The organism is Enterococcus sp. AZ194 (genome assembly GCF_051713825.1).
Classification (GTDB): domain Bacteria; phylum Bacillota; class Bacilli; order Lactobacillales; family Enterococcaceae; genus Enterococcus_K.
This window is the reverse complement of sequence record NZ_JBIOQR010000001.1, coordinates 625,713-683,383: the sequence shown is the minus strand read 5'-3', so window position 1 is coordinate 683,383 and position 57,671 is coordinate 625,713. Positions and strand designations below refer to the sequence as shown.

General features: G+C 37.8%; 42 protein-coding genes and 4 pseudogenes (1 of these 46 only partly in view). 22 read left to right on the top strand and 24 right to left on the bottom strand.

Annotated elements, in window-relative coordinates:
- Positions 1–524, top strand: the 3' portion of a protein-coding gene (locus tag IGI37_RS03295) for a CYTH domain-containing protein (protein WP_438759984.1). 64 nt of this gene lie to the left of the window's left edge; only the last 524 of its 588 coding nucleotides appear in the window; its start codon lies beyond the left edge, outside the window; the stop codon is at positions 522–524.
- A gap of 104 nt (positions 525–628) precedes the next feature.
- Positions 629–1,279 carry a ClpXP adapter SpxH family protein gene (locus tag IGI37_RS03290; protein WP_438759983.1) on the top strand — a complete coding sequence of 217 codons (651 nt, stop codon included), beginning with the start codon at positions 629–631 and terminating at the stop codon, positions 1,277–1,279.
- A gap of 846 nt (positions 1,280–2,125) precedes the next feature.
- On the opposite strand, the gene pepF is transcribed toward IGI37_RS03290, so the two are convergent.
- The 5 genes from pepF to IGI37_RS03265 form a co-directional block, all read right to left on the bottom strand.
- Complete coding sequence (gene pepF, locus IGI37_RS03285; RefSeq protein WP_438759982.1) at positions 2,126–3,943, bottom strand: oligoendopeptidase F; 1,818 nt, start codon at positions 3,941–3,943, stop codon at positions 2,126–2,128.
- 80 nt (positions 3,944–4,023) lie between these two features.
- Positions 4,024–5,061 (bottom strand): competence protein CoiA, encoded by a 1,038-nt coding sequence (locus IGI37_RS03280; protein ID WP_438759981.1) that lies wholly within the window; start codon positions 5,059–5,061, stop codon positions 4,024–4,026.
- Positions 5,062–5,244: 183 nt separating this feature from the next.
- On the bottom strand, positions 5,245–5,916 hold the full coding sequence (locus IGI37_RS03275) for an adaptor protein MecA (protein WP_438759980.1): 672 nt from the start codon (positions 5,914–5,916) through the stop codon (positions 5,245–5,247).
- Between the two features lie 881 nt (positions 5,917–6,797).
- On the bottom strand, positions 6,798–7,196 hold the full coding sequence (gene spxA / locus IGI37_RS03270; protein WP_438759979.1) for a transcriptional regulator SpxA: 399 nt from the start codon (positions 7,194–7,196) through the stop codon (positions 6,798–6,800).
- A gap of 762 nt (positions 7,197–7,958) precedes the next feature.
- Positions 7,959–9,674, bottom strand: coding sequence for an ABC transporter ATP-binding protein (locus tag IGI37_RS03265; protein ID WP_438759977.1), 1,716 nt, complete (start codon positions 9,672–9,674; stop codon positions 7,959–7,961).
- 327 nt (positions 9,675–10,001) lie between these two features.
- On the opposite strand from IGI37_RS03265, the gene IGI37_RS03260 reads away from it, so the two are divergent.
- From IGI37_RS03260 to IGI37_RS03250, 3 genes are all read left to right on the top strand, one after another.
- Positions 10,002–10,712 (top strand): HAD family hydrolase, encoded by a 711-nt coding sequence (locus IGI37_RS03260; RefSeq protein ID WP_438763571.1) that lies wholly within the window; start codon positions 10,002–10,004, stop codon positions 10,710–10,712.
- A gap of 175 nt (positions 10,713–10,887) precedes the next feature.
- Complete coding sequence (locus IGI37_RS03255; RefSeq protein ID WP_438759975.1) at positions 10,888–11,247, top strand: DUF6434 domain-containing protein; 360 nt, start codon at positions 10,888–10,890, stop codon at positions 11,245–11,247.
- 27 nt (positions 11,248–11,274) lie between these two features.
- Positions 11,275–11,457 carry a hypothetical protein gene (locus tag IGI37_RS03250; protein ID WP_438759974.1) on the top strand — a complete coding sequence of 61 codons (183 nt, stop codon included), beginning with the start codon at positions 11,275–11,277 and terminating at the stop codon, positions 11,455–11,457.
- 905 nt (positions 11,458–12,362) lie between these two features.
- On the opposite strand, the gene IGI37_RS03245 is transcribed toward IGI37_RS03250, so the two are convergent.
- The 5 genes and pseudogenes from IGI37_RS03245 to IGI37_RS03225 form a co-directional block, all read right to left on the bottom strand.
- Positions 12,363–15,557 (bottom strand): DEAD/DEAH box helicase, encoded by a 3,195-nt coding sequence (locus IGI37_RS03245; RefSeq protein ID WP_438759973.1) that lies wholly within the window; start codon positions 15,555–15,557, stop codon positions 12,363–12,365.
- 17 nt (positions 15,558–15,574) lie between these two features.
- A pseudogene (locus tag IGI37_RS03240) lies at positions 15,575–16,117 on the bottom strand (SbcC/MukB-like Walker B domain-containing protein); the annotation flags it as partial.
- A 1,821-nt stretch (positions 16,118–17,938) separates the two neighbouring features.
- Positions 17,939–18,727: pseudogene (locus IGI37_RS03235) on the bottom strand (AAA family ATPase); the annotation flags it as partial.
- Positions 18,728–19,861: an exonuclease SbcCD subunit D gene (locus tag IGI37_RS03230; RefSeq protein WP_438759971.1), complete on the bottom strand. Its 1,134-nt coding sequence runs from the start codon at positions 19,859–19,861 to the stop codon at positions 18,728–18,730.
- Positions 19,862–20,827: 966 nt separating this feature from the next.
- Positions 20,828–21,448 carry a lysophospholipid acyltransferase family protein gene (locus IGI37_RS03225; RefSeq protein WP_438759969.1) on the bottom strand — a complete coding sequence of 207 codons (621 nt, stop codon included), beginning with the start codon at positions 21,446–21,448 and terminating at the stop codon, positions 20,828–20,830.
- A gap of 130 nt (positions 21,449–21,578) precedes the next feature.
- Between IGI37_RS03225 and IGI37_RS03220 the strand changes: the two genes are divergently transcribed.
- Together IGI37_RS03220 and IGI37_RS03215 are read left to right on the top strand one after the other, a co-directional pair.
- The gene (locus IGI37_RS03220) at positions 21,579–22,313 is read left to right on the top strand and encodes a tRNA1(Val) (adenine(37)-N6)-methyltransferase (RefSeq protein WP_438759968.1); all 735 of its coding nucleotides are present in this window, start codon (positions 21,579–21,581) and stop codon (positions 22,311–22,313) included.
- Positions 22,303–22,590: a GIY-YIG nuclease family protein gene (locus tag IGI37_RS03215; RefSeq protein ID WP_438759967.1), complete on the top strand. Its 288-nt coding sequence runs from the start codon at positions 22,303–22,305 to the stop codon at positions 22,588–22,590. Before IGI37_RS03220 ends, IGI37_RS03215 begins: the two co-directional genes overlap by 11 nt.
- Positions 22,591–22,945: 355 nt before the next feature.
- On the opposite strand, the gene IGI37_RS03210 is transcribed toward IGI37_RS03215, so the two are convergent.
- From IGI37_RS03210 to IGI37_RS03180, 7 genes are all read right to left on the bottom strand, one after another.
- Positions 22,946–23,383 carry a hypothetical protein gene (locus tag IGI37_RS03210; RefSeq protein WP_438759966.1) on the bottom strand — a complete coding sequence of 146 codons (438 nt, stop codon included), beginning with the start codon at positions 23,381–23,383 and terminating at the stop codon, positions 22,946–22,948.
- Positions 23,384–23,472: 89 nt separating this feature from the next.
- Positions 23,473–25,326 (bottom strand): acyltransferase family protein, encoded by a 1,854-nt coding sequence (locus tag IGI37_RS03205; protein ID WP_438759965.1) that lies wholly within the window; start codon positions 25,324–25,326, stop codon positions 23,473–23,475.
- Positions 25,327–25,644: 318 nt separating this feature from the next.
- Positions 25,645–26,520 (bottom strand): YitT family protein, encoded by an 876-nt coding sequence (locus IGI37_RS03200; RefSeq protein ID WP_438759964.1) that lies wholly within the window; start codon positions 26,518–26,520, stop codon positions 25,645–25,647.
- A gap of 106 nt (positions 26,521–26,626) precedes the next feature.
- Positions 26,627–28,396, bottom strand: a complete 1,770-nt coding sequence (gene aspS / locus IGI37_RS03195) for an aspartate--tRNA ligase (RefSeq protein ID WP_438759963.1) — start codon at positions 28,394–28,396, stop codon at positions 26,627–26,629.
- Between the two features lie 32 nt (positions 28,397–28,428).
- Complete coding sequence (gene hisS / locus IGI37_RS03190; protein ID WP_438759962.1) at positions 28,429–29,721, bottom strand: histidine--tRNA ligase; 1,293 nt, start codon at positions 29,719–29,721, stop codon at positions 28,429–28,431.
- A 557-nt stretch (positions 29,722–30,278) separates the two neighbouring features.
- Positions 30,279–31,547, bottom strand: a complete 1,269-nt coding sequence (locus IGI37_RS03185; protein ID WP_438759961.1) for an ABC transporter permease — start codon at positions 31,545–31,547, stop codon at positions 30,279–30,281.
- Positions 31,544–32,227 (bottom strand): ABC transporter ATP-binding protein, encoded by a 684-nt coding sequence (locus IGI37_RS03180; RefSeq protein WP_438759960.1) that lies wholly within the window; start codon positions 32,225–32,227, stop codon positions 31,544–31,546. The genes IGI37_RS03185 and IGI37_RS03180 overlap by 4 nt, the downstream gene beginning before the upstream one ends.
- A gap of 337 nt (positions 32,228–32,564) precedes the next feature.
- On the opposite strand from IGI37_RS03180, the gene IGI37_RS03175 reads away from it, so the two are divergent.
- The gene (locus tag IGI37_RS03175; RefSeq protein ID WP_438759958.1) at positions 32,565–33,197 is read left to right on the top strand and encodes a pentapeptide repeat-containing protein; all 633 of its coding nucleotides are present in this window, start codon (positions 32,565–32,567) and stop codon (positions 33,195–33,197) included.
- Positions 33,198–33,882: 685 nt separating this feature from the next.
- On the opposite strand, the gene IGI37_RS03170 is transcribed toward IGI37_RS03175, so the two are convergent.
- From IGI37_RS03170 to pepV, 4 genes are all read right to left on the bottom strand, one after another.
- A complete protein-coding gene (locus IGI37_RS03170; RefSeq protein WP_438759957.1) occupies positions 33,883–34,113 on the bottom strand; it encodes a hypothetical protein in 231 nt (76 codons plus the stop codon).
- 473 nt (positions 34,114–34,586) lie between these two features.
- Positions 34,587–34,925: a DUF2314 domain-containing protein gene (locus tag IGI37_RS03165; protein WP_438759956.1), complete on the bottom strand. Its 339-nt coding sequence runs from the start codon at positions 34,923–34,925 to the stop codon at positions 34,587–34,589.
- The gene (locus tag IGI37_RS03160) at positions 34,906–35,343 is read right to left on the bottom strand and encodes a hypothetical protein (protein WP_438759954.1); all 438 of its coding nucleotides are present in this window, start codon (positions 35,341–35,343) and stop codon (positions 34,906–34,908) included. The genes IGI37_RS03165 and IGI37_RS03160 overlap by 20 nt, the downstream gene beginning before the upstream one ends.
- A gap of 177 nt (positions 35,344–35,520) precedes the next feature.
- Positions 35,521–36,933, bottom strand: a complete 1,413-nt coding sequence (gene pepV, locus IGI37_RS03155) for a dipeptidase PepV (protein ID WP_438759953.1) — start codon at positions 36,931–36,933, stop codon at positions 35,521–35,523.
- A gap of 178 nt (positions 36,934–37,111) precedes the next feature.
- Here pepV and IGI37_RS03150 point away from each other — a divergent pair, with 178 nt between their 5' ends.
- The 4 genes from IGI37_RS03150 (at position 37,112) to IGI37_RS03135 (ending at position 41,917) form a co-directional block, all read left to right on the top strand.
- Positions 37,112–37,945, top strand: coding sequence for an NAD(P)H-hydrate dehydratase (locus IGI37_RS03150; RefSeq protein WP_438759952.1), 834 nt, complete (start codon positions 37,112–37,114; stop codon positions 37,943–37,945).
- A gap of 213 nt (positions 37,946–38,158) precedes the next feature.
- Positions 38,159–38,563 (top strand): YbaN family protein, encoded by a 405-nt coding sequence (locus tag IGI37_RS03145; RefSeq protein ID WP_438759951.1) that lies wholly within the window; start codon positions 38,159–38,161, stop codon positions 38,561–38,563.
- Positions 38,556–40,277 carry an ABC transporter ATP-binding protein/permease gene (locus IGI37_RS03140; RefSeq protein WP_438759950.1) on the top strand — a complete coding sequence of 574 codons (1,722 nt, stop codon included), beginning with the start codon at positions 38,556–38,558 and terminating at the stop codon, positions 40,275–40,277. Before IGI37_RS03145 ends, IGI37_RS03140 begins: the two co-directional genes overlap by 8 nt.
- A complete protein-coding gene (locus tag IGI37_RS03135) occupies positions 40,274–41,917 on the top strand; it encodes an amino acid ABC transporter ATP-binding/permease protein (RefSeq protein WP_438759948.1) in 1,644 nt (547 codons plus the stop codon). Before IGI37_RS03140 ends, IGI37_RS03135 begins: the two co-directional genes overlap by 4 nt.
- A gap of 84 nt (positions 41,918–42,001) precedes the next feature.
- Here IGI37_RS03135 and IGI37_RS03130 read toward each other — a convergent pair whose 3' ends face one another.
- The 3 genes and pseudogenes from IGI37_RS03130 to IGI37_RS03120 form a co-directional block, all read right to left on the bottom strand.
- Positions 42,002–42,376 carry an iron chaperone gene (locus tag IGI37_RS03130; RefSeq protein WP_438759947.1) on the bottom strand — a complete coding sequence of 125 codons (375 nt, stop codon included), beginning with the start codon at positions 42,374–42,376 and terminating at the stop codon, positions 42,002–42,004.
- Positions 42,377–42,749: 373 nt separating this feature from the next.
- Positions 42,750–44,282 (bottom strand): annotated as a pseudogene (locus tag IGI37_RS03125) (IS1182 family transposase); the annotation flags it as partial.
- Positions 44,283–44,858: 576 nt separating this feature from the next.
- A complete protein-coding gene (locus IGI37_RS03120) occupies positions 44,859–45,422 on the bottom strand; it encodes a recombinase family protein (RefSeq protein WP_438759946.1) in 564 nt (187 codons plus the stop codon).
- 219 nt (positions 45,423–45,641) lie between these two features.
- Here IGI37_RS03120 and IGI37_RS03115 point away from each other — a divergent pair.
- The 10 genes and pseudogenes from IGI37_RS03115 (at position 45,642) to IGI37_RS03070 (ending at position 57,387) form a co-directional block, all read left to right on the top strand.
- Positions 45,642–47,348, top strand: a pseudogene (locus IGI37_RS03115) (IS1182 family transposase).
- A 126-nt stretch (positions 47,349–47,474) separates the two neighbouring features.
- Positions 47,475–47,870 (top strand): MarR family winged helix-turn-helix transcriptional regulator, encoded by a 396-nt coding sequence (locus IGI37_RS03110; protein ID WP_438759944.1) that lies wholly within the window; start codon positions 47,475–47,477, stop codon positions 47,868–47,870.
- A complete protein-coding gene (locus IGI37_RS03105) occupies positions 47,870–48,634 on the top strand; it encodes an NmrA family NAD(P)-binding protein (protein ID WP_438759942.1) in 765 nt (254 codons plus the stop codon). Before IGI37_RS03110 ends, IGI37_RS03105 begins: the two co-directional genes overlap by 1 nt.
- Positions 48,635–48,926: 292 nt before the next feature.
- On the top strand, positions 48,927–49,235 hold the full coding sequence (locus IGI37_RS03100) for a PTS sugar transporter subunit IIB (RefSeq protein WP_438759941.1): 309 nt from the start codon (positions 48,927–48,929) through the stop codon (positions 49,233–49,235).
- A 13-nt stretch (positions 49,236–49,248) separates the two neighbouring features.
- Positions 49,249–50,475 (top strand): PTS sugar transporter subunit IIC, encoded by a 1,227-nt coding sequence (locus tag IGI37_RS03095; RefSeq protein ID WP_438759940.1) that lies wholly within the window; start codon positions 49,249–49,251, stop codon positions 50,473–50,475.
- A gap of 40 nt (positions 50,476–50,515) precedes the next feature.
- Positions 50,516–50,860 carry a PTS lactose/cellobiose transporter subunit IIA gene (locus tag IGI37_RS03090; protein ID WP_438759939.1) on the top strand — a complete coding sequence of 115 codons (345 nt, stop codon included), beginning with the start codon at positions 50,516–50,518 and terminating at the stop codon, positions 50,858–50,860.
- Positions 50,847–52,316 carry a glycoside hydrolase family 1 protein gene (locus tag IGI37_RS03085; protein WP_438759938.1) on the top strand — a complete coding sequence of 490 codons (1,470 nt, stop codon included), beginning with the start codon at positions 50,847–50,849 and terminating at the stop codon, positions 52,314–52,316. The genes IGI37_RS03090 and IGI37_RS03085 overlap by 14 nt, the downstream gene beginning before the upstream one ends.
- Before the next feature lie 32 nt (positions 52,317–52,348).
- Positions 52,349–53,146: a histidine phosphatase family protein gene (locus IGI37_RS03080; RefSeq protein WP_438759937.1), complete on the top strand. Its 798-nt coding sequence runs from the start codon at positions 52,349–52,351 to the stop codon at positions 53,144–53,146.
- Positions 53,147–53,549: 403 nt separating this feature from the next.
- Entirely contained in the window at positions 53,550–55,481 is a 1,932-nt protein-coding gene (locus IGI37_RS03075; RefSeq protein WP_438759936.1) for a BglG family transcription antiterminator, read from the top strand.
- Between the two features lie 784 nt (positions 55,482–56,265).
- Positions 56,266–57,387 (top strand): IS4 family transposase, encoded by a 1,122-nt coding sequence (locus IGI37_RS03070; RefSeq protein WP_438759935.1) that lies wholly within the window; start codon positions 56,266–56,268, stop codon positions 57,385–57,387.
- Positions 57,388–57,671 lie beyond the last annotated feature (284 nt).

The window sequence follows — 57,671 nt, the reverse complement described above, 5'->3', positions numbered from 1 at the left end:
GTCAGGCGTTTCACTTACGAGATCAAGACTTTCACACGCAAACAAATGTCTATTTTGATAATGAAGCTCATGCACTAAAGAATAATCGGATGGGCTTACGTATCCGATTGTTACCTACTCATGCACAGCTAACTCTAAAGACACCTACCACCAACGACGCGTTACTCGAAACAACCGATGAATTGACGCTCAGTCAAGCACAAGACTACCTTTCAAACGATAGATTACCTAATTTTGGCGCGGTTCATGCTTGTTTACAGCGTTATTCAATCGATAGTCAAACATTACGTTCTATCGGCAAACTCACAACAAAGCGTGCAGAATTTAAAGTTCCTGAAGGTTTACTAGCACTAGATGAGAATTGGTACGGCCACGCACACGATTTTGAACTAGAACTCGAGGTTACGAACTACACGGAAGGGAAAGTCATGTTCAATCGTTTACTTTCCCAATTGTCTGTCACTTATCAACCTGCAAAGAATAAAATCCAACGCATGATGGAAGAAAAAAATTCTACCTTGTAAGAGATACCAAGTCTTTTGGCTTCTTTTTTTCCATTTATTTTGGTAAGGTATATGAGTGATACTGTCGCATTTGTCACACAGAGTCTGTTTTGGGGGAGATTCATTTGATAGAAATTTATTTATTTATTAATCCGTTGGGGAGCATTTGCTATCATACAGAAAAGCAAATTTTAGATTTAGTAGAAAACGGGTCAAAGAAAATTCAATTTCGTTTTATCCCCTTAGTGAATTTACGAACCATTGGGGATTTAATGAAACGCGAAGGCAAGTCACCAAATGATATACACGAAAGAAACCGATTATTCGAGACTATTTTTTCTGCTTCATTAGACTATAAAGCGGCACAGCTTCAAGGGAAGAAAAAGGGACGCCATTTTCTTTTGCGTTTGCAAGAGGCAGTGGGCTGTCATGGAGAAGAGTATTCACCTAAGTTGGTGGAACAGTTAGTCGTTGAAACTGGTGGCGATCTAGAAATGTTCTTAGAAGACCGACAATCAGAATTTGTTAAAGAAGCTTTTTATTCTGATCAACAAATTGCTAGAGAAATGGATATTACGCAACATCCTTCTGCTGTCGTGTACAACTTTTCATACAATCGTGATTTTGGCGTACTTGTGGAAGGGAAAGCTGCCATGAGTGATATCTTTGAGATTTGCCATTCTCCTGAAAATATTTACGACATGCTAGAAAAAGATTACTTTGATAAAGATAAACGACGCATCGGCTCAAACGGACACATGCTCCGTTTAGTATAATTCTGCGTTAAACAAGACGAGGCTGGGACATAACTCTATACGTTATGTCCTAGCCTCTCTTTATCCGAATAAACGGTGGGTACAGAAGCAACGCCATCTTCACTCCGCAAAAAGCCTCCGATCTCATCAATCTCTAAAGGTGAAACACCTTAAGAATTGAAGGACGTTGTTCCGCTCTCAACAACTTCTACGCATGAGACATGCTAGAGTTGAAGGTTCGAAAAATAAGCTGAAATTGCTGTGAAACACTATTTACAAAGTAAATAGATGTAGAACAGTACCTAACCGGTGCTGTGAAACACTATTTACAAAGTAAATAGATGTAGAACAGTACCTACCAGGTCACAAAAGTTTGAAGAACACCATGTAGGAATCAATCAACATCGAAAGAAAAGCTTTCGTGTTTCTTGTCATTTCCGTGAATTCCATCTACACTCCGCCCATCAATTTCTAAAGGTGAAACACCTTAAGAATTGAAGGACATTGTTCCGCTCTCAACAACTTCTACGCATGAGACATGCTAGAGTTGAAGGTTCTTATTGCTGTAAAACACAACGAAGTATGAGTTGATGTTGCACAGTACCTACTCGGTGCTGTAAAACACAACGAAGCATGAGTTGATGTTGCACAGTACCTACCCGGTTCTCGGAGTTAAACACTCCTGTCCCAACCTCGTCTTGTTATTTCCCTTACTTTCCATATCTCTTTAAGTATCCTAACAAAAAAAATTATATACAGAATGACCAAACTGTTTTCACAACTCAAAAAAACTCTTAGAAACAGTCCTTCGTTAAGTGCTAGATTACTAACACTTAACAAAGAACATAGATCTAAGAGGTTTTTAAATTATTTTTCTAATTCGCCAATCAGAGACTCAAGCTCGTTCAAACGTGCTTCAAAGACCTTCATCGCATCTTCAATATAATCGGCTTGTGTCATATCAACACCTGCTTTTTTCATCACTTCGATTGGATAATCACTATTTCCTGATTTTAGATACGTAAGATAATTTTCCAACGCATTCGGTTCGTTTGCAACAATTTTATCTGCCAAAGCAGACGCTGCAGAAAAGCCTGTCGCATACTGGAATACATAATAGTTATAGTAAAAATGAGGAATACGTGACCACTCTAGCGCAATCTCATCGTCTTTTTCAACAGAAGGACCATAATATTTAGCGTTTAATTTACCATAGCTATCATTCAAGTACTCACTTGTCAAAGGTGTACCCTTCGCGTCCTCTGTGTGAATAAAGTGCTCGAATTCAGCAAATTGCGTTTGACGGAAAATTGTCCCTTTTACGCCATCCAAGTAGTGGTTTAACACATATGCTCGAACACGAGGGTCTTTTTCTGTTTCTAGTAAGTGTTCTGTTAAAATGTTTTCGTTTGTCGTTGAAGCAATTTCTGCTAAGAAAATAGAATAATCGCCATAGACATATGGTTGATTGCTACGAGTGAAATAACTATGAACACTATGTCCCATCTCATGAACTAATGTATATAGCTGATCTAACGTATCATGCCAGTTCATCAAAATATAAGGTAATGTTTCATAGGCCCCTGATGAATAAGCCCCGCTACGTTTCCCTTTATTTTCGACCACATCGATCCAACGATTTGAAAAGGCTTCTTCAACAATCGCCATATATTCAGGACCCAACGGCTGCAATGCTTCAATCGCTTTGTCGCGCGCTTGATCATAGGTGAATTTGATAGGTGCTTCTCCTAAAACAGGTGTATATAAATCGTACATATGCAATTCATCTACCGCTAAAAGGCGTTTTCTCAATGCCACGTATCTGTGAAGCAATGGCAAGTGACGATTCACAACCTCTACTAAGGTATCATAAACACTTTCAGGGATATGATTATTGCTGAGTGATGCTTCTCTTGCAGAGCTATACTTGCGCGTTTTTGCTTTAAAGTTATGACCTTTTACATGGGCACTCAATGTTGAAGAGAAGGTATTCTTAAACTGCTCATAAACACTATAAAGCCCTTTAAACGCCGCTTCACGCACTGAACGATCTGTACTTTCTAATAATTGACCATATAATCCATGAGAAAGTTGAACAGATTCTCCTTCTTCATTTTGGACAACAGGGAAGGTCAAATCGGCATTGTTTAAGACAGAAAATGTATCACTTGATGCTTCAAAAATCTCGCTTGCTCCAGCTAACAACGCTTCTTCTTCAGCAGAAAGAACATGCGCACGATTATCCACCATCTGTTTCACAAAATGACGGTAAACCTCAAGCTTAGGCTCTGCATCAAAATAAGCCCAAATTTGCTCATCTGATAAAGTCAGTACTTCTGGTTCAAACCAGGAAACAGCAGCACTTGTTTTGGCAATTAAACTACTTGCTCGTGCATAAATCGCTTGATAAGTTGAATTAGCTGTATCTTGGTCATTTTTCAAGTGTGAATAAACGTAAATCGTTTCTACTTTTCGATAAACATCTAATAAATACTCAATAGCAGCTAAAAAATTGTCTGCTCCATTATTCAGAGTTCCCTTGAATGTATCTGCTTTTTCTAATTCTTCTGAAAGCTCCTTGAATTTTTCTTCAAACACATCATCTGTGGCAAAAATTTTGGTTAGATCCCACGTAACCTCTGTTGCCAACGAGGAACGTTCAGGTAATTGTTTTGTTTCGCTCATTTCATACACTCCTTCATTTAATCTACATCTATTTTAGCATAAGTGAGAAAATATTGACTATTTTAGTGTCAATTCACCGATTATTTTTCCTGATTTTTGATGATTTTAATTTGCTTTAACTGAACACATTCCAAAAAAACAAATTTAAGTATTTTCTTTTGTGGTATCAACGGAAAATGCCAGTAACTTTTATTTATTTTATACCAGCTAGAAAACAGCTCATTGGCTTCCTCTTTTGTTAAGCAGCTTCGACCATTCAAAATCTCTTCAAAAGATAGACGTTTCATTAATAAATGCGTTCTAAAAAACAAATAATATCCACTTGGACGATACATCCATTGAGGTAAGGTCTGCAGATTCCGTTTTTTTCGATAGAGTACTTTTTGCACATCAACCACACCCTTTTGACTTCTCATTAATTCCTGTTGGATACGTCGCAGATAGTTGCCCCAAAAATACGTTGTCTCAGCGCGTGTGGTTTGTTTTATTGGAAATCGACAAGTCAGTCCATAAATTTCTGTAAGAGACTGTTGACCAAACAACCAGCTCTTTTTTTGAAAGGAGAGTCGCCCGTTAGGAAACTCGATTACCTGATAATATAAAGTAATTGCCTGCTTCTTTACATCCAGCCCCCATAAACAACAGCCCAGTCCTTCATGATACGTACAAAAACTTCGCTGGAGATTGGTCAGTTTTGTCTTTGGACACAGCTTTTCGCCTAACAACCACCAAACTTGATAATGGTGTCTTAAATAGTTATTGGTTCGTTCAATCATGCGCGCTTGTTTCAAATCAGAACATTGAATTTCTATCGCTAAACGTCGCCATAAAAGATCCGGTCGTTGCTTCAATTCAGGTAAATAACACTCGACTTCAAATTTTTTATTGGACCACTCGAACAAAAGCTTTTTCAATTGATTATGTTCTAATGTTTCTCCATCATGAACAGTTGTACACTTTACCTGTTGTTGATGCGCAAAATGAGCAGACTTTAACTGACCGGACTTAATCATCACGGGTTGGCGACAAGTTGGACAAATCAGCTCTTCCCGATTCACTCGACTCTTTCCTGAGACCACATCCCCAGCGTAAACCATTTGATTTTTCCAAAGAGCCATCAACATTCTCATCACCTCAAAGTAAACTACGCAAATAAGGTCATTTTTTTGTAACCTGCACTCATTTAAATAAAAGAACCAGGGACTCCGTTTTCATGGCAAACTAACGCAAAAAAGCGGAGCCTGGGTCATAACGTAACAGTTATGTACCAAACTCTGCTTATCAAATTATTCGTCAGGAACTTATTTAAAGTAAAACCGTGTTAACTCTAATGCATTTCGTTCCATCACTAATTCGCCATGTTCTGCTAAAACTTCTGCGGTCACTGGCGATAGTTTGGCGAACTCCAACAATTGGGCAACTTGGTCCTCGACATCATTTTTGGATAGATCATCCATTAGGAAATTCACTTGTAAATAATACGATTCATTTAACCGATAAAGATTGGACCATCCAGATTCTAAGAATGTCTCATTTGCTAACGAAATCATTTGCTCAAAATCATCTAGCGCAAATATGACACTTTGAAATGAACTATCAAATTCGGATCTCAATCCCGACTCATCATAAACCTCAGCATCCGCTTCAATCTCAGAAATCTGTGAACGGATAAAATCGCTAATTTCGTTTACATCAGAATCTTGCATGTCATCTAGTTGAGATAATTCCTCAGCTGATAAGCTCTTACTAATAAACAGCTCTAGCCCATCACCTTTTGGAAGCACTTGAAACGTTACCGCTTCGCTGCCCTGAAATTCATCTTCTACATCAACTTCTTCTAAAATACTATAAAAGAAATTCTCGATTTCTTTATGGTTACCTAATAAATCTAAAAAAGTGATTCCCCTAGCAGCTAAATCTTCATTGCCAATCAATACTCGAATAGTATTTTCATTAATATGTTCCATTTCCATATTAGCTACACCTCACTTCTCCCTAGTAATAGGATATACGTACATTGTAGCTGAAAGACTTTAAAAGTAAAGAAAAAACTTCTATCCTAGACAAATATTTAGGAAAAAGAAAGAGGATTGCACAAAATCCACAAATCAAAGCCAAACTGTCATGTACTTTGCCCCACTAAACTCACACTTTTTGAAAATCATCGGTCTACCACCCAACAATTAATCAACACATTCAAACCAGTCAATTAAAAAGCCGGAAAGAATTTCCTAGGACTAATTATTCTGGTTTTCAGATTGACTTTCAGTTTATAATTAAGGCTTTTTCAGAGGTTGAGGTTGGGACAGAAGTGTTTAACTCCGAGAACCGGGTAGGTACTGTGCAACATCAACTCATGCTTCGTTGTGTTTTACAGCACCGAGTAGGTACTGTGCAACATCAACTCATGCTTCGTTGTGTTTTACAGCAATAAGAACCTTCAACTCTAGCATGTCTCATGCGTAGAAGTTGTTGAGAGCGGAACAATGTCCTTCAATTCTTAAGGTGTTTCACCTTTAGAGATTGAAGTATGTTTTTTACGTAGTGAAGATTGCGTTGCTTCTGTGCCCACCGTTTATTCGGGAAATAGGAGCATGGGCATAACTTTTTGAGTTATGTCCCATGCTCTTTATCGCCTCACGCCTATCATCCCACTAAATGGTCTTGCAAAAGTGGGACTGACAGCTAAGGCTAGTTATAAGGTGACAAAATGTACCATTTTGTACTATCGCCTCACGCCTATCATCCCACTAAATGGTCTTGCAAAAGTGGGACTGACAAAAATAGACTGTGGCAAAATCACCACAGTCCTTGCTATACAAATCGATACTACGTATATGTTTGACGCTATATTTTATAATCCTGCCATCAGTTGCGCTTGACGTAATTCCAATTGGCGAACATCACGTGGTAAGAAACGACGAATTTCATCCTCATTAAAACCAACTTGTAGACGTTTTTCATCAATCATGATTGGACGACGTAACAACCCTGGATTTTCTTGTACAAGTGTTAATAAATCTTGTAGGGACAATTCATCCAAATCCATGTTCAACTTTTGGAAAACCTTCGAACGAGTCGAAATGATTTCCTCGGTACCATCTTCAGTCATTTGTAAAATATCCTTCAGCTCAGAAATATTTAAAGGTTCAGAAAAAATATTTCTCTCAACGAAAGGAATCTCATGTTCTTGTAACCACGCACGAGCTTTACGACAAGAGGTACAACTTGGGGAAGTAAAAAGTGTTAACAACGTGCATCACTCCTTTTGTGAACAGTGTCACAGTTTTGGAACAGAAGCAGAGCTCATTCTTCTATCTGTGCTTATTATAACGAATTGTTTTATAAATTGCTACCCAATTCTGTAATAAATACAAAAAAAATGAACGTTCTTTAAAATGTTATCACTATAAAATCAATCTTTCTTTGAAGGTTACATTGTGAAAATGAGAATTTTCAAATAAATTAGAAAAATCAAAAAAATACGTGAAACAGCAAAAAAAACTGTACTATTTTAACCGAAATTCTGTACCTGTATTTGCCAGCTATTTCCATTATCCATGTTTTTTATTCCTTCATTTATTTAATGAGCTAGCTAGAAATTTATTTCTGTCTTTACAGACCGTTAGAACCTTCTATAAAAACCCGACCTTTTTTAACTAAAAGTGGGCTACTCAAATATTACGCAAAAAATAAAATTTTTTTTATGTTATTTAAACAATCTGTCCCTCGTTTATTTACCCTTCATTGACTGACTTAGTTTACTTAATTAAGAAGCAGTTATCACTCAATTTCTGTCTAAAAACAAATCTTTTCAGAGAAAAAAACTAATGAATTTATTACGATTTTCAAACTATCAGACATATTTACTCAACAAATTCTTACCTAAAAATAACTCTAATCTACGCTCTGATTCACAAAAAAAGAGGTTGGGTAAGTCATGTCCCAGCCTCTTAACATCCGAATAAATGGTGACCCCAGAAGCCACTCCTTTTCCGACTTCTTACACTACAGCTTATTTTCTAAATTGCGCTTCATAAAGTGCTCGATAATGTCCGCCCGTAGCCATTAATTGCTCATGTGTCCCTTCTTCTAATATCCCCTCTTCACTCACAACAATAATTCGACTCGCATGCTTAATTGTCGCCAATCGATGCGCAATAATTAAGGTTGTCCGCCCGTCAGCCAACGAATTCAAGGATTCTTGAATCACTTGTTCCGTTTCTGTATCCAACGCAGAGGTTGCTTCATCCAATATAAGAATCGGAGGATTTTTTAGGAACATTCGGGCAATCGCTACCCGCTGTTTTTGTCCGCCAGAAAGCTTCACACCTCGTTCACCAATAAGCGTCTCTAAGCCCTCAGACATTTGATCAATCACCTTCTCTAGATGAGCTAGTTTAACAGCTTGGTTAATCTCCTCATCCGTGGCATCCAATTTCCCATACGCAATATTTTCGCGAATCGTCCCTGGAAATAAGAAAACATCTTGCTGAACAATCCCAATTTGGCTTCGAAGGGAGGCAAGGCTCATCTCTTGAATATTCATGCCATCAATCGTAATCGACCCTTCAGAGACCTCATAAAAGCGCGGTAACAAATTACAAAGTGTCGTTTTCCCTGAGCCACTTTGGCCAACAAAAGCGACTGTTTCCCCCGGTTGAATCACTAAATTAATGTGGTCTAAAACTTTGGTTCGATCACTATAGGAAAAGGATACATCCGAATAAGCAATATTCCCCTGTAAGTTTTTTACATCAATAGCTCCCGGTTTATCCTCAATTAAAGGTTGTTTATCTAGCTCCTCTGTCAAACGTTTGAACCCAGCGATGCCTTTTGGATAACTTTCAATCATATTATTGACTTTCTCAATTGGACGAACAAAGACATTGGCTAACAAGATAAAGCCGACAAATTGGCCATCTGTAATTTCGCCTTTAATCGTGAAATACGCACCAAAAATTAGCGCAAATAAATTAATTAAACGAATGAGAAAATAGTTGTAAGAAGAACTAAGCGCCATAACTTTATAAAACAAAATTTTTGATTGACGATACGCTTGATTTAACCCTTCAAAACGACGATTTTCGAAAGCTTCGTTGGAAAAGGATTGCGTAACCCGAATCCCACTAACGGACGCTTCAACCCCAGCATTAAACTCACCTAGATTATCATAAATTTTGGTATTGACCTTTGTCATCTTTTTGTTAAAGAAGACCAAAGCCACCGTGATAAATGGTAACAAAATGAATGTCGCAATCGCTAGTTGAACATGGATATTTAACATTAATAAAAACGATCCTAGGAGTGTCATCACCGTAATAAACACATCTTCCGGTCCGTGATGGGCCACTTCGGAAATTTCGAATAAGTCCGTCGTTAAGCGACTAATCAGTTTACCCGTTTTCTGATTATCATAATACTCAAACGATTGTGTCTGCAAATGTTGAAATAACTCTCTTCGCATATCCGTTTCAATATTAACACCCAATTTGTGACCAAAAAGAACGACAATATACTGCAAGGCCGTATTGATAATATAAAAAAGCAATAACCCAATACAAGCCCAAGCAATCAGCCGAAAATCTCCTTTTGGCATAATCTTGTCAATCACTTGATTCACGACCACTGGAAAAGCTAGCTCTAAAAGCCCCGCTAGTACCGCACATGAAAAATCCAATATAAACAGCCCTTTGTATGGTCTGTAATAACTAAAAAAACGTTTTAACACCTTTTACCCTCCAAATCATCCATTTTACTTAAAATGGCCTTTAATTAAACTATTCTCGCAAATTCTAGTATACCATAATGATTTTCAGAGAATTCTCTTCAACGACTGATTTTTATTCTTTTTCTGAAAATGTGACAATTTATTTCTTTTTTAGTGAAAATAACTGAAATTTGACTTTGATTGACCTATCAACGTTTATCGAAAATAGGTATTATAAACCTTTATATATCAGCGTTTCCCCTCTTTTTTTTCTGAACTTTTTCGTCTACAATGAATGAGGATTTTACTTTGGAAACAAATGAAAATTTTGAAGGGCGTGGAATGTTTTTGATAGAAGCAATTGTCTTTGATGTAGATGATACAATTTATGACCAGCAACAGCCATTTAAAAATGCGGTAAACCGAGTGGTGCCTTTAGTGACTGAGGAAGATATGAATCAACTATATATTCGCTTTCGTTATCATAGTGATGAGAATTTCCCCAAAGTCATGGCGCGTGAATGGACCCTCGAATACATGCGTGCACAACGAATTAGTCAGTCTTTAATTGATCTGGACTATCCTCAGATAACTGAAGAGGACGGACTTCTTTTTCAAAAAGTTTACGAAGATGAACTGGATAATATTTGCATGCACGAAGAGGTTAAACGTACACTTGACTACCTTAAAGAAAAAAATGTACCCATGGGAATTATCACAAACGGCCCAACAGATCATCAATACAAAAAAGTCAAACAGCTCCGTCTTGAAGACTGGGTTTCTAGTGACCGTGTCATTATTTCTCAAGCAACGGGGTTTCAAAAACCGGAAATCGAGATATTCAAACTAGCTGAAAAAACATTTGGTTTTACTGCTGAAAACACGCTATATGTTGGTGATAGCTTTGAAAATGATGTCGTAGGTTCCAAAAAAAGTGATTGGCATTCTCTTTGGTTCAATCATAGAGAACGGGCACTTCCTTCAGGTGAACAAGCGATCTTTGATATGGAATTGACCTCATTTGATCAGTTACTCGAAACAATCCAAACTATTTTTTAATAACAATTATGCAATAACCGACCTCTACCTACAGCTGTTTCTTTCAGTTATAAGTAGAGGTCGATTTGTTCCACTTAATACACAGAGATTGGACTATCTCAGCCTCCTATTATCCTCTTTAGACAAGATCATTACTTACTGTTATACTTTTATTCTAGAAAAGGAGGAGGAGGCATTGAATCGACCGAACCTCTCGCGAACACTGGCAGACACAACATTTAAAGAATTTTATTATCTAAAAGAAGAGCTCGTCTCCTTTTGTCGCAAAGAACAATTACAGGCTACTGGAAGTAAAGAAGAGCTGACTCAGCGAATCAGTCATTATCTAAACACAGGCGAAAAGCTATGGGCAAAAAAGACCCGGCCAACTACCCATCACCTCCGTCAAACCTTGACGCTAGAAAGTTTGGTTGAACAAAACTTTGTCTGCTCTGAACAGCATCGGGCCTTTTATAAAGAACAGATTGGCACAGGGTTTACCTTTAACGTACGCTTTCAAAAATGGCTGAAAACAAATGCTGGAAAGACCTATTAAGAATCGATTGAAGCTTATTTTCAGATCATGGCAGATAAAAAACCAACGACTATCGACAAACAGTTTGAATACAATACCTATATCCGTGATTTTTTTGCCCAAAACAAGACTCGCCCACTATCAGATGCGATTATTTGTTGGAAATACAAAAAGAGTTTACCTGGTCCTAACAAATATGACCAAAATGATTTGAATTATTTAACTGAATAACCTGTCTCGCGCCCGGAGGCTGGGACATAACTTCATAAGTTATGTCCTAGCCTCTCTTTATCCGAATAAACGGTGGGTACAGAAGCAACTCCATCTTCACTCCGCCCCATCAATTTCTACGCATGGGACATGCTAGAGTTGAAGGTCTTCACTCCGTAAAACCATACTTCGATCTCATCAATCTCTAAAGGTGAAACACCTTAAGAATTGAAGGACGTTGTTCCGCTCTCAACAACTTCTACGCATGAGACATGCTAGAGTTGAAGGTTCGAAAAATAAGCTGAAATTGCTGTGAAACACTATTTACAAAGTAAATAGATGTAGAACAGTACCTAACCGGTGCTGTGAAACACTATTTACAAAGTAAATAGATGTAGAACAGTACCTACCAGGTCACAAAAGTTTGAAGAACACCATGTAGGAATCAATCAACATCGAAAGAAAGTCTTTCGTGTTTCTTGTCATTTCCGTGAATTCCATCTACACTCCGATCTCATCAATTTCTAAAGGTGAAACACCTTTAGAACTGATGGACTGCGTTCCGCTCTCAACAACTTCTACGCATGAAACATGCTAGAGTTGAAGGTTCTTATTGCTGTAAAACACAACGAAGTATGAGTTGATGTTGCACAGTACCTACTCGGTGCTGTAAAACACAACGAAGTATGAGTTGATGTTGCACAGTACCTACTCGGTGCTGTAAAACACAACGAAGTATGAGTTGATGTTGCACAGTACCTACCCGGTTCTCGGAGTTAAACACTCCTGTCCCAACCTCGTTTATCGGCAGATCAAAAGAGGTTAGGTCGAAACTTTATAAGTTTCGGTCCCAACCTCTCTAATAATTCTTGTTATCTCTCGCTTATCGCAAGTTGCTTCAGCTGTTTACACAAAAGAAGCTACTCTTACGCGGGTTCGCTATCTCCTATACTCAGGATTAAGCGAATATCCTCTTCCGTCAACTTGCTTAGCTGCTCATCATTTCCTTGAATGACTTTTTGGAAAAGTTCACGCTTTTCTTGTTGGAGAGAATCCATTCTCTCTTCAATGGTTCCTTCAGCAATCATTCGCCAAACTTCAACAACATTTTTTTGACCAATTCGATGGGCTCTGCCGGCTGCTTGTTGTTCCACTGCCGGATTCCACCATAAGTCATAGAGAATAACCGTATCAGCGCCAGTCAAATTCAGCCCCGTGCCCCCAGCCTTAAGAGAAATCAAGAAGACATCTTTTTCTCCAGCATTAAAGGCATCTACCATCGAAATCCGATCTTGCGGTTTCGTACTTCCTCGCAAATAAAACGTCGTCAAATCTAATTCAGCCAATTCTTCTTCAATAATTGAAAGCATACTAGTAAATTGCGAGAATAATAACACGCGACGATTGTTTTCTTTTGCGGCCAACACCATTTCTTTGACCTGTTCTAATTTTCCTGAACCACCAACATAATCATCTATAAACAAGCGTGGATCACAACAAATTTGGCGTAAACGAGTCAGTCCAGCCAAGATACTGATCCGGTTTTTCTTAAAGGTCGCCGCATCCATTTGACCAACTTGCTCTCTCATTTGACGCAAGTATGCCAGATAAACTTTCTTTTGTTCCTCGGTCAAGACACTGTATAGATTTGATTCAATTTTTTCAGGTAAATCTTTCAGAACCGTGGCCTTATCTCTTCGTAAAATAAACGGCTGAATCATCTGTGAAATTTCTGTCACCGTCAACTCACGGAATTTACTCTTATTCGGGAAAAAACCTGGCATAATCGTTTGAAACAATGACCAAAGCTCTTCCAAATTGTTCTCAATCGGTGTTCCACTCAAAGCAAATCGTTGAGGTGCCTTCAGCTTTCGTAGCGCCTGTGCTGTTTTGGTGGCACTGTTTTTCACCATTTGTGCTTCATCTAATACAAGATAGTCGACGGGTTCTTTTTGATATAAGTCCTCATCCTGACGCAAGCTGGCATAAGATGTAATCCGAATGTCAACGGGAACCTTAAGTAAGGCCTCCCGCTCGTTTCGATTCCCCCCTACTACCACTGAAGTCAGCGTCGGCGCAAATTTTTTAATTTCTGCTTGCCAGTTATAAATCAAACTGGCTGGTGCAACAATCAATGCTGAGATCGCTTTTTTTTCTTCTTTTTCAGATAAAAGGTAAGTAATCATTTGGAGTGTCTTCCCAAGTCCCATCTCATCGGCTAATATACCACCAAATTGATAATGACTCAGCATTTTCAACCATCTAAATCCTGTAATCTGATATTCTCTTAGCGTTGCTTGAATTGTTTTTGGTACGGTCGCATCAAACTGCTCTGGATGAATTAAGTCTTTTACCATCTCATCAAAAGCCGCACTAAAGTACGTCCGTGATCCTTTTAGTTTTTCTTGAAGCACAAGTCCTTGGTTTCTTGGAACCTGGATACGGCCATTTTCTGAGTGAATCGACTCTCTCAACTGAGCCAGCATTGCACTCGTTTGCTGAAAGTCCTCTGAATCAAATGACAACACTTGCCCATTTTCCAGCGTATAAAACCGCTCATTATTCAGTAAACTCTGTAACACCGCATCAATTTCTTGTTCCTCAATTCCCGTCACATCAAAACGAACGTCTAACCAAGAGCCGTCCTCATTTACCTCAATTTGCGGTTGAAAATGTTGGGCATCTAGGTAAAGCTCTCTAAGTTTTTTCCCTAGTTTCACTTCCGCATGATGACGAAATACAGTCAATTCTGTGGTGAAAAAGGCATATAAGCGCTCGCCAACAGGGAGAATTTTTTCAAAACCTGTCGCATTCTTTTTATAACTATATAAAGGTAATAACGAAAGAACCTGTTCTTCTTGAACCGTTTCTCGCAAGACCTCTTTGCGTCCTTCTGGTAAAATTTGGTGCTTCTTATCCGTTGAGTACACAACATCGCCATAAACAAAATCCACGCGCACTTGAATTTTCCCTTTGACTTTCCTAAAGTACATCACTGGCTGAACAGGGGTATCACTAACTTCCTCTGTTACATCCTCTTGCACCTCAACACGTCCGATTTTCTTTAGAACAGGTAACACTTCTCTAAACAATTGAGACAACTCATTACGCTGATAAGAAATATTCGGTTCCTTCATGCGTTTTAATAATTGCTCTAGAGTCGTATAAATGGCCTGTTGTTCAGGGGTTAAAACATAAAATTTACCCGCAATAAGACCCCAATGATAATAGCTAAAAAAATGATCAAAGGTCTGAGTCACTTGCAGCTCAAACTCATCTTGTGTTTTTTCAACTAGTAACTCTAATGGTAAATCTTCTGTTGTGAATTGAATTTGTTTGTAGCTATCCTCGCCGATAATCAACCTTAATTCATCCGTTTCAGCCAAGCGTTCAAGTAATTCTTTCCCCCGCTGAACGGGTAATAATAAGTAGCGTTTATCCATCTTTCCTTTCACCGAAAGACCGGTCACTCCTAACAGCTGTTGCGTTTGGGCCAGTGCCGAAAGTTCTTTTAATAACGCCCACTGTTCAGAGGAAAATGCCCGTTTCACTAAAGAAAAAGCATATTGTTTATTCACCGTATAATCTGCTTCTTCTTCCACAGCCTGTAAAAAGTCATAAATATTTTTCACCACATAACTACGCTTTTTCCCTGTCGCATAACCAATTCTCAGTGAAATTCCTAACACCGAAAACTCCGGATGGTATTGATTTGTTTCTATAGAGACAACCTCAAACTCGGCAAATAGAGGACTCATATCTGTTCTTTTTTTCGGTTCTTGCAAACGAGCAAACCCTTTTGTAAACATGGTCGACGTGGATACCTGTTTGGTTTCAGGCATCGTTTGACGTTCTTTCATCACTCGAGAGATCATTTGTTTGCGCAAATAAAGCTCGACTGCGATCGTATGCTTACAATAGTGATGCTCTTGCCAATACGGGCATTGACATAAATCATTTTCCTTGGCCGTTCCATCTAAGCCAACCAGATATAATTCCGTTCCTAACACTTCTGCATGCCAGACTTTATTCTCAAAATCAGGCGTCACTGATAGCACGCGTCCTTCATTCAAATACGTCCGACCTCGCTCAATGACTTTTTCTGGTATACTCCATTTCATCTGAATCCCTCCCTTCTCTACTCATTTAGTTGATAATCAATCGTACTTTGGCCGGTTCCTGTACTTTTTACTAACACTTGTTGTAAAATACGATCCTTCAATTCACGCACATGGCTAATAATCCCAATCATTCGTCCTTCATTCTCAATCGTTTCTAACGCCTCCATAGCCATCTCTAATGAATCCTCATCTAAAGAGCCAAATCCTTCATCAATAAATAATGCTTCAATCGTGACGCCACCTGCCTGGCTTTGAATGACCTCCGCTAAAGATAAGGCCAACGCCAAGGCGGCAATAAAACTTTCCCCACCAGATAAGGTATGCGCACTTCTAGTCGCTCCCGCATTATCATCATAGACATTAATTTCTAAACCTGTCTTACTTCGATAGCTACCAACACCATCAGAAAGTTCAAACTGATAACGGTTTTTAGTCAACCTGCGCAAACGCTGATTCGCAACAATTAGCACTTCTTCAAGATACGCCTGTAAAACATACCGTTCCAAGCTTGTTTTGTAGGCATTCTCGCCATTAATCGTCTGCGATAACTGTTGAAATAAGCTTATCTCATCAAGCTGTTCTTGGCTCTTTTGATATAATTCTGTCAATTTTTTGTAAAGCTGCTCATTCCTCTGCCGTTGTTCTTCTTTTTGAACCCTCTGTTTTTGACTAGCCAACAGTTCTTCTTTTTTTTCTTCCCAAATCAATTGGACAGCTGAAAGATCTGGTTGCTGACTCTCGCCAATTTTTTCCTTTAAGGTCTGTCTCTGACTCTCTAAAACAACTTGCTCTTGTTCGTAGTCGTGAATGGTCTGCTGCATAGATTCCAATTGCTGAACTGCTGCTAACAGGCCTTGTAGCTCCTCAACACTTTGAACAACTGGACTCTCAGAAATCACCGCATCAAGCGTCTTTTGAATCTCAGCTGCTGTTTTACGTTGATTTGTTTCTTGTTGCTCAAGACTAGCCACCTGTTCTTTTATTCGCAACAAGTCCTCACGCAAACGTTGGCCCTGTTCTTCATACTCATGTATTTGTTTCTGCAGCTGCTGAATTTCAGTTGCTAAGACGGTCACTTCTTCCTCTAATTGTTGGAAAGATTCCTCGCCCATCTGTTTGACGATGGATTGAAGTTGTCCTGTTAGTTCCCCCAGCTTATTTTCCTTTTCTATGAGGTGCTGGCGTCCCTTTGTTTGCTCGATTTTTAGCTGTTCCAGCATTTGATTTATCTCGGACACCTGTTGCTCAGCCAGATTGATTTGCGCCTCTGTTTCTTCATGTTGCGCTACTATTTGGCCAAGAAGCGCGGCATATGCTTTCTCTACAAAAAGCCTTTGTTGCGCCTCAGATAGTGAATAACTTGTTTTCATTTGTTTGGATAGTCTCTGCTCGCTTCCCTTTACTTGCTTCAATAATTCTTGTTCTTGCTGGCGAGTTTCTTCTAGTGAACGCTCTAGCTGTTTTTGTTCCGCCTGTTGTTGTTGAAATGTTTGTTGCGCCGTTGCCACTTGTTCTTCCGCTAATGCCAAATCTTCTTCGTTTTGGCGAATCATTTCTGCAGAATACACTTGGTGCTCACTTTGACCACCCGGATGCTCTGTTGCCCCACAAACAGGACAAGGTTCCCCTTCAACCAACAATAAACTAAGTCGGGCAATCTGCATTTTTGCCCACTGACTTTTAATCATCGTTAACTCTTTGTTTTTCAGATTTAGTCGTTCCTCTGATTTTTCTAGCCGTTCAATAAAAGCTTCACTCTCCTGTAACAAGTGCTCTTTCTTAGCCAAATGATTCTTGTGTGTGCCTTCATCTTGAGTAAATTCTTTGACTAACTGTTCTGTTTTAAATAAAGAAAGTTTTGTTTCTTGCCATTCTGGTCTTTTTTTAACAATCGTTTCAAACTGCGCACGCTTTTTTTCGTAAGAAAGTTGGGCTTCTTCCATTTGTTGAAACTGCTGAGAAAGCTCCGCCAATTCGTTTTCTTGGACTTGCTTTTTAGTCTTTAAGGCCTCATATTCTTTGGCAATCGGTAACAAAAACTGAACTTTTTGTTCACGTTCCTGTTGACTCTTCAATTGCTTAATCCAAGCCGCATGCTCGTTTGTTCGCGCTTCCCAAGTTGTCAAGGCTACTGCTTTTTCGGTCTGTGTCTTAACCGCCTGATCCTTTTGACGTGTTAAATTTTCAATCTGTTCACTTGTCGCCAACAGATTCCCCATCAAACCTTGCTGCTTCTCCGCCCAACGAAGGCTTTGTTCCTGCTCCTTCAGCGCAACAATCTCTTGTTTTTTTTCTACATTCTGTTTCTGTTTTTCGTTTATACGCTCTAACTGTTCAAAGGCTTCCGCCAATTCCTTAGATTGATAAAAAGTTACTTCAGCTATTTCTTGCTGTTTTTGTAACTCCTCAAATTGTCTCGCAGCTTTTCTAACTGTGATTTGCTGTTGCCTAAGTTCTTCTTCCCAACACGCTAAAAGTTCCTGCGTAGAAACAGCTACCACGGGCTCATTTGACCATTCAAACTGTTGCCCCAAATGATCCGCTTCAACCAACAAATGATTTAGCTGTTCTTGCTGTTGCTTAACTTTTTCTTTTAACCAGTCATTCACACTTTGATAGAGTTGTGTGCCAAATAAGTTTCTTAAAACAGCTTCTTTTTCATTACTATTTGCAATTAAAAAGTTACGAAACTCGCCTTGAGGAAGTAAAACAATTTGTGAAAACTGCTTAGCATCTAAATGCAACAGCTCCTTAATTGTCTGATCAACCTCACCGCGTTTTGTATATTGACGCAGCTCTTTTCCTGAAGCATCCATAATCGTTAAAGAGACTTTAGCCGCCTGTGTGCGGACTCCTTCTCCCTTTTTTTTGGTCAATACTTGCTCTGGTTTTCTCTCAACCAAATAAAGGAGTGCTTGATGCTCAAACAAGAAGGATACCGCTGTTTCTTCTGTCGTTGAAGCAAATGAAGAACGCATATCTTTGCCCAAACGCAAGCGTCCTGAAGTTTCACCAAACAAGGCATAAGTCATCCCGTCAAATAAAGTCGTTTTTCCAGAGCCCGTCTTCCCGCTAATCAAAAAGAGAGAAGACTCTGATAGCCTTGAAAAATCAAGGGTCTCATCGATAAACGGCCCGAAGTTTTTTAAAATCAATTTTCTCGGTTGCATTTATTTCCTTCTCTCCAATTCATTTAAGTTTTGTAAAGCATCAGCAACCCACACCTGCTGCTTTTCAGTCAACGGCTCTTCCGTCATTTCTTCAAAAAATGTGGCGATTAACTGATTAGGGCTCAACTCTTTTTGTTGCACATTCGTTTGTCGTTTGGTGCCTTCGTCTCGACCATTCACTCGCTCGACACTCAAAATATGTGGGTAAATCTGACGTAACTGATTCATCATATTAGGTATAATCGCTCGATCTGTCAGTTGAATTTGTAAGTAATTTTCTCTATTTATGTTCTGATAAAACTCAGGTGAAATCAATTCTTTAAACGCCGCAGTCACTTCAATCATCTCATGAAGTGGTCTTAATTCAACGAAACGATAAGAAATAGTTGGTTCCGTATCAACAATCCAAACGCCTTTTTTCTGGTTCATCTCTGAAAGCGAAAACTTTAATGGCGAGCCACTATAACGAGCGTTTTCTTGATGTAAGGCATCTTTTCCATGTAAATGTCCCAACGCAACATAATCAAACGATGAAAGCATGCTGCCAGGCACGCCGTCTAGGCCGCCAACTTCTATCTTCGTTTCTGAATCGCTCTTCTCACTTCCTGCAACAAAAAAGTGACTTACTAAGACATGTTTTTTGTTTGGTGCAAATAAGCTTTCCATTTCTGAAACCACGCGGACCATGGCTTGTTGTAGCGTTCTAATCGACTCATCTTCAAAATATAAACGAGCCGCAATTGGTTCAAAATAAGGTAGCAAGAAAAACTGCGTATCGGCCCATTCAATTGGCGTAAAGGCCTGTTCGAGTCGCGTATACAAATGGAAATTTGTCTGAGAAAACCATGGAGCGCCTGCTTCTAGCCTCGTGCTACTGTCATGATTACCAGAGATTGCGAGAATTGGTAATTTTTCCTCTAAATTCATTTCAATCATTTGTTGATTAAAGGCTTCTATTGCTTCCACGGAAGGTACGGAGCGATCATATAAGTCCCCTGCAATCACGAGTGCATCGATATTCTCTTTTTTAGCAATCTCAAGAATATCCTTCATACTTTTCTTTTGATCCTCTAATAAATCATATCCATGAAGCTTCTTTCCAATATGCCAATCTGCTGTATGTAAAAATCGCATGTTTTCCACCTCAACCTTGTTGCTCGTCTTTTTCTCTCGAGTTCCCTAAAATAGGGCTTCTTACTATTATAACAAATTTCAAGAATTTCGTGACATATTTTCATTCAAAACCTAAGAATTCACTCCTTTTATCTACAATTAGTTAGATAAAGGCGGATTTGTTGCAGCCGCTCGACAGGATGAATAACCCAAACCTTTACGGCAACTAGCCCAAATGCTCTGATTAAAGAGTAAAATTTTCTCACAATAAATCGAGAAATAACCTGTATAAGATAGAATGTCCAAGAAATCTTTGCCCAGTCATCTTCATTTTTAAAGAACTGACTCAGCTGATTTTGAAATAGAAGCTTTCTACTATTTTATTCGTTCAATAGAAAATAAACTGGTAACTGCCGTATTAGTGGAAAAAAGAATAGCCCCGAAATTAACTTTTTTGATTTTGCGTTAGCTGGTGGCGGGCGCTTAATTACCCTCTTAGGACTAAAAGCCTTCTCCCGGTTTTTAACGATTAATCATAAGGCAACGACTTCCATAGAACAGTCCTATCCAGATTCTTGGTATGTAGATACACTCGCTGTCCACAATCAATTTCAAGGAAAGGGGATTGCGGAAAACTACTTCAAGATTGCCCGCTCCCTTACATTCAAGACAATGATGGCGGAGTCGTCACCTTGATGACTCTAACAGTTAAGAATTGTGAATTTTATACGAAGAATGGTTTCACCAACTTTTCAATCCATCGTATTAACCAATGCTTCACAGACGATAAAAAGCTATAGTTTTAGTCAACTTGTGTAATTACTTGTAAGGCGCGGAGCTAACTAAAAAAATCAAAGCGATGGCGGAATTCCTCTTGCAAAATGCGTCCCACGTGTCAGACTTTTTTTGTCTAACCCATAGGACGCATTTTTTTATTTATTTCCTCATCTAACTCGTCATGTCATCTGATAATTTTTCACCTACGATTTATTTCTTTGCTTCATAAGTAAAATCAGGATTGATTTCTTTATCTAACTGATTAAAGGCTTCTTGCGTACGACGTTCAACCTCTGCCAAGCCTTCTTTATCCATCTTTTTGATATCGCTAATATCGATCGGTTCACCAAATCTGATGACAACTCTTTTACGTTTTAACAAATCACCAAATGTTAGCGGTCCTTGGTATACGCTAGGGACAATTCTTGTTTTAGACATTTTAGCAATCAATGCCATGCCACCTTTTAAATCTGTCGAATGTCTTGTTCCACTTGGAAACATAATCAGACTTAACTCTGTTGATTTTAATCGCTTAACCGGCGTCTTAATCGCACTCGGCCCCGGATTATCACGATTGACTGGAAAAGCATTGGCATGTCTCAAAATAAAAGATAGAATGGGATTCTTAAACAACTCTTCTTTAGCCATAAAACTAAATTGCTTCGGTGCAGCGGCAACAGCTAAATATAGCGGCTCCCACCACGTTCTATGTGGGGCAACTAGGATGTAATTCTCATTTTTTGGTAACTTTTCTTTATTTTGATATTGGGCATTGCCATTCAGTACAAATAACACGAATCGGACGACACCGCGCATAAATCTATAAAACATACTCTCTTCCTCTCCTTGGAGCCAGTCAAAAACTCTTTGACTATTTCTTCTCTCCACTAAACGTAGTATAATACATAAGCATGAATTTTTTAAGTAGTTCTTATCAATTTTCAAGGAGGAATTGTCACATATGCTAAAAGATGGCGAAAGAATCGATCAGCTTTATGCTGAAGATATCCAGATTATTCAAAGTAATGAGGTCTTTTCTTTTTCAATTGACGCCGTCCTCCTAGCCAATTTCCCGACCCTACCAAAAAAAGGACGCATTGTTGATTTATGTGCAGGAAATGGCGCAGTCGGTTTGTTTATGAGCCGCAAGACCCAAACAGAAATTATCCAAGTTGAGCTCCAACCTCGTCTCGCAGATATGGCGCAACGAAGTATTCAGTTAAACAATCTAGAAAACCAACTACATGTTTATGAAATGGATTTAAAGGATACTTGTCAAAAAGTAAAACCGGACTCCGTTGATTTAGTCGTTTGTAATCCGCCTTACTTCAAGGAGCTTTCGACTAGCCAAAAGAATCCCAATCCCTACTTGGCGATTGCCCGCCATGAGATTCATACAAATTTACGTGAAGTGATGACTGTCTCATCTAAGCTTCTAAAAACAAATGGCCGACTCGCTATGGTTCACCGGCCAGATCGTTTTTTAGAAATTATTGAAGAAATGAAACAACAACGAATTGCTCCCAAAAAAGTGCAATTTGTCTATCCAAAGGCTGGCAAAGAAGCCAATGCTTTACTGATTGAAGGAATTAAAGATGGCAAAATGGATGGCTTTAAAGTTCTCCCTCCACTATTCACTTATAACCAATCAGACGAGTACACCCCAGAGTTAAAGGAGATGCTTTATGGTCGCTGACACCCATTTTTTTTATGTGCTTCATTGTAAAGATAATACCTTTTATGGTGGTTATACGACTGATCTAGCTCGCCGCCTCTCCGAACACAACAAAGGAATCGGCGCAAAATATACCCATCCAGAAAGCCGCAGACCTTTAGAAATGATTCACGCCGAAGTCTTTTCTACTCGAAGTGAAGCTACCAAAGCCGAGGCTGCCTTTAAACGCTTAGATCGCAAAAAAAAAGAAGCTTATTTAAGCAACCCACCCTCAAGCTATCCAGTGCCGGGTGCTTAAAGAGTAAGCACCTGAGCCATCTACACCTTAAGAGAGCCTCAGCAAGCCGAGGTTTTGAGCTTCCAACAAGCAATCAATCCTTACCATTCTGCGTTAAAACCCCTGAATAAATCAGCTTGCTACCAGACTGCGAGCTTTTTTATAGAAGGAATCATGGAGGTGGCCTTGCTACGTTGGTCTCATGAAAGTTGCAAAAAAAACTATTATCAATAGCTTTCCAACACCTCAATATTATATAATCCTTTTTCTATTGCGAATTGCCTAGCCTTTTAAGCCAAACACAGACTTAAAGAAGTTTAAAGCTTTTCTGCCTTCTTATTCCATCGCTTTTAAACAAGCTAACTGTCCTCCACAACTACACTAATCGATGCATAACATAACGGACAAAAATATCTATAGCTATCAATAGGAGAAAAATTAAAATCGTAAATAGTGGAGAAAATATCTCAGATTTAGAATGATAGGTATAAGGATTTTCAGCTACTACATCTGGTTGGTCTTTTAAGTAATAGATTGTCACTTCATCGCCGTCTCGCCAAGCCGATTTTGAAGCCTCCACACCATAATCATTTTCTGGAAAGTTGTAGGTCTTGACCTTATGTTCATCCACTTGAATAGTTGCTGTAGTTTTCTCCTTCTCACTTGTTGAAAAAGTCTGTTGGTCTCCCCAAAAACCATGAACCATAACAACCATCAATAAAACAATCACACCATAAAAAAATAGAGTAGAACTCGTAACATTTTCTTCATAAATAACTCCCTCTATTTCACTGTTATGTAAAACCCAGCACAAAAAGAATTCCTTTTGCGCTGGGTTAACTATCCCTTGAACCTATTGAACGAGGAAGAAACAGCCTAACGCTCGTCAAACAACCAGATTCATTAATTTTTTGTATTTATATTTTCCAGTATCTTGGCAGAAATGAAGGATACATAGTGTTCCATTCCCTGTTCATTTGGGTGGACACGGTCGGAACGGAACCACTCATCATGATCATTACTATAATCGTACCAATCAATCACCACTAAATTATCATATTTCTTTTCGGCATTCGCTAACATCGCATTCACCTCATTTTGCCAACGCTTCGTTGGTACATGCGTGTTGACCCAATAAATATTGCGGTCGCCTAAGGTTCGCATCACGTCGTCCATCTGCGCTTCTGTAAATGATCCGTTTGTCCCTAAGATCATTAACACATTCTCTGCCAACAAATTTTGGTCAATCAATGATTGAATCATCGGCGGGCTATCATACAGCTGACGCCCAACTTCACCATCAACGACAACTTTTGGAAAAACATCTTGTAAATCAGTCGTAGCACCTAACGCCAATGAATCGCCAAACATAGTGATTGATAAATCTTTGGCTTGTTCCGCTTGTTCAGCGGTTAACTCGTATTTTTTCGTTAACTGCTCAGAAGAAATAGCTTTTGGACTCGATGTTTTACTTTTTTCAGCGACCTTTTTATTATCAGCGATTTGCTGTTGAAGTTCACTTTGATCAGCAGTTAACGTATTATTGGGTGCAATAACCCAACCAACTAACGCCGTCAAAAAGACCAATCCTGAGACAGTTACTAGAGCAATTTCTTTTGGTACTAACGGCGTTTTTAGTCGTTGTTTTAATTTCGTCAGCCACAAATCATAATTAAATCGATTAAACGGCTGCTCAATAAAACGATAAGAAAGTTCGCTGACACCGAGGATTAAAATCAACTCAATCGCTGTGTGTAATCCTACTTGATCCCCTAGATTAGAAATTTTTGACTCATAAAATATCATAATTGGAAACTGGTACAAATATATGCCATAGCTCCGTTTACCAATCCACGTAAATACAGGGTTAGTCAACCATCGATTGATACTCGCACCTGGATGAGCAGTTACTGCCACTAAAATCGCACACAATAAGCTGACGACGAACATGCCTCCATAATAAATGATGTTATAATGCGCATCTAATAATAAGAAGGCCAATGTCAAACCTAAAAGAGAGACAAGTCCAGCAATATTCATCAATCGTTTGGCCTGTTTTGGCACTTCTTTTTTTAACTTGGTACTCGGCCAGACAAAAGCCAGTGCACTCCCCAAACCAATAGAGAAAAAGCGCGTATCTGTACCATAGTAGACCCTTGTAGGATCGACATTCGGTGTGTACAAAACAGCCATGAGAATAGCTGATACCACAGAAAGGGTCATAATAAAATAAAAGATTCGATCTCTTCTTTTGACAAATTTCATCAATAGATAAAATAAAACTGGCCATATCAAGTAATTCTGCCCTTCAACTGCTAGTGACCAGATATGAGTAAATGGTGATTCATTAGCAAACCGGTCAAAATAGGATAAGCCGTTGTTAATTTGCCACCAGTTATTCAAATAAACCAGCGAGCTAAAGACCGTTTCTCGCAAATTGGTTAATAGATTTCTTTGGAATAAGGTAATGTAGGCAGAGGCCGTGACCAATAAAAAAACTAAACTTGGATACAGACGTTTCATTCGCCTCGCATAAAATTGACCAATACCAATTCGTTTATCTTGTTCCCACTCCTGACAGAGCAAGTCCGTAATCAAATAACCAGACACGGTAAAAAATACTGGAACCCCTAAATATCCACCCTTCATCGTCGAAGGAAGTAGATGATATAATATCACGCCAATCACAGCGAGCGAACGAATCCCGTCGATCCCGGTAATGTAGCGACTAGTCTTTAATCGTTTTTGTTTTCCCATCGATAAATTCCAACTTTTCAAATTATTTCATGTTGCTTCCTATTATACAACAGTTCCCAAACAATATCTGAACTGAATAAGAAGAACTTTTCTGCTTCCTCTATATTCCCACAAAACGTCAGAAAAAAGGAGACTATTTTTAATTTTTCGACTGACTTTCAAAATAATTTAATAAATGTTAAGAATTCGACATCTCGTATTGGCTTTGTAATAGAAAAATGTATACCATCCCCTCAAGCCACAACCAATATCTCTATAAAAAATACCGACCGCCAAAAGTCTCGCCGCTTTTGGAGATCGGTACCTATTTATTATTTTTTACAAGTCTTCTTCATAAAAACGCCCGAGAATTTGGACATTGTCCGCGATACTAACAAAGGCATGCGGATCTGAACAACGCATCGCTACCTCTAGTTGAGGAAGCTCAAAACGTGTCACAATAGTTAATAGAACCGTTTGTTTATCATGTTTATAGGCGCCTTCTGCCTCATTAATAATCGTAATCCCTCGACGTAATTTTTTCTGAATCTCACTGACGACTTTCTCTGGATGTTTGGTCACAATCATCACTTGCATCTTTTTCTGCTTGGTAAACACGGCATCAGTTACTTTTCCACTAACAAAAATAGACAACGTGCTATAAAACATATACTGCCAGCCAAAAAGAACCCCCGCAACAAAGACAATTAAAGCATTAAAATAAATCGAGATAGAGCCGACAGAACGGCCCGTTTTTTTCCGAATCGTGATACTTAAAATATCTAAACCACCTGATGACAAGCCATTTTTCAGCGCAAAACCAATCCCGACGCCCATAACTGCTCCACCAAAAATGGCACAGATAATTGGATCTGTCGAAAGAACTGTTTCAGGAACAATATGAATAAAAAATGACGTCAAGGTGACTGTGATAACTGTAAAAACGGTGAATTTCCGACCAATTTTCAACCATGACAATACAAATAATGGAATATTTAATAGATACAAGGTCGTAGAGATTGGCACATTAAATCCAACAATTTTTTTGGATAAGGTGGTCAAAATTTGCGCCAACCCAGTGATTCCACTCGAATAGATATTCCCCGGTTGGTAGAAAAAATTAATGGCAACTGACGCTAATAATGCATAAACGATAGCAACTGAAAACTTGGTCGTATAATCATGATGGGCCCAGTTCTCTACTTTTTTTCTCATGAAAAAGCCTCACTTTATTGATTTCTCCCCCACATTATACGGGTTTTCAGAAAGAAAGAAAAGGACAACCCGATAAGTTGTCCTTAAAATTTTCTGTTTTTTAATTTTATTCTTCGATTGCTGTAACATCAATGTTCAATTCGAATAATTGAAGAGGAGAAACTGTACTTGGTGCAGCGGACATTGGGTCAACAGCTTTCCCGTTTTTAGGAAAGGCAATTACTTCACGAATGTTTTCCTCGCCAGAAAGCAACATCGCAAAACGGTCAAGACCTAACGCGATTCCACCATGTGGAGGGAAACCATAATCTAATGCTTCGAGTAAGAAACCAAATTGTTCTTCCATATCCTCTTTAGAAAAGCCTAACGTTTCAAAGACTTTTTCTTGCAACTCGCGCGTATGAATACGTAATGATCCGCCACCCAATTCATAACCGTTCAATACAATATCATAAGCCTCCGCATAAACTGATGCAGGATCCGTATCTAACAACGGCACGTCTGATTCTTTTGGCATAGTGAATGGGTGATGCGCAGAGACATAACGACCCGCTTCTGCATCATATTCAAATTGTGGCCAGTCAGTCACCCACAAGAAGTTAAATTTACTTTCGTCAATTAAGCCTAACTCTTTGCCCATACGAGAACGAACTGCTCCTAGAGTCGCTGCAACGATCTCTGCTTTATCCGCGCCAAACATCAACAAGTCGCCCACTTCAGCATTGGTTGCTTTCACGATATCCTCAGTAGCTTCTGTAATGAATTTCGCGATTGGGCCTTTCAAACCATCTTCTTCAACTTTTAACCAAGCCAAACCCTTTGCACCAAATTGAGAAACGTATTGCCCTAGTTGATCCATATCCTTACGTGAATATTTGTCAGCCGCACCTTTAGCATTGACCGCTTTAACAACACCACCGTTTTCTAGCGCCATTTGGAAAACCTTGAACTCCACATCTTTAACCGTCTCACTGATGTCAATTAATTCCATATCAAAACGCGTGTCCGGTTTATCGCTTCCGTAGCGCGCCATTGCATCATCGTATGTCATTCTAGGGAATGGTAAGCTCACTTCAATTCCCTTAACATCCTTCATCACTTTGGCAATCAATGCTTCTGTATGCTCTTGAATTTCTTTAGCAGTTAAGAAAGTAGTTTCAATATCGACTTGTGTAAATTCAGGCTGGCGGTCTCCACGTAAATCCTCATCACGGAAACAACGAACAATTTGATAATATCTGTCAAACCCAGCATTCATCAATAACTGTTTGAAAATTTGTGGTGATTGAGGTAACGCATAAAAATGCCCAGCATGTACACGAGAAGGTACTAAATAGTCACGAGCCCCTTCTGGTGTTGATTTCGCAAGATAGGGTGTTTCAATGTCTAAGAAATCTTGATCGTCTAAATAATGACGAATGGCTTTTGTCGTATCATTTCTTAATTTGATATTGTTAGTCATTTTGGGGCGACGTAAATCCAAATAACGGTATTTCATACGGATTTCATCGCCAATAATTTGGTCGTCTTCAATCGTAAATGGTGGTGTCTTCGCTGTATTTAAAACAGTAATTTCTGTTGCCATTACTTCAAATTCACCAGTTTTCATTTTGGGATTAATCACTTCAGCATCACGATTTCGGACTGTTCCAGTAATTTCAATTACATATTCACTTCGACATTTGTCAGCAATTTCCCAAGCTTCTTTTGAAATCTCAGGATTAAACACAATTTGAACGATTCCTTCGCGGTCACGCAAATCGATAAAAATCACGCCTCCATGATCACGTCTTTTTTGAACCCATCCTTTTAAAGTCACAACCTGACCTAATTGTTCACTTGAAACTAATCCATTATAAACTGTTCTTTTTGCCATCCTTTTTTCTCTCCCTTACTCCTGTATAACCTTTATTTTTTTGTTAACAACGCATCATAAATTTCATCAAATTGTTGATAAATTTCATCTAGAGAAACCGTGTGTTCGTCCCTTGTGGCCATCACTTTAATCTTAATGACCCCATCATTTAATTCCTCTTCACCCAACGTTAAGACCAACTTCGCATGGGCTTTATCCGCTGACTTAAACTGCGCTTTCGCTTTTCTGTTCATAAAATCTCTGTCTGCTGAAAAGCCAAAATTACGAATCGCTTGTACCACTTTGAGCGATTCAATATTCGTCTCTTCTCCCAAGCCAACCACATAGGCATCAATCTCATCAAGCGTTGGAATCATCACCTCTTCTGCCTCTAGTGTAATTAACACGCGTTCAATTCCCAAAGCAAAACCAAAGCCTGGCGTTTGCGGTCCACCCAATTCTTCGACTAAACGGTCATAACGGCCACCCGCACAAATGGTAGACTGCGCGCCCATCCCTGGTGCGTCACTCATGATTTCAAAAATAGTATGCGTATAATAATCCAATCCTCGCACCATATTTTTATCTACTTCAAAAGGAATCGCTAAAGCCTCTAACATAGCTTTGACTGCTTCAAAATGGACGCTTGCCTCTTCACTCAAGTAATCCAAAATAGACGGTGCATCTGCTACAAACTGCTTGTCCTTTTTGTCTTTACTATCCAATACGCGTAACGGGTTTTCATGTAAGCGACGTTTGGAATCCTCACTTAGCTCTTCTATGTGCGGTTCCAAATAATCAATCAGTGCTTGACGATAATTTTGACGCGTCTCTTGATCACCTAATGAGTTAATCACTAAACGAATTTTTTGAATACCCAATTGTTTGAAGAAATCCAATGCCATCGCCATCGTTTCCACATCCGTTGCAGGATTAGCACTTCCAAAAGCTTCAACGCCAATTTGGTGAAACTGACGCAAGCGTCCTTTTTGCGGACGTTCATAACGAAACATTGGCCCCATATAAAATGTTTTAAACGGCTTCGTAAATTCTGGTCCAAACAATTTATTTTCAACATAAGAACGAACAATTGGTGCTGTTCCTTCAGGACGCAAGGTTACATGACGATCCCCTTTATCATAAAAATCATACATTTCTTTTGAGACAATATCCGTTGTGTCACCAACACTTCGAGCAATGACTTCATAATGTTCAAAAATCGGTGTGCGAATCTCGTTAAATTGGTAATCTCTAAATATGATACGGGCAGTTTCTTCAACAAATTGCCATTTTTCTGATTCTCCAGGTAAAATATCATTTGTCCCTTTTGGACGTTGATAACTCATAGTACTCTCTCCTCTTTTTAATGAAATAAAAAAACGCCCTTGCTCAATAAAATGAACAAGGACGAATGATTGTCATACGTGGTACCACCTATTTTTGAAAGCAATGTTCGTTTCTACCAACGATTCACAGCTTTCCTCTAACGATTAACGCTCGTAACGGAGTGGCTTTTCACGCACTCATCTCCAGACTGTCTTTTCAGTTACAAGTCTTAAACTGTTTTCAGCCAATGACAGTTCTCTCTACTAAGCGCTTGACACTTACTCGTTCCTTCACAGATTTTCAAATATTACTTTAATTATCACTTCAAATATTACTTTTGTATTACTTATAAACTACTAGGAACTTTCATGAAAGTCAAGTCATTTTTAGAAAATCTATGAGAGATTTTCTAAAAATTCATAACATCAATCAAGAAATCTTTTTTTGAAAAGCCTTCTATTCTCCTGAATAACTGTCCTCTCTTTCAGGTTGAGTACTCGTCTGATTAGACCTTCTCAACCATAAAACAGAAAGGACGATGAGCACGCTCGCCCATCGTCTCTTTCGTAAATCCTAATTATTCATATCGTAACGCATTAATTGGGTCTAAACGTGATGCCCGATTTGCTGGAAGTGTCCCGGCTAAAAAGGCAATAAACATGATAATCCCCATGATCATCAAGACAGATGGAACTGAGAATTGTACAAGTGAGAAGCCTGTTAACCCATCAAGGAAGGACGTCGCCGCGATGTTATTAATCAAACTACCCGCGCCTACCGCACCGAGAATTCCTAAAACAGATCCCCAGAAGCCGATTAAGATTGCTTCTGTACTAAACATTAGGAAAATTTTCCCACTGCTCATCCCCATTGCCTTCATCAAACCAATCTCTCTGGTTCTATCTTGAACAGACATGTATAACGTGTTGATGATCCCAAAGCTTGCAGCCAATAATGCAATTGCGCCAAACATTGTTAAAACACCTGTAATCGCGTTAATCACTTGGCGAATCATACCGATTTGATCTTCTACAGTCTGCGCTAAGTAACCCTTATCTTCCAAACTCTTTTTCAAATCAGAAAGTTCCGCTTTGGAAATATCTTTTTTCATTGTTAGAGTTACCACATAGTAATTATCTTTCATTGCAGCCGGCAAGCCATGATTATTTTGTTCAAATACATCATCTGCCAATTTTTTATTGATGATAGAATCACCACCATTAACTAAGCTTGTTGTTCGTACTCCGACAATTTTCGCTTCTACCACTTTTTGTTCTTCTGTTGCAGGTGAAGAGAAGGCCACCTCAACTTTTTTACCTAGTGCATCTTTAGCGGACTTGTAGCCAAGACTGTCCACATACTCAGGAGATAGTGTGATTTCATACTCGCTCGATTTATCAGAGACTTCCCGTCCTTCTTCCACATCAATCGCAAGTTCACTTGCTGGAGAAGCTGAGAAGACGAATTTTTTATCAGATGCTCCTTGGATATAATCCACTTGGGGAATTAGATACGGATCAACCTTTTTAACATTCTTAAGCTGTTCCATACTTTTAATATCATCTTTTGTAATCATTTCCTGTGTTGCCGCCTGCTTGTTTTCCTCATACTCAGCAGGTCCATCACCATCACTCATCCCTGATTGTGCTGGTTGCACGATCATCATGTCTGTTGCCCCAACACTATTAACCTGCTTATCAATATAGTCGTTAACCCCAATATTGACCCCCGTCGTAACTGAAATTGTAAATGCGCCAATAAAAATAGCAACAATCGTTAGAATCGTCCGCCCTTTATTTCTCCATAAGTTTGAACTCGCTGACTTTAAGATATCTGTAATTTTCATACTGCACCCCCTGAAACAACTTCCCCATCTTTAATATGAATTTGTCGATCACATCGAGCCGCTAGTTCCGGATCATGTGTCACCACAATTAAAGTGATGTTTTTCTCTCTATTTAAATCAAATAATAATTTTTCAATCTTTTCGCCGGTTGCTGAATCCAAATTACCTGTAGGTTCATCCGCGAAAATAATTTCTGGTTGATTCACCAATGCCCGTGCAATACAAACACGCTGCTTCTGACCACCTGACAAATCATTGGCTTTATTTTTGGCCTTATCCGTCAATTCAACCGCCGCCAAAGCCTCTATCGCTCTTTGTTTTCTTTTTTTAGAAGAAAGTCCTGAAATTTTCAAAGGAAGTAACACGTTTTCTAATACCGTGTCCTTTGTATTCATAAAGAATTGTTGGAAAACAAACCCAAATGTTTCATTTCGAACCTTATTTAATTCTTTTTTCTTCACTTGTGTGGTCTCTTTTCCAAGTAAAAGAATTTCCCCAGATGTTGGTTTGTCTAAAAGAGCTAAAATATGCATCAAGGTTGATTTTCCTGACCCACTCTTTCCGATAATCGCAACCGATTCGCCTTTTTCAATCCGAATATCCACGCCCTTTAGCGCAGAAAATGTCGCTTGACCCGTTCCATATACCTTTTTCAAGTTTTTCGCTTCAATAACTGTCATTTTGTCCTCCTTATGTCTATGTATCTGTTTATTTGTATAAACTGTTTTTCACTACTCATTTATTCTTACATAGATATTCTATTTGAGTATGGACCTTAAGACCTATTTTCATCTCCATCTATTTTCCGATATTTTTCAGTAACTTTTTCAGCGTCTTTTCATTTATTCTACGTTAAAAAAATGATGATATCTTCGTTACTTATCAAATAGATCTACAATCAATTTCTAGCCAAAACACCTCTTAAAGCAGACATTTTTTCGTCTCATCACCTCTATAAATTAATCCCCTCAACCATTTTATTTGTTATAATAAAAGAAAACTGAAGGAGCCGTTCTAATGAAAAAAATAAAGCCCGTTGCGCCAATTCTGCCTGAACTGACCACGCAAGATTTTTATCTTGAAGATGAAGCATTTTTCCAAGGACTTAAAGTAGAGGATGTCGATTTAAGCTATGACGGATGCAATAATTTAGCCATCCGTGAGGCCCATTTTAAACGTCTAACCATGCAACGTACAAGGCTCGAACGATTTGAGTGTAGCAACATTGTTTTCGAGAACTGTGACCTTTCCAATTTGGAGTGGATTGGTGGTAGCTTTCAACAATGTCTATTCAAACAATGTAAACTAACGGGAACCAACTTTGCTGAAAGTTTTCTAAGAGATTGTCAGTTTGAAGACTGCATGGCAACCTTCTCTTCCTTTAGTGATACAAAACTAAAAGCCGTTACGTTTACCAATTGTCATCTTACTGATAGTGAATTTGTCGAAGTCAATTGGCAACATTTCACGCTTGAAAAAAACCAACTGACTGGCTCGAGCTGGTTTCACACAAAACTTTCTGGCTTAAACCTATCAGCGAATACCTTTGATTCAATCTCACTTTCACAAGAATTGATGAGAGGGCTAATCGTCAACCAAGAGCAAGCCATCGTCATCGCAATGGGCCTAGGATTAGTCGTCGAAGATTAACTACTAGCTACAGATAATTATTTTAGATAGTAAAAAATATCCTTAGCAGAGGTTTGCCTCCACTAAGGATATTTTATGTATCGCCTACTGTTCACATCATCTTAATTTCCCCAACCAACAGATTCGTTCACAATGGCTCTGAAAAAGAATAGATACGCCAGAATTGATGTATCATATTGCATCAAAGAAAGATCCAACGATTGAAAGGAAAACTGCAACTACTATTCGGATAACTTTATTTTTTATTTTGAGCACTCGATAGACATCAACAAAATTTGTTTTAAGCATAAGCCCAAAAGAAACTAGAATAAGAATACTAACCCCTACACATAGAACCACAGGAAACATGTCATCCCTCCTCATTTGGAATGAATTGCTTTATGTATAAGTTGATTATATCTATTCTATAAGCTTAATTCCTCCGACTTTAGGATGAATTGTCTCTTATTTTGATTGCATTGCACTTTCATAATAATAGATAGTCGGATAACTTATCAACCAAAACTAAGCCTGACATCATCGCAATACAGCTGGGTTTAGTTGTTAAAAATCGCCCCTATCTTCAAATAACAAATGATAGAAAGCCAAAAAAACATCCTTAGCAGATTTTTTTCTCCACTAAGGATATTTTCATTAGACGTCATGAACGTAGCCAAAAGATTCAAAAAAGCGTGCACGACTCTTCCTATAAATCACCCCAAAAAGCTACTTTATTTACCACCGCATAGTCAATTTCCTTATGTTGTCGATTGCCAAATTCAATCGCCAAATATTTTTCCAACGTCTCGCCATAATAAATCACATCACACCCGTACACAGACATCACTGGGTTATCGATTAAATACTGGGTGGACAGATAACGATGTGAATAGATAGGAATCAGCGGCACGCTCTTATTGGCATGGTCTAAAATCATTTGGTATCTCTCGAACTCGTTGTCTGGCTGCTCACCTCACTTGTCACACCAATCTAGGTTCTCAGTAGCCTCTTCAATTCCTTTGATAGGCCATTCCAAAGCTCTTTTTATTCTTTCGACATTTCTTTCACTAAAATCTCGCCAATTGTAGAAACCTTTTGAAACTGGCAAACCTTGCCGATAAAAATCTTGTAGTTCGGTAGGAAACGTTATACCATACAGCCTATGAATTTTTTCAATCTCTGCTTGATTTAATCCCCAAGCAAAAAATAATCCCTTTTGCGCTCATCATCTCCATTAGCTTTGTATTCATCTACCTACTCCTCATTGTTGATATACCAGCCTTTTTCTATAACTTTTTGATAAACTTATTAAATAATAAAAATCACCCAACGCGAGTTCTGTCATTAGGGACATTTATTTAGAGAATTGTTCTCTATTTATTGATTAATTCCCTGACAATTTCAAAACAATCAGCGTGAAATATCAACAATGTGTCGTTCATCAAAATATACTGTCTCTCCACATTGAAGGGCAGTAAGATGATAAGGATCATTATCTAACGTGCCAACGTATGTTACAATGTCAGCACAATCCGCGCTAGTTTCTGTTACTATCACCCACATGCGCTCTACATGTCCAGTCTCTTCTCGAAAAATTAACTTAACATATTCCGAAGCTTTCACCGTTCTTCTCGTTTCTTTCGTTGGAATTATAAACGTGTCCGGAAACTCTTGGGCTAATTGCTCGGCATTATCTAATTGAAACCTCTTCATGACTTCCCAACTTTCACTATACTTTCTTTGACTCATTGTTAAAGTACTCTATGTATCTCGCAAAGCACGTTCTCCTACGTGCCAATTCTAAATAATCATTCATGTCTTCTATAGAATCAATAATTCGTCCTCTATTAGTAGGACAATTATTTAGTAGCCCTAACATCACTGGTTTAACCCTATGTTTTTCAAGTCGACGTTTGTTTCGAACAACATAGGCTAACCCTAAGGCAGCATTTGCTAAATGTAGACAAATATCCTGAACCTTTTTCCAATCAGAAAGAAACTCCCCCACCCTTAGAGGCAACAAGAGTAATTCTTCTAAACTACCTGAAGCTAAGATTATTTGAATCTCCTCTTCACTGATTGTCTGTAATGGTCGGTATTGATTCACGTAAAAAAGGCCTTTCCCTATTAGCACGCTTGCAAATAGCCGATGATTTTTAGCACTCATTTTTTCCCCCTTGGAAACTAGCGCATAAAAGACGGTGTGATTTTTTGTGTTTTTTCGTAAAAAATCACACTAAAATCACACCGTTTAATAACACGTATTTATTTTCAACCACTTTTTTCTAGCTCAATCATCTAAGAACATTGATGTACGAATCAATGGCATTTGATAAAATAACTTTTACTTCGCTAGACGGTAGATGGCATCCGCGTAAATAACCGTTGCTCGGAATAAATCGTCTAAACTCATAAATTCATTGGCTTGGTGCATTGTATCTGTATAACCTGGGAACATAGCACCGTATGCCACACCACGTTTTAGTAAACGACCGTATGTTCCGCCACCAATGATTTGTTCGAAGCCTTTTTGACCAGTATGATCTTCATAGACTTGTAGTAAAGTCGCTACCAAAGGATCATCAATTGGCACATAGTGAGGTTCCATATTACGTTGTCCACGAGTAATTGTCGCACCTTCAGCACCTAAAGTTTTTTCTAAACCGGCAACTAAAGTATCAGGAGTAGTTCCTTTGGGATAACGATAGTTTGTGCGGATATAGTTGTCTTCGCTGCCTTCAACAAAAGATAATAATCCAGCATTCATCGTTAATTTACCCATTTTAACATCTTCATAAGCCACACCTAGTTTTTCTCCATAAAAGTCTTCATGAACATAGGCTGCCGCTGTGTGAAGGAAGTGTTTCGCTCCACCAGCAAAATCAAATTGATCCAAGAATAAGGCTAAGAAAGTTCCCGCATTAATCCCAGCTTCTGGATGTGCGCCATGTGCTCCTTTTCCGACTACTTCAATAGCTAAAGTCGTACCATCAACTTTAATTGAACCACTCACTGGGTGAGCAGTTGTAAACGCCGTAAAGTTTTTCTCCATCTCTGCGCTAATTGCTTCATCAGCAACCGTTACTGTCGCAGTCGCTGTTCCCGGAACCATGTTTTCACGTAAGCCAGATTTGAAGTTAATTAAATGAATTTCTCCATCATTGGTCCCTTTAAAGTTTAGTGTTAAGGTAATATTTCCTTTTTCCCCATTGATGATTGGGAATTCCGCATCAGGAGAAAAACCGAAGTCTGGTGCTTCTTCATGTTGGAAATAATAATCCATATCTGCCCAGCCACTTTCTTCGTCACTACCTACAACAAAGCGAATTTTTTTAGATAACGGTAATCCTAACTCTTTGATAATTTTCATCGCATAGTAAGCAGCCATACTAGGACCTTTATCATCACTTGAACCACGAGCAAAGATTTTGCCGTCTTTTACCACTGGCTCATAAGGATCTGTTGACCAACCATCTCCAGCAGGAACCACATCCATATGCCCAAAGATTCCTAGAGTTTCGTCCCCTTCACCAAAATCAATGTGCCCCGCATAGTTGTCGACATTTTTAACTTCGAAACCATCACGTTCTCCGTAAGCCAACATATGTTTTAACGCATCACGAGGTCCAGGTCCAAACGGTGCATCAGCCGTAGCCTTTGAATCATCTCTTTCACTGTTGATACGTAATAAATCACTTAAATCTTTCATTAAGTCGTCTTTACGTGCTTCGACTTCTTTTTTCCAATCAATTGTCATGTTTACTTCCTCCACTTCTTTTGTCTCTCGTGTCTAATCATACCATTTATTCAAAAAAAGTGACAAAAAAATCATCGTTTTTCTGCTAGTATTCGCTCATTTTACTCTCAGCGAAGTATAATAGAAAATAATAGACTGTTAAGTACTGGATTTTAAGCTCATAGAAAGGATTGGAACAATGAAACGACTAACTGAAAATATTTTAAAATCTGTCATTACCCCTCGACCTCAAATCAGTCATAAAGGAACCTTCGGACGAGCAGTTTTAATTGGTGGTAATACTCAATTTGGGGGAGCCATCATTATGGCCGCCCAAGCTTGTGTCTCTAGTGGGGCTGGCCTCACAACCATCATCACCGACCCAGTCAATCGGGCCGCCCTTCATACTCGCTTACCTGAAGTGATGATTATCGACAAAAATGACAAAGAGTTAACCAAAGAAACCATTCTGTCTGCAGATGTTTTACTGATTGGACCTGGCCTTGGCCTAGATGTCGAAGCATTAGAGCAAATACAAAATTTACTTATCTATCAAACAAACGAGCAGTGGTTAGTTATCGATGGTTCCGCTATTACTTTGTTTGCCCAAGAACGCTTCTCACTCCCTTTTCCAGAAAAGACGATCTTTACCCCTCATCAAATGGAATGGCAAAGAGTCAGCGCACTTTCTATCTCCGAACAAACAGTGGAAGAAAACAAACGAATACAACAAGAATTGGGCGCAACCATCGTACTAAAAAGTTACCGCACGCAAATCTACTCAGCAACTAAGCTCTATGAAAACCCACTAGGAAATCCCGCAATGGCAACTGGCGGAATGGGCGATACCTTAGCTGGCATGCTCACGGCCTTTTTAGCTCAATTTCCACAAACGCCTGAAACAATTGGCGCAGCAGTCTATCTCCATAGCTATATTGGTGATGCTTTAGCCAACGAAAATTATGTCGTCCTTCCTACCATGATTAGTGAAAGAATCCCTTATTGGATGAAGTATTTTTCAGAGCAAAACTAGCTACACTCAACTAAATTCAAACAACTTATATTTCAACAAGGTAATTTGCAAAAAGATGGTACTCATCCTCTCACCGACTTTCCATTGATAGATGGCTTTATTCGTAGACAAAACCCAACTCGAACGAAACTGATAATCATTCTCATTTATAAAAATCTATGGTATACTAATCGGGATTGTTCAAACAATCGATTAATTTTGAGGAGTATCTATATGAAAAAGTGGTTATATATTGGACTAGGTTCTATCACGTTTGCGATTGGTACAGTAGGCATCTTCTTACCCTTTCTACCAACGACTGTTTTCTATTTATTAACTGGATTCTTTTGGCTTAGAAGCTCAGAAAAGCTCTACCAAAAATTTGTTCAGTCCAAAAATTATCAAAAATATATTCAAGAAACACTTGTTGAAAAAAAGATTACCAACAAAGGAATGATCAAAATGTTCCTAATGATTTTGGTCATCTTCGCTATTCCTGCCATCTTAGTCAACAATCTAATCATGCGAGTGACTTTAGCAATTGTCTATCTTGCTCATGTTTTCGGACTAACCTGGTATTTAAGAGGAAAAGAAAAAAAATCGACAGAATCTGTTCAGTTAGGTGATAACAATGATTGATAGACGTTTATTCCAACTTACAGAGAAACGAAATCTGTTTTTATTAGTGGCTATACGTTTACTTAATCTCGGCGCTTCTATTACGTTATGGTGGACCATTTCTATTGAGTTAAGTAGCTACTTTTATGCAAAAACAAGCCACAGCACACGACTACTCGGTGTGCTGTTTGGCGTCTGCCTCCTGAAAGTCATCTTGGCAAAACTGCAAGAGTCCCTAACCTTTCGGGCCTCTTCAGAACTACGTTTAAATTTGCGAAAAGAGATTGTCGCAAAATCTTTCCGCCTAGGAAAAAGTCAAAATCAGTTACCTTCAGCTACTCTAGCGCAATTATCTATTGACGGTATTGAACAGTTAGAAATCTACTACGCTCGTTTCTTGCCACAATTATTTTACTGTCTCCTTGCTTCTCTCCTAATTTTTTTGACATTGGGCCTGTTCGCAATAAAACCTGCGCTGATTCTACTTCTTTGTATGCCGCTGATCCCCATTGTCATTATGAGTGTGATGAAAATTGCCAAACGAATTCTTAGTGGCTACTGGACAACTTATACGGATCTGGGTGCGAAATTCCATGAAAACCTCAGCGGACTAAGTACGTTAAAAGCCTACAACCAAGATGAAGCCAAACAAATAGAAGCTGCGGACAATGCAGAAAAGTTCCGCAAAGTGACCATGAGCTTACTTTCGATGCAGCTCAATTCGATTACAATTATGGATATTGTTTCCTATTGTGGTGCAGCGGCTGGCATTGGTGTCGCGTTATTCTCTTATCAACAGGGAGCTCTTAGTTTTGAAGGAGTGTTGATGTTTTTACTTTTAAGCGCGGAATTTTTTATTCCTATGAGACAGCTTGGCTCTCTTTTTCATGTGGCAATGAACGGTATTAGTGCGTGTAAAAAACTCTTTGATTATCTGGCCTTAAAAGAACCGACTTATGGGACAAAGCTTATGGACACACCAATCGAACGTATTTCTTTGGATAATGTCAGCTTTCGTTATTCTGAAGAATCAGCCGATGCCTTACATAAGGTTCAATTAACGGTTTCAAAAGGTCAATTTACAGCAATTGTTGGAAAATCAGGCTCAGGTAAAAGTACCTTGGTTCGTCTGCTTCTCCATCAGTTAACAGGTTACACAGGCGCTATTTACTGGAATCAAACGTCGATTCAAGACCTTTCCCAAAAAACTTTGGTCCAAAAAGCGCTATTAGTTGATAACCATGGTTATCTCTATCCAAAAAGCATTCGAGAAAACCTTCTATTAGGTGACCCTTCCGCTTCACAAGAGAAGCTTTGGCAGGTTCTAGAGCAGGTTCAATTAACTGACTTTATCACACAGCTACCTAACACACTTGATGAACGCCTTTACGAAAATGGTGCGAATCTTTCTGGAGGACAACGACAACGATTGCTGTTAGCACGAGCACTCTTAAGAGAATCTGAAATCTATATTTTCGATGAAATTACATCTGGTGTCGATTTGGTCAGCGAAGAAATTATCTTGTCTTGTTTAAAAGAGTTAGCCCGTACCAGAATGGTTCTTTTTATCTCTCATCGTCTCTACAATGTACTGGAAGCAGATCAAGTGATAGTCTTTGAGAAAGGGCAGCTAGTCACTGCCGGAACCCCACAAAAATTAAAAGAAACTTCTGCTTATTTTAAAAATTATTTTGAAGATGAACAGAGCTTACTGACAGGAGGAAACCACCAATGAAAACCACTGACTTAATCAAATGGTTACTCTCTTTTGTTCGGCCGATGAGTGGGAAAGTGATTTTAGCGGCTTGCTTGGGCATTCTGAGTAATCTATCTGTCATAGCTATTCCTTTACTTGGTCTAAATGAGCTTTTGGCTATCGTCTCAGGAGATGCGCAAAATCCACAACAAACGCTTATCCTTATGCTTGTGTGCGGTCTCATTCGTGGTATTACTCGCTACTTAGAACAATATTTGAATCATGACATTGCCTTTCGTTTATTAGCCATCATCCGCGACCGAATCTTTGAAACACTTAGAACAATCGGACCTGCTAAATTATCTGGACATAAAAGTGGCGATTTAGTCACTGCGATTACTAGTGATGTAGAAGCATTAGAAGTCTTCTTCGCTCATACTATTTCACCTATCTTAATCGCTTGCGGAACGACGATTGCGACCGTTGTTTTTTTGGGAAGTTATCACCCTCTATTAGCCTGTATCTTATTGACCGGCCAATTCATTGTTGGTGTTCTGATTCCAGGAATTGGCTATCATAAGAGCCAAAAACTAGGCGATGATTATCAAGAGAGCTTTGTTGAATTGAACCAACAGGTGATGGAAGACATCGCCAGTATCAGTGATGTAACTTATTACTCACTTGAAAAAGAACGTCTATCTTCTCTTGAACAAGCAGGTCATGGATTAAACCAACAGTATCGGCGTCGTTTAACACAGGAAAGTTGGCTGAAAGTCTCCAGTGAAGTCATTTTGTTAAGTACTGCTGTTGGTCTGTTCCTAGTTGGCGTTGGTCTCAACCTAGAGGCCAAAATTGTTTTAATCGGAACCATTCTAAGTCTCAGCTCATTTGGTTCAGTCCTTGCTTTGAGCGGTTTAGGAAGTGCTTTATTAACGACGTTTGCTAGTGGTCGCCGTTTGTACGCTTTGACCCGCGAACAACCGAGTGTCTCGTTCCTTCAGTCAAATCAAGAAATGAAACACTTTGATTCTATGGCACTGCAGAAAATTGACTTCTCATATACAGATACGCAGCCTCTTCTTAAAAATATTTCTTTGGCTGTAAAAAAGGGCCAAAAAATTGGAATTGGTGGAGAGAGTGGTAAGGGTAAGAGTACGGTGGTAAAACTCTTGATGCGTTATTGGGACCCTGATACAGGCGAAATTAAACTTAATGACGTCCCTCTTCCCAAAGTCACAGAAGCTAGTTTGCATCAAACGCAAGGCGTAATGGAGCAGACGACCTTTCTCTTTGAGGACACATTGGCAGCAAATATTGGTTTAGGCAAACCAACTGCTTCTCAAATGCAAATTGAAGAGGCCGCCAAAAAAGCCGCGATTCACGAGTGGATTCTGACTTTACCTGAAGCTTATGAAACCATTATCGGCGGAAACTTTCGGAATGTCTCAGATGGTGAACGTCAACGTATCGGCATGGCTCGTTTATTCCTACACGAGGCGCCTCTTCTTTTACTAGATGAACCCACAAGTAATCTGGATTATCTCAATGAACAAACAATTTTAGCTAGCCTCAGAAATGGCCTTGATGACAAAACGGTCTTCGTGATTTCTCATCGCGAAACTACTCTGGCGCTTGCGGATACTGTCTATCAGCTAAAGAATGGCACCTTGAATAAATAATAAAAAACCTAACCTACTTCCAAGAAAGCTCAAGCTTCATCGGGCGTGTGGTTAGGCTTTTTTATTAGCGAGGGGTGACTCACTTTAGGCTTTCCGCCAAAAATCGGTATAATCAGCTTTTTCAAGCAAATTAAATTCGATTATTTCTTTCAGCAAAGGATAGTTCACAGGCTCTTCCCATTTGATTCGAAAAATATTTTTTGTATGGGCATAACCCGCTTCCTCGATTTTTTGCGCAAAATGAGTGATTCCAGCCACTTCAGGAGAAACCGCCATATGTTTTTTTGAGGCACTGAAGCCGATGATAAACGTGCCATGATTGGTAAACATTGGCTCATTCCAAGCAATTCTTTGACCTAATTCTGGAAAGGTCTCACTGACCCAAGTCAAAACTTCAGTCATTCGCTGGAGCTGTTTTTGCTCCTCAAACTTGTTTAGGTATTCTTCAAATACTTTCATGTTTTCCCTACTTTCTACGATTTAACTTCCTTGTCTAGGACAACAAACTTTACCTTTACAAACAATTTATAACGCAATAAAATACTTTTTTCAAATATAATATTACTTTGTTTGCTACGAAAGGGGAATACAGTATCTTCGAATAGTTCAAAGTCAAATGCCTCTAACAGAATATTTGCCAGACCATCAATTCCACACCTAAAACTCAGTTTATCAAAATTTAAATAAATTTTAATTCCTTGGTGTAACAAAAGGGGGCGTGACATAAGTAAGTTACGTCCTCGATAAAAACAAAATGCACGCGAAAATAAAAATATTTTCACGTGCATTTTGTTTTTTAGTATAATTGGTTGGTTTAATTACTCATTTTTGCCAGCTTCATCATATTGATTGCCGTAATCAGTAACCCTGATTGCTTTCTTACATTATCTAACCCTCGAACTGTGTATCGAGTGAAGCCTAAACAAGCCTTCATAAATCCGAAGACTGTTTCTACGTCGATCTTCCTGCGGCTATATGCCTTTCCGGTTTCAGGGGTAGAAAGAAGCTCATTTTGTTTGGCTTTATGATATTCCCAAGCAGGGTTTACTGTAATTTTTCTAAGATGCCCCTTCGGTGTTAAAGCTTCGGAAATCACTTCTTGATTTAGATCAATTTTTTCTGCTTGATATTCTTTAAAATCTCGAATAAATCCATCTTTATCGGTTCTTTTGCGATAGGAATGAAAATTAAATCGCACACCTTTAGGGTCGATATAGTAATCTTCATGCTCATTGTACTTCCAGTTCATTATTTTTTGCTCATCGGTTTTCCACTTTTTACTTTTCTCTTTTAAAAAGGTCCCATAGGGAATAAGCGCGGTGTGTTGAGGAAGTTCATCTTCTAGATAACGATAATTACTTTCTGATCCATACCCTGCATCGGCGACAATATATCGGTGTGATTGGCTATCCACATTCATTTTTTCAAGTAATGGCTGTAACGTTCTAGTATCAGTGGGGTTTTGAAAAACATCATACCCTAAAACAAATTGATTACAAGTGGCGATTTGGAGGTTGTAGGCTGGCTTTAATTGACCGTTCATCATATGGTCTTCTTTCACGCGCATGAATGTGGCATCATGATCGGTCTTCGAATAACTATTTCGGGCACCATAAATAGACAACTGTTCTTGATGTTCAATCAGCTTCCCTCGTTTTTCGGTTAATTTACGCACTTGGCTTTTCAGTGTACGGCGCTGTTTTTTCGCGGGATTAGGTGACATATGTTTCGTTGCTTCTACTTCTTTTTCAAGTCCATCCAAACGTAACTCCATTCGGGTCAAGAGTTCATCTACCATGTCTAAAGAAAGGGAAGTCCCTTCGGGAATTTGTTTCACAGCATAAGCTTCTTTTAGTTCTGCCATCATGAAAAGGAGTTTTTCACGATTCATCTGATCAAAACGGATCGTGTTTTTCTTCCAGACAAAGCTGTATTTATTGGCATCGGCTAGAATTTTCGTACCATCAATAAACAACGCATCATCAATGAGATTACGGGAACGAAGATACTCGGTCAGATGTGTTAATCCTTTATTCGTCAATTCCTGCACATCATTGGACACGCAGAAACGGGCAATCGTTCGATAAGAAGGCACGCGTTCTTGAGTCAGCCATCGGGCATATAAATTTTCTTCAGCCAATCGCTCAATCTTGCGACTGGTGAAGGTTTCTCTCGTATAGGCAAACAGAACTAGCTTCATCATGGCACCTAGATCATATTCTCTAGGGCGTCCAAAAATATAGGGTTCATTGATTTGAAGAGAGTCCACTAATTCATTGATGAAAACAGCGACGTGATTTTCTTTTGGAGAAAATGAAGTTGATAGGTCCAAAGTGAGTTGATCCATGTTATAATATGTATACATATTTTTTAGTCCTTTCTGGATTAAATGCTTGAAGCATGGGCGGCTACCTGTGTTTCTTTTATTTTAACTAAAAAAGCGTATGAAATGAACGATTTTTCATCATTTCACGCGCTTTTTTGTTAGAGACTTATGTCACAGTCCCATCACGAGCAAAGATGGTACAAATATACTTAGAAAAAGACTAAAAATATATACACGACATTTAAATTTTCTTTTTTTTATTATTCATAAGATATCCTTAACTTTTTCTTGAGTAAATTCATAAACAATTTGGATGATCGTATCAGAAGAAAATGAAAATCTTTCAATTCCCTGAACTATTGAAAATAAGGGAACGTTCTTTTTTGTCAAAAACGAGCGCGTTACTGATAATTTGTCTAATTAATGATTCAATTAATATTAAACACTGATATTACTGGAAGTTGTCCTAGTTTTGAGGCAACTTTTTTATTTTACCAAAAACGTCGTTTTTGACAATCGTTAGAATATCTTACTAAGATGAACACTCGCTTTAAAGCTTGAAATGCGCTTAGAATCGCTCTGTCATTAACGTAGATTAATGGCAAATAGATTTAGTTATAAGTTTTGGTACTTTCTTCTTCTCTTTTCTCTATAAAGAGCGGCTTCGCTTATTCCAGTTTTACGTGAGACATTTTTCGTGGTATCTGTCTTCAGCAATTCCATTGCTAGATCAAATTGATCCTTGCTGAATTTTTTTGGCCGTCCTTCTCGAAAATCAGGATTTAATTTAGCAATTGCCTTACCTTCTTGTGTACGCTCTACAATCATATCTCGTTCAAATTCTGCAAATGCCGAAAAAATTGTAAATGTCAGTCTACCAGTTGGGGTATTTTCTATAATTCCCATATTAAGAATATGAACTTTGATGCCTCGCTCAAATAGATTCTGAACGGTCTCTAACCCCTGAATAGTAGAACGAGCAAATCGATCTAACTTTGTAACGACTAAAGTGTCTCCTTCAGATAATTCTTGCAGCAACAATTGAAATTCTTTACGTTCTAATTTTGTCCCTGTAAATTTTTCCGTGTATATTTTTTCGCATCCTGCTTTTTTCAAAGCAATGATTTGATACTCTAAATCTTGGCCCCAGGTGCTGACTCTTGCATAACCAAAAATCATTAATTTAGCCTCATTTCTTACTTGATTTATGACAGTAAGATATGATAGTCTTACAACCCTTATTTTATCACACAACCAAAGAGCTTGGGACATAAGTCCTAACGAAAAATCCAGATACTAATCAACTTGATTGGCATCTGGATTATTTTGTTGTACAAAAATAAGAACACTTTTGCTAGAATAAAAGTAACTACACAAATAAACAAGCGAGGTGTTCTTATGTTTAAAAATTATACCACAAATCAAGTCGTTCTTCCTCTAGATTTTAGTTTTCAGTTAGAAAAAAATGATATTGCTTTTGCCATTGATCAATTAGTCGAAAGTATTCCAGAAGAACGCTTTATTCCTTTTCGCCATCAAATGGGGCCTGCTTCTTATCATCCAAAAATGATGATGAAGATGATTTTATGTGCGTATACGCAATCTGTATTTTCTGGTCGTAAGATTGAAGCGTTAACGAAAGACAGTATTCGCATGATGTGGCTTACTCAAAGCTATCAGCCTAGCTATCGAACGATCAATCGTTTCCGTGTGAATCCCTTAGTGAACGCACTCCTTCGAGAGTGCTTCGTTCAATTCCGTAGTCAATTAGTCAAAGAACAATTAATCGATGAAGAAGCCATTTTTATCGATGGTACAAAAATTGAAGCCAACGCCAATAAATATACTTTTGTTTGGAGAAAATCCATTGATAACTTTGATAAAAAGCTGACTGAAAAATCAACTTTTCTTTATGATGAATTGGTAAAAAATCAAGTTATTCCTGAAATTGAACGAGAGTCTGAAAATGAACTCTCTGTCACTGAATTAGGTCAGATTGAATAACAACTTATCCAAGTCGTGGATAAGTTTACAGATAAAATTGAACAAGAAGAAGATGGAAACACTAGAAAAAAGCTTCGTACAAAGCGAAAAGTTCCGAAAAAAATCATGAAATTATTTCAGAACTTCAAAGAAAGAAAAGGTGCTTATCAAAAACATAGACAGCTTCTAGGTCAACGAAACAGCTACTCTAGAACGGATCCAGATGCCACTTTTATGCGCATGAAAGACGATCACATGAAAAATGGTCAGTTAAAAGCAGGTTATAATCTTCAAATCGCTACGAATAGTCAGTACATTTTAGGCTATGATCTTTTCCCAAACCCAACAGATACACGGACACTGCGCCCTTTTTTAGCTACTTTAAAGGAGTGTTTCTTTGAACTGCCAACTTATATTGTCGCAGATGCCGGCTACGGGGGAGAAGAAAACTATCAAGCAGTTTTAGAAGACCATGAGCGAACACCACTCATTACTTATGCCATGTATCATAAAGAACAAAAGAAAAAATTTAAACAAAATCCATTTCTTCCCGCAAACTGGTCGTATCAGGAATTAGACGATACGTTTCTTTGCCCTGACGGACGGAAAATGAATTTTCGAAATTATTCGATTCGTACAGATAAGTATGGGTTTAAACGGTATTTAAAACGATATGAATGTGAAGACTGCTCGAATTGTCCTCTTCGAAGTCAGTGCACAAAAGCAGAGAGTGACAAGAATCGTGAGATCCAAAAGAACATGAACTGGGAATCCTTTAAAGCAACAATTCAACAGCTACTTTCAGAAGAAGAAACAGGTAAACTCTATCGTCAACGAAAAATTGACGTCGAACCTGCTTTCGGACATTTGAAGGCTTGTTTAGGCTTCACTCGGTTCTCTGTTCGAGGGAAACAGCAGACACACAATGAAATTGGCTTCGCGTTAATGGCAGTAAATTTAAGGAAATATAGGCTAAGTAAACTAGAAAATAAGAGGGATTCTCCTAAGAAACTAAAAAACAGAAGACAAAAAATCATTTTTATGATTTTCGGTCTTCTGTTTTATTTTGTCTTAAGACTTATGTCCCAAGCTCTTGCGGTAATAACCATGTATCGAAAATAGTCAATTCTAAAGTAAACCGTATCTTTTCTTGATTAGCTTTACTTTAAAATTTGACAAACTATCTAAATATAGTTAGCTCGCTAATTTGTTAGAAGGAGAATAATACTGGATACTGGATACTTATTAATGAACATTTCTAAACATTTGAAGTATGCACTCAATCAAGCACTTATAAAAAAAGGAATCACTATTCAGCAATGGGCTGTGATTCAACAACTCTCGCTAAGGGCCGAATGTACGGCTGTAGAATTAGCAAATATTCTTGATATGGATAAACCAACAGTTTCAGGTGTTGTTAAGAGACTGGAACTAAAAAGCTTACTGATAAAAAAAGATAATCCGTTAGATCAACGCTCCAGTTTATTGTCTTTATCAGATTCAGGAAATATTCTACTAAATGACTGTCGAACCACTAGTGAAAAAATTATCAGAAACTATTTGGCTGAGCTATCTTCAACTGAACAGCAGTTGTTGAATCAGCTACTAATGAAAATTGATAAGAAAGAAGTGAAAGAAGAGTAATGGATCATATACTTGTGATAGGTGAAACTGGAAATATTGGGTTCCCATTAATTGAGATATTATCAAAAAATAAGGATATAAAGATTAAAGTCGGTGTTCGCAATATTTCCTCAGACGTTCAAAAGCAATTCCAGAATATAAACAATCTAAGTTTTGTTAAATTTGATTTTATTGATTCCGCAACATTTCCAGAAGCGTTTTCTAATGTAAATAAAGTGTTTTTTGTCCGGCCACCTCAATTATCTAATCCTAAAGAAGACATGTTTCCGTTCCTATCCTATGCTAAGCAACAAAAGATTCAACAAATTGTTTTTGTTTCACTGATTGGTGATGAGAGAAATCCGGTAACACCTCATCATAAAATTGAAAAAAGGATTCTCCAATTAGAGATTCCCTATACTTTTATCCGGCCAAGTTTTTTTATGCAAAACTTAAGTACTACTCACCTAGAAGATATCAGAAAGCATCTTAATCTTTTCATTCCTGCTGGTCATGCGAAAACAAATTTCATTGACACTAGAGATATTGGAGAAGTAGCAGCTGTTTGTCTAACAGATCCAAAGTATCTCAATCAAGAATTGGAGCTTACTGATCCGGAAGCTCTGACTTACGATGAAATAGCAAAAGACATGAGTCATATTTTAGGGGTGAGAATATCGTATAGCAAACCTAGTTTATTAAAATTTCGCCGGGTCATGATAAAAAGAGGAATTCCAAAAGATTACGTAAATGTTATGGTTATGTCTCTACAAAAATGTGTCTAAGATATTGACCTAGATCCAATGGGACTATCTTATAATAAGACATTGGGCAAATTTTTTTTCGTTTATCTTGTATTTCTAAATGAAAAAAAGAGTAATATTTAGTCTTTACTGCGTAATCAATTTGTCAAACACTAACGATACTTATGGGAAAAAGTAAAGTTAATAAGCGAATTTATTTATTCTACTCTTTTTATTATAAGAAAAAAGGTTCCACCATGTAGGAACTTTTTCTGTCTCAAAAAATATGGAAGCGATGTCATAATGAACTTATCAAAGTCTTAGGAGGAAAAAAATGAAAAATATTTTATTAATTTGTGGCGGTGGCGCTTCAAGCGGGTTTATGGCAGCGAACATGAGAAAGGCTGCAAAGAAAGAAAAACTCGACTTTACAATTCAAGCGCGAAGTGAGTCAGAGCTAGAAGATCACCTAGATTCAACAGATATTCTATTAATTGGTCCACATTTAAGCTATATGGAAGAGGAAATCAAATCTAAAATTAGCGATCGTAACATAAAAGTTGCTGTCATTCCTCAGATTATTTACGGTCCATTGGATGGTAAAAGAGCAATCCAAATGGTTTTAGACATGGAGAAAAACTAGAGGAGGAACAATCATGCAAACTATAATGACTTTTATGCAGACAAAATTTGCACCAAAAGTAAATAAAATCACTAAAAATATCTGGGTGGCCTCGATTCAAGATTCTGTTATGGCTATTCTCCCTTTCATCTTAGTCGGTTCATTATTAACATTAGTCTCTCTTGTGAATGAAATTAAACCGATTTTACCGGATATGTCCCTAATTAACTCTTTTTCTTTCGGAATGCTTGGGATTTTTGTAGCTTACTTAATCCCCTATAATGTTATGGAGAAAAAGAAATATAACGATAAAAAAATACTTTCAGGTTTAGCAGGTTTTTCGCTTTATCTTATGCTTATCATGCCAACTTTTACTGAAGATGGAACAATTGCTTTTGAATTTGATCGTTTCGGTGCGGCGGGAATGTTTGTTGCTATCATTGTTGGATTATTTGTTGGACTTGTGATGTCTATCGCTTCTAAATTTTCTTTTTTTAATGAAGATTCAACCTTGCCTGATTTTATTGTTGTCTGGTTTGATACATTAATCCCGATTTTTGTCTTGCTACTAGTTGGCTGGATATTCACGATTAAAGAAATCGATTTTTTTGATATTATCGTTAAATTGTTTGAACCGCTTCAAAGTATTGGACAAAGTTTGCCTGGATTCGTTCTTATCTGTTTCTTAATGGCATTCTTATATTCATTTGGGATTAGTACATGGGTTTTAAATCCAATCATTTTCCCTATTATGATTAAAGGAATTGCAGACAATGCGGCATTAGTTGCAAATGGCTCTGCTGCTGTCAACATTAATACACAGGAAGTTTTATACACTGGATGGGTTGCATTTGGTGGAGTTGGTTATACGATGCCATTAGCCATTTTGTTATTGATTGCAAAATCAAGCACATTAAAAGCGATTGGAAAAGCTACCTTTGCACCATCATTATTTAACATTAATGAACCGATTGTTTTTGGTGCACCAATTGTTTTCAATCCTATTTTAATGATTCCGATGTGGATTAATGGGCTTCTAATGCCTCTCATTACATATTTAGTCCTACATGCAGGTTGGGTTACAATTCCTTACAAAGCATTTCAGCTCTGGTATTTACCGTACCCAATTTCAACCTATCTCGTGAATGGAGACTGGAAAGGGATTGTATTATTCGCAGTACTAACCGTTATATCGTTTGTCATTTGGTATCCGTTTTTCAAAGTTTATGATTTACAAAAATTAAAAGAAGAAGCTGTATGAAAATTAAAAATATGAGTTTATAAGAGGAGAAGTTTAGTAAATGGAAGAAAAAATTAATGAAATTTCAATGACGATTATTTTACATGCTGGAGATGCTAGAAAATTGATTATGGAGGCATTAACAGATATTGGTGATACAAAGTTTAAAGAGGCAGACGAAAAGTTGATTGAAGCAAAAAATGAAATCAACCTTGCCCATAAAGCTCAAACAAATACGATTCAAGAAGAAGCAAGTGGTAATAAACAGTCCTTCTCTCTATTATTTTCTCATGCACAAGATACACTTATGACCATTAGTAGTGAGTGGAATATCGCAAAAAAAATGATTGAAATTTTCACAAAATATGAAGCTAGATTGGAGAGTCTTGAGTATGACAAAAACTAAGTCTATTTTTAGCAAAGACTTTTTATGGGGCGGTGGCGTCGCAGCCAACCAATTCGAAGGGGCTTGGGATATTGATGGAAAAGGCATTTCACAAGATGATGTTGTTCCTTACGTTGATTTAAAAAAATCAACGGACATTCCAGTCTTTGATAATAGAGAAATCATAGAAAAAGGGATAACTGATACTACTAATATCTATCCCAAAAGATTTGGAATTGATTTTTATCACACGTATGAGTCTGATTTAGATTTATTTGAAGAGATGGGCATGAACTCATTTCGTACATCAATAGCATGGACTCGTATTTTTCCTAATGGAGATGAAGAATACCCAAATGAAGCTGGATTAGCATTTTACGATCGACTATTTGATGCATGTGCCAAAAGAAATATAAAACCAGTTGTGACTCTTTCCCACTATGAAATGCCCTTGAATCTTGTGCTAAATTACGGTGGATGGAAAAATCGCAAAGTGCTGGATTTCTTTGTGAAATTTTCAGTAGTTGTTATGGAAAGATATAAAGAAAAAGTTGAGTACTGGATTATCTTTAATCAAATTAATTCGGCCTTAACAGACGCGTACTTATCATTAGGCTTAATTAAAGATGAAGAAGAAGATATTGAAATGGCAAAATTCCAAAGTATTCATCATCAATTAGTAGCAAATGCAAAAGTCGTCGAGGCAGCAAGACAAATTAATCCAAGATTTAAAATGGGTTCAATGAATTATGAAATGCAGGCTTACCCTGCTACTTCAAAACCCGAAGATATGCTAAATGTTATCCAAAGTGATCATGCACAATTGTATATGTCTGATGTAATGATATTTGGTGACTATTCTCCTGTTATGAAACGTTATTTTAGGGAAAATAATATTCAATTAGTTATGGCAGAAGATGATCTAGCAGTTCTGAAAAAGAATACCATTGATTATTTGGCCATTAGCTACTATTTAACAACAGTTAGAAAAGCTGAAATGGGGAATATGTTGGATAAAATTGAATGGAACATGGATGAATCAACTCGAAATCCTTATCTTGAAACTTCTGAATGGGGTTGGCAAATTGATCCAATCGGTCTAAGGATAGCTTTAGATAAATTAACCACTCGATACAATGGATTACCCATCATGATTGCAGAAAATGGTATTGGCTATCGTGATGTTCTAACAGCTGATGGAAAAATAGCAGATACCTATCGAATCAGCTACCATAAGGAACATATTCGACAAATGCGAGAAGCAATTTTAGATGGAACGAATTTAATCGGTTATCATCCATGGGCACCTATCGATATTATTAGTGCTGGGACATCTGAAATGGAGAAGCGTTATGGCATGATTTATGTAGATCAAGATAATTTAGGATATGGTTCGAAAAAACGGTATAAAAAAGACAGCTTTTATTGGTTCAAAAAAATGATTGCTAGTAATGGAGAAAACTTAGATTTTGACTAATTAGAATTTTTTTATATACAAAAGGGGAAAAAATGAGTAAGATGAAAACAAAATTAACATTCATTATTTTAAGTGTATCAGCAGTGTTCTTGCTGGTTGCTTGTGGAAGTAATAAAAAACAAGAAACTACGGATATGACTAAACCTAAATCAACGGAAACCGTCTTGTATTTTGTCAGACATGGAAAAACTATGTTTAATACCACTGGACAAGTACAAGGTTGGTCAGATACCCCCTTGACTGACGCGGGTATTGAAGGAGCAGAACGTCTTGGAATAGGGTTGAAAGAAACGACATTCTCTGCAGCCTACTCGAGTGATTTAGGTAGAGCGGTTTCAACCGCAGAATATATTCTAAAGAACTCAGGTAATGAACAAGTTCCCTTGAAACATTTAACTGGATTAAGAGAATGGGGCTATGGAGGTTACGAAGGTCGAGATAATGCAGACATGTGGAATCCAATTTTTGAAGAGCAGAATCTAAAATTTGATGAAGACTGGTCACAATATGGCGAGTTAACAGAGCGATTATCAGACGAAGATATTGCAAATAAAATTGCAAAAAATGACTCGACTAAAACTGCAGAAACCTACGATGAAATAACAAATAGAACAAAAAAAGCAATAGAAACTATCATCAATGAAACAAATGAAAAAGGTGGAAATGTGCTAGTCGTTTCCCATGGAAGTGAAATCCCAACTATTCTAGAGGTGATTGCTCCAGGATCATATAATGGTGAAAATATTGGAAACTGTAGTGTTACAAAAGTAGTTTATAAAGATGGTAGATACAACGTTCTAACGATTGGTGACGATAGCTATCTAAAATAATGATCCCAGTATGAAATTGAAAAAGAATAGGCTGCGATAAGTCAGTAACTCTTATCGCTAGCTGGCTTGACAAAGTAAATGCTAGTCTTTCATCAACAAAAAAACAGCCAAGATTCAATAAACAATGCCTTAAACCATTTAATTACTCCTCGATTTCGCTTGAAATTACTAATAGTCAAAAAATAGCTAGAGTGAGTCATTTATTTCACAATGGCTCACTCTTTAAAACTAAATAAAAGTACATCAGTAATAATTTTAGCGTGACTCACCTAATCTAAGCTCTCAGACTTTATGTACCAAGCTTAATGAGAGGAACCTAGCTAATTTCTTTTCCAATACCGTTTCTACGAGGGTGTAAGACTTGAAATTTTTGATAGATATCCACTCTTTATGGAGGTTGAAAATGCTTAATAAAAAAGAAGAATTATTAATTTATCATCTCAAAAAAAAGAATGATTGGATAAAATCAATGGACCTTTCAAAAACATTAGGCGTCTCTCAACGTATGATTAGAAAATACGTAAAAAGCATTAATGAAAATACCGAGGCCACATATAAAATTGTCTCTTCCAAAAATGGCTATCGATTAGAATTACGTGCCATTAAAAAAAAGCAAGAAATGATTATTCCAAATACAAAAAATGATCGAATTCGGTTTATTTTATATAAGCTATTAACTTTAAAGACGCCTTCAATTCATTTAAGTAGATTATCTAATCAGCTTTATGTCTCCGATTTCACAATTGAAAACCATTTAGATGATGTGAAAGAATATCTAGATGAATTTGAAATTGAGCTCATTCGAAAAAGAGGATTTTTATCTATTGTGGGAAGTGAAAAACAAAAGCGATATTTAATGAGAAAAATCATGAGCGATGAAATTAGATCAACTAATTTTTTTGGTGATAAGAATGTTGAACTAGACATTAATATTAAAAAAATTGAAATTCAGGAAATCGTTCGAGAAGAATTAAAGAAACAAAAATATTTTATTAATGAATACATGCTAAGTAATATATCTTTTCATATTATGATTGCAATTTATCGATTAAGTGAAGGAAATTCACTAGAGATGGATAGTTCTAAGGTGGATTATGAACAGACGCTAGAACACTCGATTGCTATTGAAATTTCGAGAAGAATTCATGAGAAAACAAACATAAAGATTAACGACTCAGAGGTTTACAATATAGGACTGCTACTTTTAGGAAACATAAGTTTAATTAACTTTGATCGTCTAAGTTTAGTTGAAATTGAAAAAGAATTAGATGAGGAGCATACAAAGTTCTTAGATTATATTGTTCAACAGGTTTATAGCAATTACTATGTTGACCTTTCTAGCGAATCATTTAAAATACAATTTTTACTACACTTAAAAAACTTATTACTTCGCGTATTAAAAAATCAAAATTCTAAAAATCCATTAATTGATGATATAAAAAATACGTATCCGTTGGTTTACGATATTGCTGTTTTTATTTCTAGTGAACTAAATAATTTTTTTAATATCGAATTAGTTGAGGATGAAATTGCATATATTGCTTTACATGTTGGAACTACCTTAGAGTTACAGGATAGGGAAATCAAAGGACTTACTACACTAGTCATTTGTCCAAGATATTACAGCATTGATCAACGCATAATCAGTAAGCTCAAATATTATTTTGGCGAGGAAATCAATATAACTCGTGTCATGACACGAGAAAGAGACGTAGACGAGTCCATCTTAGACTTTGAGTTAATTATTTCTACTATCAATACACCAAACATAAATAACGCAAAAGAAACTGAAGTGGTCTTTGTTAAGCCGTTTCTAAGTGACAAGGATATAGAAATTATTCGAAAAAAAATTACCAAGACAAAGCAACAAAAAGATAAAGAAGAGTTGAGACGATATTTAGAAAGCTACTTACCTGCTAACCTACTCTTCAAAAATAAAAATTTAAAAAATAGAGAACAAATACTACACTTTTTATCTCAAGAATTTTTAAATCAAAAAATAGTTTCCGACGATTTTTTAACAGAGCTTCAGAAAAGAGAAGCCCTTTCTTCAACGGCTTTTAATAACAGCATTGCGATGCCTCATACGATAAATTATAATGCTAAAAAAACAAATATTGGGATTTTAATGGATGAAGATTCCATTCAGTGGGGCGATTCAAAAGTTCAAATTGTGTGTATTATCGCTGTTAACAAAGAAGACAATAAATTTTTTGGAGAATTCTTTCAACTACTAATAGAAGCATTATCTGAAATCGAAAACGTCAACAAAATGCTGAAAACAACCACTCATCAAGAGTTTATTGACTGTGTTCTTGAGTTAATGATTAGTTAGCTTTTAGGCCTAACCAACACTCACTGTGTAGTTAGAGTAAACAAAGCGAGTTACTCAATCAAAGAATGATCCCAACCTCTCTTTTAAAATGTAGGGTTCCCAAATATTTTTTTTACTCTTTTCCATGCAAACTGAAACAGCCAAGAAAAGTTGATATAGGAAAATCTATATTTTGGGCTTTTATCAATAAAGACTGATATTAATAGCTTGGGCAAAGTATTTTTAATGAATTGAAGAGATAGAATCCGAGGACGAATAATGGTAGTCAGTGAAACTAGGCAATACTTTGCGATAAAAGTGAGCGACACTTTTTTAAGAGAACCAGATGATTATTTTAGAAATTGCATGAGTAGCGATTGAATGGTTTGGCCATACAAAATAACTTTGAACTGCCCAATGAGTTTGACAATTTTTGCAGGTATAATGTTGCGGTATCAAACGCATCACCATAGGCGTATATTTAAAGAAATCAAATCGAACCATCAGCTTTTACTTTCCACTGTTGACAATAACTGCTTTCTGTGTGCATCTTTTGTAGAAAAACTGCAAGTTGTGTATAGGAAGCGACTTGGTGAAAGAGCGTTTGCAATAACTAAGTGGCATTGGTTTCAAAGGTTTCGTGAGAACTGGTTGATACTTCTAAATTTTTGTCTATTAATTGAACACTAGTGTTGCAAAGACTCCTCAACCTATCTAAAACTTGATATAAAGCTATCCAGACAAAAAAAAATCCTTTATACTACTCTTGGATGACTTATCCAAGACCAATAAAAAGGACTTCAACATGGATAAGTATAACTCAAAAACTTCATTTCAGAAATGGTTTTCTTCAATAAATTTGAATAATTTATCGGAAGAAGCCAAAAATTGGATGCAACAATTTAATTCTTACAGTAAAAAACTGGACTTCACGACCACAATTAAAGTTCGGTTACATGCCGTTTATGAAGAGCTTCCAAGCTTTCGCGAAATGGACAGATCCTTTATGGATCGAAGTCTTCGCCAAGAAATAGGCATAGATTCGCTGTGCTACAGTTCACTTTCTCGTAAAATTCCTGAAATCAGTCAAGAAGTTCTAATGGAGATCTTTGCGCAGTTGGCTCAGAAAGTGGCAAAAGAACGACCAAGTTCAAAAACAACTAGCCTTCAACTTGTTGATTCAACCACGATCCCGTTGAATAAGACGCGGTTTCCATGGGCAAATTTTCGGAAAACTAAAGCAGGTATCAAGCTTCATTTGAACCTCTGTTATCTGGACAAAACCAATCAATACCCAGAACATTTTACGATTACTAATGCCGAAGAACATGACCGGAATCATTTCGAATGTTTAGTGGACAAAACAGAAGCGACCTATGTTGTGGATCGCGGCTATTTTGATTACAAACTGCTGGATCGCCTGCACAATGACGGTTATTTCTTTGTGACACGAACAAAATCCAATACGACGATTACAGTCTTAGAACAAATTGAACTCGTGAATCCAAAAACAACAGACGGTCAACTTATCAGTGATCAACACGTCATTTTAGGCGGCGGAAACAATCACGTCACCGAACGATTTCGTCTTGTGACCGTTTTGACGAAAGGTCAACGTCTCTTGCGAATCGTTACCAATCGTTTTGATATTTCGCCAAATGAAGTCGCCGACATGTATCAAGCACGTTGGCAAATTGAGCTGTTTTTCAAACATTTAAAACAGAATCTGGCAATCAAGCAACTTTACTCACGAAGCGAACAAGGTGCAATTAATCAAGTGATTCTCACCCTTATCGCGACGCTGTTAACCTATTTGGTAAAGATCGAATTGAATTCGGTAGCGACACTTTTCCAGTTAAAGCGCTCATTTCATTATCTACGTTTTGAGCCTGCAGAAATCTGGTTAGAGCGCCACAGACCCGGGTGATTTTGACTAAATACGTTGTCGACGCTTTTAGGATTCAGTTAAATACGACCAAAATTTTCTGGAAAAAAGTCATCCCTTGCGTAAGCATTCGACTTTTTTTAAAATTTCAGCGAAAGATAGTTTTCAGATTATTCTGACTATATTTGCGCAACACTAGTGACTTTAGATGTCTGAGCGCCGTACAAGCTTGACAATGAGCCTCCTAGGGCATGAATATGGTTGGGCGATTCTTCGGTCTACACTCAGAATTTTTGCCCAACACTGCTAGGTGCAGTTACCATGCC

Coding starts and splice junctions, on each gene's coding strand:
- IGI37_RS03080 (WP_438759937.1), top strand. CDS start 52,349: ATGAGTAAGATGAAAACAAAATTAACATTCATTATTTTAAGTGTATCA.
- IGI37_RS03180 (WP_438759960.1), bottom strand. CDS start 32,227: ATGACAGTTATTGAAGCGAAAAACTTGAAAAAGGTATATGGAACGGGT.
- IGI37_RS03230 (WP_438759971.1), bottom strand. CDS start 19,861: ATGCGATTTTTACATACAGCAGATTGGCATATTGGAAAGAAGCTTCAT.
- IGI37_RS03215 (WP_438759967.1), top strand. CDS start 22,303: ATGGTCGCTGACACCCATTTTTTTTATGTGCTTCATTGTAAAGATAAT.
- IGI37_RS03140 (WP_438759950.1), top strand. CDS start 38,556: ATGATTGATAGACGTTTATTCCAACTTACAGAGAAACGAAATCTGTTT.
- IGI37_RS03165 (WP_438759956.1), bottom strand. CDS start 34,925: ATGAGTCAAAGAAAGTATAGTGAAAGTTGGGAAGTCATGAAGAGGTTT.
- aspS (WP_438759963.1), bottom strand. CDS start 28,396: ATGGCAAAAAGAACAGTTTATAATGGATTAGTTTCAAGTGAACAATTA.
- pepF (WP_438759982.1), bottom strand. CDS start 3,943: ATGAGCGAAACAAAACAATTACCTGAACGTTCCTCGTTGGCAACAGAG.
- IGI37_RS03200 (WP_438759964.1), bottom strand. CDS start 26,520: ATGAGAAAAAAAGTAGAGAACTGGGCCCATCATGATTATACGACCAAG.
- IGI37_RS03280 (WP_438759981.1), bottom strand. CDS start 5,061: ATGGCTCTTTGGAAAAATCAAATGGTTTACGCTGGGGATGTGGTCTCA.
- IGI37_RS03100 (WP_438759941.1), top strand. CDS start 48,927: ATGAAAAATATTTTATTAATTTGTGGCGGTGGCGCTTCAAGCGGGTTT.
- IGI37_RS03085 (WP_438759938.1), top strand. CDS start 50,847: ATGACAAAAACTAAGTCTATTTTTAGCAAAGACTTTTTATGGGGCGGT.
- IGI37_RS03275 (WP_438759980.1), bottom strand. CDS start 5,916: ATGGAAATGGAACATATTAATGAAAATACTATTCGAGTATTGATTGGC.
- IGI37_RS03135 (WP_438759948.1), top strand. CDS start 40,274: ATGAAAACCACTGACTTAATCAAATGGTTACTCTCTTTTGTTCGGCCG.
- IGI37_RS03130 (WP_438759947.1), bottom strand. CDS start 42,376: ATGAAAGTATTTGAAGAATACCTAAACAAGTTTGAGGAGCAAAAACAG.
- IGI37_RS03070 (WP_438759935.1), top strand. CDS start 56,266: ATGGATAAGTATAACTCAAAAACTTCATTTCAGAAATGGTTTTCTTCA.
- IGI37_RS03120 (WP_438759946.1), bottom strand. CDS start 45,422: ATGATTTTTGGTTATGCAAGAGTCAGCACCTGGGGCCAAGATTTAGAG.
- IGI37_RS03110 (WP_438759944.1), top strand. CDS start 47,475: ATGAACATTTCTAAACATTTGAAGTATGCACTCAATCAAGCACTTATA.
- hisS (WP_438759962.1), bottom strand. CDS start 29,721: ATGAGTTATCAACGTCCAAAAGGGACAAATGATATTTTACCTGGAGAA.
- IGI37_RS03250 (WP_438759974.1), top strand. CDS start 11,275: ATGGCAGATAAAAAACCAACGACTATCGACAAACAGTTTGAATACAAT.
- IGI37_RS03105 (WP_438759942.1), top strand. CDS start 47,870: ATGGATCATATACTTGTGATAGGTGAAACTGGAAATATTGGGTTCCCA.
- IGI37_RS03090 (WP_438759939.1), top strand. CDS start 50,516: ATGGAAGAAAAAATTAATGAAATTTCAATGACGATTATTTTACATGCT.
- IGI37_RS03175 (WP_438759958.1), top strand. CDS start 32,565: ATGAAAAAAATAAAGCCCGTTGCGCCAATTCTGCCTGAACTGACCACG.
- IGI37_RS03185 (WP_438759961.1), bottom strand. CDS start 31,547: ATGAAAATTACAGATATCTTAAAGTCAGCGAGTTCAAACTTATGGAGA.
- IGI37_RS03205 (WP_438759965.1), bottom strand. CDS start 25,326: ATGGGAAAACAAAAACGATTAAAGACTAGTCGCTACATTACCGGGATC.
- IGI37_RS03220 (WP_438759968.1), top strand. CDS start 21,579: ATGCTAAAAGATGGCGAAAGAATCGATCAGCTTTATGCTGAAGATATC.
- IGI37_RS03150 (WP_438759952.1), top strand. CDS start 37,112: ATGAAACGACTAACTGAAAATATTTTAAAATCTGTCATTACCCCTCGA.
- IGI37_RS03075 (WP_438759936.1), top strand. CDS start 53,550: ATGCTTAATAAAAAAGAAGAATTATTAATTTATCATCTCAAAAAAAAG.
- IGI37_RS03170 (WP_438759957.1), bottom strand. CDS start 34,113: ATGATTTTAGACCATGCCAATAAGAGCGTGCCGCTGATTCCTATCTAT.
- IGI37_RS03225 (WP_438759969.1), bottom strand. CDS start 21,448: ATGTTTTATAGATTTATGCGCGGTGTCGTCCGATTCGTGTTATTTGTA.
- IGI37_RS03245 (WP_438759973.1), bottom strand. CDS start 15,557: ATGAAATGGAGTATACCAGAAAAAGTCATTGAGCGAGGTCGGACGTAT.
- IGI37_RS03145 (WP_438759951.1), top strand. CDS start 38,159: ATGAAAAAGTGGTTATATATTGGACTAGGTTCTATCACGTTTGCGATT.
- IGI37_RS03095 (WP_438759940.1), top strand. CDS start 49,249: ATGCAAACTATAATGACTTTTATGCAGACAAAATTTGCACCAAAAGTA.
- IGI37_RS03160 (WP_438759954.1), bottom strand. CDS start 35,343: ATGAGTGCTAAAAATCATCGGCTATTTGCAAGCGTGCTAATAGGGAAA.
- pepV (WP_438759953.1), bottom strand. CDS start 36,933: ATGACAATTGATTGGAAAAAAGAAGTCGAAGCACGTAAAGACGACTTA.